Genomic DNA, 57671 nt, shown 5'->3' with positions numbered 1-57671 from the left:
GTCGCCTTTGCCAAAGAACAGGTTTTTTCCCGGAATATTGACAATAGCTGCCTTCCCTTCAGAAATCATCATGCCGGCGCCATAAAATTCACCGCCCCAGGGATTAATTCCCAACTGGATGGGATGTTCGCCTGCGACGCTGTATACAAGATGATAAACAACACCGTAATTCCCATGATTCTGTGTCGTTTTTCCTGTCATACTGTCAATTCCTGTCAGATAATACGGATCGTCAGAACTTGCCATACACAACGCCTTTGCCTGATACCACTTCATCTGAACCGGCTTTTTAACGATATATGTCAGATCTGCATTCCGGTACGTTCCACGCAGCGGATGCTCGTCCATCGGCAACAGAATTCCCTCCCGGGAAAATTTATCAACGTCTTCTTCCGGGTTGCACATCATGATGACAATTTCAACAGGATGATTCGTATAAAAATCAAACATGCCTGTTAACAGCTGTTCCGGTTTAAGACGGGCGCCAGCGTGCTGCATATTACGCGCCTGTGAAAGAACTTCCAGATATTCTCCCCTGGCCAGCGTCGTCAGCGGTAAGTCCGGTACTTTCCGGTAAAAACTGTACTCCGGTATTTCGTTTTTGTTTATTCTGTTCTTCTTACTGTTTTCCCGTTTTTCTTCCATTTCGTTTTTATGTGCTTTTTTCAAAAGCTCTTTATACTCGTTAAAATACCGCGTCTGTCCTTTTCGCGCAGAAATATAATAACGTTTGTCCGGATCGCCGATCCCCCGGCATCCCCAGGTGATCGTGGCCCGCTTATCGACAGGGCGCATCAGGATGGCCAGTTTCCTGGTATTTTTTGTCCCGTTTACGTGATGGAAAAATACACGTCCTTCTCCTTCAACAACATCCTTATACAAAATGCCGTTGTCGTAAACCATCTCCGGGCTGTCAGAAAACAGCAGCGTCGGACCGCTTTGTAACACCTGTACATCCACATCCTGATACTTTTCCGGAACCTTACGGTACCCAGCTTCGGCAGACGCAGGAGAAAAAACGCCTCCCAGTATGCCGACACCTGCCAGAACAGCGGCAATACGTGACGGCAATTTAAGCAATGCAAGCCAATTCATTGTCTTTCCTTATCCTCCGCAAAAAGAAATACGGATGAACGATACGGCCGCACATCCGCATAAAAATAATCCAAAAGCACTTACTTTGTTTTTACGATCAATATTCCAGGGCATAACAATACGTGCGCTTTTACTTTTTCAGACTGTTCCGGTAATCTTCCATAAATTTTGCCAGCCCTTTATCGGTCAGCTCATGTTTGATCAGCTCACGCAGAACCTTGGTAGGTATCGTAGCAATATCCGCTCCGGCCAGCATCATCCTGTCAACATGTTCCATGTTGCGCACGCTGGCGGCAATGATTTCCGTTTTGAACTGGTAGTTGCGGAATACTTTTACCATATCCTCTACCAGCTTTGAACCGTCCTGCCCGATATCGTCCAGACGCCCGATAAAAGGGCTCACATAAGACGCGCCGGCCCGGGCGGCCAGCAATGCCTGACCCAGGCTGAACACCAGCGTAACATTTGTTTTGATCCCTTCCGCTGCCAGAATCTTGACCGCTTTCAGCCCCTCCGTGATGCAGGGGATTTTTACAACCACGTTATCCGCGATTTTCACCAGTTCCCTCGCCTCTTTTACCATTCCTTCGCAGTCCTGGCTGATTACTTCGGCGCTTACGGGTCCTGGGATCAGCGCGCAGATTTCCGGAATCACTTCCGCCTGTGTGCGCCCCGACTTGGCGATCAGCGACGGATTGGTAGTCACGCCGTACACGATTCCCATATCCGCAAATTCCCTGATTTCTTCCACGTTAGCCGTATCCATAAAAATTTTCATAGCCACGTCTCTCCTTTTATTATTTTTCACTGCAAAACGGAGGCACCTGTTCCTCTGCCACCCTGACAGAAGCCCGCAAAGCCGACCGGTTCGCGCTTCCTTAAAACAACGTCAGCTGGTCATCATCCGTTGGAAGCAGCAGATCAAGCTTCGGCTTTTTCCGGTTTTCATTGGTGACCCAGTTGCCACACTTCGGACAGTTCATCTCCATATCAGGAAGAGCCCAGGCAAGGTGTGTCCCGCATTTCGGGCAGATAAACTCCACCTGCATGCCCGGCCGTATTTTATTATCTTTCTGCCTTTCTGCTTTTTTCAAGAAAATGCCTCCCCTTTTCTTTTCAAATCTATTATACAATACTTTTGTTTCATGGTAAAATAAAAAAAACAAAATCAAAAGGGAACAAAACGTTAATGAGTTTGCGCGATGACCGGTCGTGCAGACAAACTACTCACCGGTTCCATAATACTACGTTACGAGGAGGATCATTGATTATGTTAGATTTATCCAAAGAGTTTTCCCTGTCGGGTTTTCTGGAAGAAACGGAAGAAGACGGCATCGTACTATACGTAATGGACTTTCCGGACGATGTGTATATTACCGTCACAGATGACAATGGAAGGACGCCGGTGCGCGCCAAACAGAATCTGGTACTGGCATGCTACGACGGCGACGGCCGTTACCTTTGGGGCAGCGAGTTCCGGACCTTCATGGAACTGCAAAAACTCTGTCAGAACAATCCTGCAGGCTCTCCGGAGCTGCTGAAAGCGTTAAAAGGCGCTTCCAGAACCCTGAAAGAAACGGAATAGGCTGTTCCGTCCCATCCGCAGGCGTTCATTCCCGATATTTAAAATCCGCCGGATCCGAAAATCCGGCGGATTTTTTACTGCAAATTTGCTGCAATATTTATCATCGTCAATATATTCTATTCTTCCATCAGACCCAAATGTTCGAACAGATGGAACAGCAGGCTTAACAGAATCGCTACCAGCGTAGCCAGTACCATTCCCTGTACCGTAATGGTACCGAAGGTCAGCTTGGCGCCGGAAAGGCCGACGATCATAACAACGGCCGTCATGGTCAGGTTACGGGATTTGCTGTAATCCACCTTCTGTTCTACCAGAAGACGCAGACCGGAGGCTGCAATGACGCCGAACAGCAGCATGCAGACACCGCCCATGACCGGACTCGGAATACCGTGGATCAGTTCACTTAACTTTCCGATAAAGGACAACAGGATGGCAAACACAGCTGCGCCGCCAATGACCCAGACGCTGTAGACTTTGGTGATCGCCATGACACCGATGTTTTCACCGTACGTTGTATTCGGAGTAGCACCGAACAGGCCGGATAAAATATTGGAGCAGCCGTCTGCAAACAGGGAACGGTCCAGACCGGGATCCTTCATCAAATTACGACCAACGATATTCCCTGTCACCATCAGATGCCCGATGTGTTCGGTCAGCACCACAAGCGCTGCCGGCGCGATAATCGCGATCGCATCCATGTTGAAGGTCGGCGCGGAAAACTGCGGAATGGCAAACCAGGGCGCATTGATCACCGGAGTCATATCGACCATTCCCAGGAAAAAAGCCAGAATATAGCCGCAGACAACACCGAACAGGATCGGGATAATCGCCATAAAGCCTTTAAATGCTACGGAACCGATGACGGTGACCAGCAACGTAAATACGGATACCATCACGTTATTCAACTCAATTTTATCCCCTACAAGGCCGGCCATGGAAGCCGCTGTCGGCGCCAGCTCCAGACCGATGATAGCAACAATGGCCCCCATCGCAGCCGGAGGGAAAATGAAGTCAATCCATTTCGTTCCCATCATCTTAACAATGAATGAGAACAGGACGAACAACAGACCGAATACGATGAACCCGGACTGCGCGTCTGAATAGGGATGTGTCGCCATAATCAAAAGAACCGGGGAAATAAAAGCAAAGCTGGAACCCAGGTATGAAGGAATCTTTCCTTTCGTCAGAAAGATATACAGCAACGTTCCTACTCCGTTCATGAAGAGGCAGGTGTTTGGATTTAATTTGAACAGAAACGGCACGAGCACCGTCGCGCCGAACATGGCAAACAAATGCTGCAGGCTCAGCGGAATATTCATCAGCAACGGAACACGCTCTTCAACCTGAATAACTTTATGCGACATAACGTTTCCTCCCATATCTTTTCATGAAAAACGGCTGCCTGTAAAGACAGCCGTTTGTGTTTAATTTATCTTCCCAGCCAGGAAGTTTTTTTCGGAGCCTGTTTTTCCACATCCACCCGGGACGGTGCATACATCATAATCGTATCACTGACCTTGGAAATGCTGGCATTCACAATATAACTTACACCGCACATGTAATCAAAAATGCGGTTGCGGGTTTCTTTGTCCACTTCCGCAAAATTAACCATGACCGCACAACCTTCCATCAGTTTTTCCGCATAGGAAACTGCATCTTCATAGGTATGAGGGGTACGCACCAGAATATCCAGCTGACCGGGCCGTACTACATACGGGCCGGCATACGTGTCAACAGATTCTTCATTACTAAAAAGTTTCATTGCGGAATTCTTAAAATCCATGATGCGATAGCCTCCATCCCATTTGATTTAATGAACGGTCAAAAAACTTCTCTATATCTATATATTGTAGCAGATTCAAAAAAAAACACAACATGTTTTCTTAAAAAAATACCGTAAAAGCAGGTTTTTTTCAAGTTTTTTGCATAAAATGCCGGATATACGGATCTGGATACTGAACCATTTGCATAAAACGGGATGCCTGCCGGTCTTATTTATCGGCCACAGCAGCATTCTTGGCACGCCCGCGCATACGGCCACGTTCTACCCGGTCCAATACCCGTTTGCGCATACGGATATTTTTAGGCGTAACCTCTACCAGTTCATCGTCGTTGATATGTTCCAGTGCCTGTTCCAGTGAGAAGAAAATAGGGGGAATCAGACGGATTGCATCATCACTGCCGGATGCGCGCATGTTGGATACATGTTTCTTCTTGCAGGGATTGACGTCCATATCATCTTCACGGGAGTTTTCACCGATGACTTCTCCCTGATATACATTCTGGCCCGGTACAATATACATGATGCCACGTTCCTGACAGTTTCCGATGCCGTACGCACAGGTCTCTCCGTTTTCAAAAGCCACCAGGCTGCCGCGGGTGCGGCCAGGGATAGGTCCCTTGTAATAATCATACCCGGCATACACATGGTTCATAACGCCGTTGCCCTTGGTATCGGTCAGGAACTGGTTGCGGAATCCGATCAGGCCTCTGGCGGGAATCTTAAACTCCAGCCGCATATAACCGGCCATCTCATGCATGTTTACCAGTTCGGCCTTGCGGGTTCCCAGGTCTTCCATGACAACGCCCATAAAATCCTGCGGTACATCAATAGTCAGGGCTTCCATAGGTTCCATGGTATGCCCGTCTTTGTCTTTACGCAAAATAACTTTAGGCTTGCCTACCTGAAGTTCAAAGCCTTCCCGGCGCATAGTTTCAATCAAAATAGACAGATGCAGTTCACCGCGCCCTTTTACAATAAAGGTATCGGTATTTTCTGTTTCCTCAACCCGCATAGCCACGTTGGTCTGGATTTCTTTCATCAGACGGTCCCGCAGATGGCGGCTGGTCACATACTCGCCTTCTTTGCCTGCAAAAGGACTGTCATTTACCAGAAATTCCATAGACAGGGTGGGCTCATCAATTTTGATACCCGCCAGCGCTTCCGGTTGTTCAGGATCTGCAATGGTATCCCCGATTTCCACATTGCTCAGGCCGATCAGTGCCACAATGTCACCGGCTTTCACTTCAGGTGTCTCAACACGTTTCAGACCCTGATACGTATAAAGGCGTCCGATTTTTTCGATGGAGACCTTCTCCTCATGCATCAGCGCGATCTGCTGACCGTTCTTAATCGTACCGCGCACTACGCGGCCAACTACGATACGGCCCACGTAAGAATCATAGTCCAAGGTGTTGGCCAGCATCTGAAGCGGCTGTTCCGTCTCAACATCCGGAGCGGGAATGGTATCCAGAATTACCTGGAACAGCGGTTCCAGATTGTCGCTTTCATCCTCCATGGACAATTTGGCAAAACCGGAACGGGCAGAAGTGTAAACAACCGGAAATTCCAGTTGTTCATCGTCTGCTTCCAGCTCGATGAACAGGTCAAGGACTTCGTCCACTACTTCCGCAGCCCGCTGGTCCGGACGGTCTATCTTATTGATGACCACGATGGGTTTCAGGTGCTTTTCCAATGCCTTACGTAATACATATTTGGTCTGCGGCATGGGGCCTTCATAAGCGTCAACCAGCAGCAGCACGCCGTCCACCATGGTCAGCACCCGTTCTACTTCCCCGCCAAAATCCGCATGGCCCGGTGTATCCAGAATATTGATCTTAGTACCGTTATGCATAACGGATGTGTTTTTAGACAAAATCGTAATGCCGCGTTCCCGCTCCAGATCGTTGGAGTCCATCACGCGTTCCGCGACCTTTTCGTTCTCACGGAAAATATGGCTCTGCCTGAGCATAGCGTCCACTAAAGTGGTTTTGCCATGATCGACATGGGCAATAATGGCAATGTTCCGGATATCATTTCTGATCATTATGCTGTTTCCCTCTCTCAAAAAAAATTAAATTGTCAGTCATCCCCATAGGAAGCGCACCGCAATCCAGCTGCGCCTTTGGGCTTTTCCCTGATTTCACAGTAAAAGAATGAGGATGCTTATCAGAGCATCCTCAACTTTGACTCAAATATTATATTCTTTTTGTATTTCACTGTCAACAGAAAACCTTATTTTACTACGCTGGGAAGCCATGTTGCCAATCCGGGTACAAAGCAGAGGATCAGCATTTCAATTCCCATAACCACTGCATAAGGAATAACGCCCTTTACAATCTGGGTCATCTTGCTGTCGGGGCTGACGCCCTGCAGCACGAACAGGTTCATGCCTACCGGCGGCGTGATCAGCGCCATTTCCATATTAATCTGCAGGATTACGTTGAACCAGATGGGGTCAAACCCAAGCTGCAGGATGATGGGATACAGGATGGGAACCGTAATAAAGATGATGGAAACGGTTTCCAGAATGCAGCCCAGGAACAGCAGCAGGCAGTTGATCATAATGAAGAAAATCCACCGGCTCAGCTGCATTTCCGTTACCATCAGGGTCAGCGCCTGAGGCACCTGTAAAATCGTCAGCACGAAGCCGAACAGGGTGGCGCCGATCATGATGCAAAAGATCATGGAAGAAGTTTTCACCGTACCCAGCAGGATATTCGGCATATGCTTCAGGGTCAGGGTCCTGTAAATACAGAACGTAATGAACAGGGAATACACCGTGCCCACAGCCGCCGCTTCCGTCGGTGTGAACGCGCCGGTGTAGATGCCGCCCACTACAATAACCGGCAGCAGCAACCCCCAGATGGAACTTTTCAGCGCGTCGATCCGTTCCTGCCAGGAGGCTTTCGGCTCCAGCGGCAGGTTTCGGGATTTATAAACCACCACGCCGATAAAGAAGATGGTCAGCATGAATCCGGGGATAACACCGGACATAAACAACTGCCCGATGGATTCGCCGGTGATGGCACCGTAGAGAATCATGGGAATCGAAGGAGGTATCAGGATGCCCAGGGTACCGCCGGCTGCCACCGCGCCCAGCACTACCGTACGCTCATAATTCCGTTTCAGCATTTCCGGAATGGCAATGGCGCCGATGGTAACCGCACAAGCTGCGGACGAACCGGTTATCGCCGCGAAGATACCGCAGGCAACAATAGTCGCCGCACCCAGGCCGCCGGGCAGGTGGCGCAGCCATTTATTGCCCAGTTCGAACAAATCGTTGCCAACCTTCCCCTCCAGCAGGATCTGGCTCATCAGCACATACAAAGGCACCGCGCAGAGCACAAAGTCATCCAGGGACTTATACGCCAGCAGCGGGATCTGGTTCAGGGTACCTTCCCCTCCCATAAATAAAAGCATACCGACCAGGCCGCCCGTTCCCAGGGCAAACCCTACCGGCAGACCGATAGCCAGCAGGACCAGCAGCATCACGGTGAACAAAATAATCATTTTGCCACCTCCCCTGCCGCTACAGCCGGATCATAGTCCGGATCTCCCAGTTTTATCAGGTTTTCCAGGAATGTCCGGATAAAATGCAGGAACATCAGACCAAAACCGACAGGCAGAGACGATTGCGGAATCCACAGGGGCGTCCGCAGGGTCGTAGGGGCAATGATACCGTGTTCCAGTGACATGGCTACCATACCGATGGCATACACGGTTACAATGCCGCAGAAAACCATGCCGATAAACGAAGTGATTACGCTCAGGATCTCATTGGTCCGCTTGCTTAAATGAGAAAGCAGGATGTCCACTTTGATATGCTTGTTAGCCACAAAGGTGACAGCCATACCCAAAAAACCCGCAATGGTCACACAGTAGGTAGAAATTTCCACTACCCACTCCGTAGGACTGTTGAACAATCCCCTCATGATTACTTCATATACGACAGAAAACGCAGGAATGAACAGCAGCAGACCGGCAATGACACCTACCACACGGGTCAGCCCCATTAAAAACTTCCTGTAAACTGCTAAAAAACTTTTCACATCAATCTCCACATTACTTGTAATAAATTTAATGGTAATACCGCCGATTGCGTCACAACCGGCGGTAACTGTCATCAGAATGCAGGAAACTGTTTTTTATTTCGTGCACATTTCCAGAATCTTTTTGCCCTGTTCGCCGGCGTGTTTGATGAAGATATCCCATACCGGTTTGGTAGCTGCCTGCCAGTCTTTGATCTCGTTTTCAGGTACTACATACACTTCCATACCTTTGGCTTTCAGATCTTCCAGACCTTTCAGGTCTTCCGCTTTGGCATTTTTACGCAGGTCATCACGCACTTCTTTGGCTGCTTCCATAAATGCCTTCTGCTGCGCTTCGCTCATCTTGGCGAAGGATTTGTCGTTCATGGCTACGACAAATTCCGGAGACGCATGATTGGTTATCGTCAGGTATTTGGTAACTTCATACATTTTGCGGTCACGCATGGCCGGAGCACCGGAGGACTGTCCGTCGATGGTACCGCGCTGCAATGCCATATAAACTTCGCCGGCACCCATGGTTACCGGGGACGCGCCCAGGGCCTTGATGGTTTCAGAAGCCAGTTCGCTGTAGCCGCGGATCTTCAGTCCCTTGAAATCTTCCGGCTTTTTAATGGGTCTCTTGTTGTTTGCATATTGTACAAAACCGTAATCCGCCCAGTAAACAACCTTTACGTGTTTCTTGGCCATCTCATCTTCCAGGATCTTGCCCATGCCGCCGTCAATTGCGGTATCCACCTTTTCGTAACCGGGGAACACGAAGGGTACGTCAAATACTTCCATAGCAGGGATAATGGTCGCCCAGCGGCCTACCGTGTTAAGCCCCATATCCACGCCGCCGGTCATAATCGCATCGTTCATCGTCTTATCATTGTACAGCTGGCCGGCCGGGAACGAAGTAATGACAACCTCTCCCTTGGTTTTATCCTTTACCTTCACGATAAAGCTCTCTACACCTTTTGCTACCGGATGATTAGCCGGCAATGCATAGGCTAATTTATATTCAACTTTTTTCCCTGCTGCCGGGGCCGCCGCCTTTTTATCGCCGCCTCCGCAGCCTGCCATACAGATTGCCGCCATTGCCAAAGTCGCTACCGCCGCTGCTTTTAACCATCTTGCTGATTTCATAATTGTTCCTCCACTCCTCATTTGATATAGAATAATAAAAACACAGAGTAACAGGGCCGCTGAAATCCATTGTCCGAAAACAATCTGGCAGCAAGCGCTGCTATAAAAAAACGCCCCTGTCGGAAAACTCCGGCAGGGGCGTGATTCACGCGGTACCACCCTACATTATACTCCTGGCCTGTAACGCCGCCACAGCGCTTTATCCTAAAGACAATACCATTCAGATAAAGAGTTCGCAGGCGAGACGTTCCACTGCTTCTACCGGCTTACACCAGCCGCCGGCTCTCTTGCGTCCGCATATGAAACGATTCCTGTTCATAACTTCTATTTGAAATTAAGACAAGTATAGCAAGGCAGATTTTAATTGTCAATATTTTTTTCACATTCTGTTTACAATCAAACGAATAAATAATATTTTTGTTTTCCTGTGACGGACTTTAGAAAGCAAATTACAAATTTCCCAGCATGTCGTCCATATACCGGCGGACCTTTTCCAGTTTCTTCCGCATCTGGTCTGCTTTTGCGCTGTCCCGTAAGGCAATCTGTTCCATCTTGTTCCGGTATTGCATATAATTCCGCTCGATTGCTGTAATCGTATCCTGCAGTTCCGCAACTTCCGGAAGCGTTTCCACTTCGGGCGCCGCTTCAATGACATAATCCGTTCCGTCTATCGATACACTGTCACCATATTTAGGTATGTAAGCCGCCGTCCCCAACTGCATCTGCAGGTCTTTGGACAGTTCGCTGGCCGCGTCGAATTCCCCATGTGTCACAAAGAAAATCTTCGGTTTTTGCGGCATCTTCTTATACCAGTCAATAAGCTGCTCCTTGTCAGCATGGGCAGAAAAGCCTGTCATATTAACAATTTCCGCAGCCACATGGATGGTTTCCCCCATAATTTTTACTTTTTTTACACCGTCGATCAGATTCCGGCCCATGGTCCCTTCCGCCTGATAGCCGGCAAAGACCACCGAACATTCCGGCCTCCACAGGTTATGCTTCAGGTGATGCAGGATCCGTCCCGCATCCGCCATACCGCTGGCAGATAAAATAATTTTAGGACCTTCTATACCGTTGATCATGCGCGACTCTTCGGCCGTAGGTGTAAAATGCACATTCTTCATGGCAAAGAGCCGGTCTCCCTGGAATTCAACAAGCGCACGGGTCTCCGCGTCATATTCTTCCTTACTTGCCAGTGTGATTCCTGTGGCTTTAGTCGCCAGCGGACTGTCAACATAAATCGGCACGTCCGGAATTTTCCCTTCCTGTGACAGTTTCTGGAAATAATACAGCAGCACCTGGGTGCGTCCTACTGCGAAAGCAGGGATAACCACATTACCGCCCCGCTCCACGGTCTCATTGATTATTTTGGCCAGCTCCGCTTCTTTATCGTAGGCCTTATGTTTCCTGTTCCCATACGTGGATTCCGTTATAATGAAGTCCGCACCTTTTAAAATGGTGGGGTCTTCTACAATGGGCTGTTTCGGCTGCCCCACATCACCGGAAAAGATCATGGTTGTCGTCTTTCCGTTTTCCTCTATTTCCAGACGCACTACCGCGCTGCCAAGGATATGCCCGGCGACCCGAAGCCTTGCCGTTACGCCCGGAATCACCGTAAAGGTTTCTTCAAAATTATGAACATAGAAATGTTGCAGTGCCGTATACGCATCGTCTACCGTAAATAACGGAAGCACCTGTGATTTTCCGGCCCGCAGCCCTTTGCGGTTGGCATATTCTGCGTCGGACTCCTGGATGTGCGCGCTGTCCGGCAGCAGGATCGTGCACAGTTGCTGGGTAGATTTTGTGCAGTGAACGTGTCCTTTAAATCCTTCTTTAACCAGACGGGGAATCAGGCCGCTGTGATCTACATGGGCATGGGTCAGCACCATGGCGTCGATCTCCGCCGGATTAAAGGCGAAAGGTCTCTCATTAAAGGCTTTGATGGATTTAGAGCCCTGGAACATGCCGCAGTCCACCAGCATCTTTTTTCCGTTGACTTCCAGTAAATAACAGGATCCCGTCACCGTCCTTGCCGCGCCTAAAAAAGTCAGCTTCATAAAAACAACCTCCCGAACAGCATTCTGCGCATAAACTTAAACATTTTCATCAATGATCAGCCAATAACCAGACGAATCGCCGGTATTCTATGCAAACTGACCGATTCACATATATCTGCAAGCCTTCTTCTATGTTATTCTCTGTTGGCTTCGATTTTCCTGCAAAAAGACCCCTGTCAATTTCGGAAAAAATCTGTGAACTGTTTCCACCAGCCGGCTTTACAGCAGAAGCCACACTTTCCGCAATTCGCATTCGTATCTTCCCCAAAATACCGTAAAATGTAATTACGCAGACAACCGTCATAATTACAGTAGTCCCACATAGACGCCAGAAGCTGCAATGCACGTTCCGGTTTCTCCTGCTGTTGCGCCAGTTCCCTGCAGACACGCAGATCTTCCGGACTGTAAAACAGGGTACAACGCGCGTCCTCTCCATTCCGTCCGGCCCGTCCCGCTTCCTGATAATACTCTTCCAGGCTCTGGGGCATATTGTAATGGATCACAAAGCCTACGTTACTCTTATCAATTCCCATGCCGAATGCCGAAGTCGCCGCAATCACACGCACTTCATCCTTGATAAACGCTTCCTGATTCCTTTGTCGCTCCCCAACCGTCAGGCCTGCATGATAACGGGCCACAGAAAATTGATGCTGCCGCAGCAAACGGAAACAGCATTCCACATAGTGATGGGTGGAGCAGTACACAATGCCGCTTTTTCCTTTCACCGTTTCCAATTCGTCCAGCAACGCCCTGTCCTTATCTGCAGGGGATTTTTTAGCAAAGAACAGATTCGGACGGTCAAAACCCCGTATCACGACCGCCGGATCCGAAAGCCCCAGACTGCTGATAATGTCCTGCCGTACGGCAGGTGTAGCCGTTGCGGTAAAGGCCGCATATAAAGGCCGCTGCGGCAGACTTTCCACAAATCCTCTGATATTCAGGTAAGAAGGACGGAAATCGTGCCCCCACTGGGATACACAGTGCGCCTCGTCCACAACTACAAAGTCCGGCGGATTCTGTAAGGAAAAACGTAGAAACCGTTCATTCTGCAGCCGTTCCGGTGAAAGGTATACCAGCTTATAAACACCGGTATGAATATCATACATAACTTCGTTATAAGTATGCTTACTCATACCGCTGTTAATACAGACCGCAGGAATGTTTTCCTGTTGCAGGTGCGCTACCTGGTCTTCCATCAGGGAAATCAGCGGCGAAATTACAAAGGTAAGTCCCTCCTGCATCAGGGCAGGTACCTGGAAGCAGACGGATTTCCCCGCTCCCGTAGGCAATACAGCAAGGCAGTCCCTGTCGCTGAGAATCGCGTCTACTACTTCCCGTTGCCCGGGGCGGAAGTTGTCGTAGCCGAACCATGCTTTTAGAATTTTTTCCGGTTGCAAATAAGCACCTCCTGAACTATTTTGTAATATTCTTTTCTTTAAACGGACACAACTGCAGGCAAACGCACTCCTCACACAGGGGTTTCCTGGCTTTGCAGGTGAGACGTCCGTGCCAGATGAACCAGTGATGGGCGTCCGCCCATTTGGTCTTGGGTATCAGTTTCTGGAGATCCAGTTCCGTCGCCTCCGGTGTTTTTGCTTCCGAAAGTCCCAGGCGGTGGGAAGTGCGGAATACGTGGGTGTCCACGGCGATGGCAGGTACTTTGTAGACTACGCTGGCAATCACGTCCGCCGTCTTGCGTCCCACCCCGGGAAGTTTCATCAAAGTCGGAATGTCCCTGGGAATTTCACCGCCAAATTCTTCTGTCAGCATGTGGCACATGCCCAGCAGGTTTTTGGCTTTGGCCCGATACAGGCCGCAGTCGCGGATTTCCTCTTCCAGTTGCTCCTGCGTCAGCGCGCCCATCTTTTCCGGCGTGTTCAGCCGCGGGAAAATACGGGCTGTGATCTTGTTGATCCGTTCGTCTGTACATTGGGCCGACATGATGACAGCACAAAGCAATTCAAAGGGAGAATTGTAATGCAGCGCCGTGCCGATTCCGTTATACCGTTTTTCCAGTGCGGCGATAATTTCCTGTTTATCTTTTTTTCGCATTGTATGTACCTCTTTGAAAAAAGCAACCCCCAGTACAGACCAAGAGCTGCTTCGTTTTATCAGTTTGTCAGGCTGCGCACCGGTGCCGGAATCCGTCCTCCCCGTTCAATAAAGGTATCAGCCTTAAATTTGCTGACGCCCATGATAGGCGCATGCCCCAACAGACCGCCGAATTCTACCTGTTCGCCTACGCCTTTACCGGGAACCGGAATCACTCGCACCGCCGTGGTCTTGTTATTGATCATGCCAATCGCAGATTCATCCGCAATGATAGCGGCAATGGTTTCTGCGGAGGTATCGCCGGGAATGGCGATCATATCCAGGCCTACCGAGCAGACACAGGTCATGGCTTCCAGTTTTTCCAGGCACAGGCTGCCCCGTTCCACTGCGGCGATCATACCCGCGTCTTCGCTGACGGGAATAAACGCGCCGGACAAGCCGCCCACGTAACTGGATGCCATCAGCCCGCCTTTTTTCACCGCATCGTTCAGCATGGCAAGCGTTGCCGTGGTGCCGGGACCGCCGCAACTTTCCAGGCCGATCTCTTCCAGAATATGCGCTACCGAGTCGCCGACTGCCGGCGTCGGTGCCAGCGACAGGTCGATGATGCCGAACTGGGTGTTCAACCGTTTCGCTGCCTCCTGGGCCACCAGCTGTCCTACCCGGGTAATTTTGAAAGCGGTACGTTTGATTACTTCCGCCACCGCGCCAATGTCCTGTCCACGGACCGCTTCCAACGCATGTTTCACCACACCGGGTCCGCTGACGCCCACGCTGACTACGGATTCCGGTTCTGTCACACCATGAAAGGCACCGGCCATAAAGGGATTATCGTTTACTGCATTGCAGAACACCACCAGTTTCGCGCAGCCGATGGCATCGTTGGCCGCCGTCTTTTCTGCCGTAGCTTTTACCACACGGCCCATTTCCGCCACAGCATCCATGTTGATACCGGCTTTTGTGGAACCCACGTTGACGGAAGAGCAAACCACTTCCGTGGTAGCCAGCGCTTCCGGAATGGAAGCGATCAGGTTGCGGTCGCCTTTGGTATAGCCCTTGTCCACCAGCGCGCTGAAGCCGCCGATAAAGTTGACCCCTACTTCATGGGCCGCTTTATCCAGCGCTTTGGCCAGTGGCACATAATCATTGGTATCGCAGCTTTCGCCCACCATGGAGATTGGTGTTACGGAAATACGTTTATTGATGATCGGCACGCCCAGATCGGATTCAATATCTTCCCCGGTCTGCACCAGTTTTTCCGCTTTTTTGGTAATCTTGTCATAGATTTTATCCGCGCAGACTTTCACGTCCGGATGCCCGCAGTCCCGCAGGCTGATGCCCATGGTGATGGTACGCACATCCAGATTGTGATGGGTGATCATCTGCGTAGTTTCCAGCACATCGTTAAAGGTTAACACTGACATGACGATTCCTCCGTTTAAATCTGGTGCATAGCCGTGAATATATCTTCACTCTGCACACGAATCTCCAGCCCGATTTCTTCAGACAGTCTGTCCAGATGTTCTTTCAGGGCCTTAATACTCATTTTGGAATCTGTCATATCCGCAATCAGGACCATGTTAAAGAATCCGTCCATGATGTTCTGATTGATATTCAGAACATTGACCTGATTATTGGCAAGTATATTGGTAACTTTGGCTATAATGCCAACTTTATCTTTTCCCACTACAGTAACAACGATACGCATTGTAATAACCCTTCCTTCCCTCTTATAATCAGCGTCTCCTTAAGCAAATTAACAAATGTACGGACAGACTCCGTATTTTTTTATTGTATCACATAACGCAAAATTTCAAAAGGTTCATCAACAATGACCTCAGCCTTCTGCTCTTCCAGGAATTTTCTTCCTTTGAATCCCCATGCCACACTGATACAGGAGATCCCCGCATTTGCCGCTGCCTGCAGATCAACTTCCGAATCTCCCACATAAACGGCTTCTTCCCTTCCCACATGAAGATTCTTCATGGCTTCCCATATTAAATCCGGTGCCGGTTTTTTGGCAATTCCCTCCCGTTCGCCGGACACCGAGGAAAACAGACTGCCAAAATACTCCGGAACCAGTTCCTGCACGGCAAAATCAGGTTTGTTCGAAACGACACCAAGCAGGAATCCCTCTTTGGCCAGTTCTTCCAGCATCTTCATGATACCCGGGTAGGGGCCAGTGTTATCTTTGCAATGCTCTTTATAAAAAATATTGAAATCTTCACGTACCCGTTCCAACGCCCACTCTTCCCTGTCAGGAGACACCGCCCTCTCGATCAGCTTCCGTGCCCCGTTTCCCACAAAGCGCCGGATATCTTCCACAGACCGCTCCGGAAATCCGTTTTTCCGTAATGCATAATTTGTCCCTTCCGCCAGATCCGTCAGCGTATCCAGCAGCGTACCGTCCAAATCAAAAATTATCGCTTTATACCGTTTCATTCTTACCCTCTTCGCCCTGTATTGTTTTTGAAACCGATTCCATTTCCCGATAAGGCAGCTATTGTTCCGCCTCAGCCGATTTCCACCGCATCTTCCAGCGCTTTTACACGACCGGCCTTTAACAGGGTAACCTCTTTGCCTTCCGGCAAATCGGTAAACACACAGAGACACGCGTCGGAAGGCGCATTCGCTTTCACATAATCCGTGTCAAAGGCCAGCAGCTTATCGCCTTTTTTCACTTCCTGCCCTTCGGTAACATATACAGTAAAACCATTCCCTTTTAAATTTACCGTATCAATGCCGATATGCAGCAGATATTCCGTCCCGTCTTTTGTGGTCAGTCCCAAAGCGTGCTTTGTTTCAAAAATAAAACCCACTGTGCTGTCGGCAGGCGCAAATACATCGCCGTCAGCCGGCTTTACCATGAAACCGTCGCCGTTCATTTTCTCGGCAAACGCTTCATCCGGTGTCTCTGTGATGGAACAAAGAACTCCGGTAAAGGGACTTGCAAACTTCTCTTTCTTTTTACCAAACAATGAACCAAACATGATCTATCACCTCGTAAAAGTTTCGGTACTGCTTCTCTTGTCTGTTATCAACGGAACAGGTGGGCCAGCACACTCAGTATCACACTGATGACGATACAGCTTACCCATGGGAAATAAAAACTCCCATGCTTGCCTTCCATATGGATATCCCCCGGAAGGCTGCCAAACGGCAGGAACTTTCCGCCAAAATGGATGACCACTCCTGTAATTACCAATATGATCCCCAACTGGATCAGCATCTTTCCCAGACCACCGGACATGGCAAACCCCTTTTCTCTTCCATACCTCAGCTTACTGAACAGAAAATCTCTGTCAGAATAAAAAATTTTGAGCAATTCCTAAAATTTGTATAGATATTCTTACCAATTTATTATAAAATATATAGATGTAAAAACCAACTGTTTTTTCTTTATTCCCAAAAGTTATTTCATTTTCGAGAGGAGATTTTATTATGCCTTATGTAAACATCAAAATTACAAAAGAAGGTAACGTCACTCCGGAACAGAAACGTCAGCTAATTGAGGGCGCTACCAAACTGCTGGCCGATGTGCTTCACAAAAACACAAAAACCCTTGTTGTGACCATTGATGAAGTTGACATGGATAACTGGGGCATCGGCGGCGTACCGGTAACCGAACTCCGTAAGATCGCCAAAGAAAAAGCCGCGGCGGAAGCCAAGGCTGCCGAAGCCGCAGCGAAAGAAGAAGCCAAGGCCAAAAAGAAAGCGGAAAAAGAAATGGCCAAAGCCGCCAAAGCGGAAGAAAAAGCAAAAAAGGAAGCCGCAAAAAAAGAAAAGAAAGCAAAGAAAAAATAAAATCTTTCCTTCTTTAGAGAGAGTTTTTTATCAAAGCGTGTATTTTTTTAATTTTCAGAAAAACATTTTTCAGTCAGACCCGGCCTTCGTGATAAGCAATATCTGCCTGTCACGAAGGCTTTTTTTTCTTTTTCGGCCAGAACAGCAGCGTCATATCCGTATGCTCATGCTGCAGTAATTTGTACTTCATATCCAGCCCGCCTGCATAGCCTGTTAAGTTTCCATCGCTTCCGACCACGCGGTGACAGGGGATGATAACGGCCACAGGGTTATGCCCCACTGCTCCGCCGATTGCCTGGGCCGACATCTTTTCTTTATGCAATTTCCTGGCAACGACCTTTCCGATTGCCCCATACGTTTCAGTCTTTCCGTAAGGAATCTTCAGAAGTTCCTGCCAGACCAGTTTTCGGAATTCACTGCCCTGCGGCGCCAAAGGCAGTTTTCCGGGATCCGGCTTTTCTCCGGCAAAATATGCATCCAGCCAGGCGAAAACCTTATTCAGAAGCTGTATTGCCTTATTACGACCTGTCTCTTGCTTTCTTTTGTTATTCTCCTCATCTGCTGCGACATTTTCTTTTGCATTTATTGAGGTTATCTCATTTTGGCTAATCAGCTCTGCTGTTTTCCACAGCCCACATTCCTGCGTTGCAAACCCGGCCTCCAGTACATGGGTCCCGTTACAAACAATGGTTATATTCCCCAGCGGGGAACAGTACACCGAAGCATAAATCATATTATTCTCTCCTCTCTTCCCGTTCCGGCAGATTCCCGAATCTTAAGGAAGCACTGATTACTTTACCTGCACGCTAACCGGTGCTTTTTGTGACTGACTGCGTCAATGTCCCGCAACGCAACTGCGGGCACTGACATTTGTCTTCCAGCCATAATTGTACGGTTATATTATTTTACCACATTTTCCCTATAGCGGCCTTTCATATGTTATAATATAAAAGTTAAAACAATACTGAATTGAGACTGATTCTTAATAAAGTGTTTTACACGTTGTTGTTTTAAAATAACGGAAATGCTTTGAAAACATTTGGCTGTAAACGGAATCTGAAGAACCGGAAATCGGTGGTGAAATATGGAAAAGAAAAATAAATTAGCTACCAAATGGCTTTTTACAAAAAACAAATCCTGCAGCTGTACCATGCCCGGCGTGTGGCGGGCAGTGAGTTTCTGTGACGGATGTGCCGTCATCTTCCACAGCCCTTTGGGCTGCGCCCACGTGGCCACATTGATGGACCTGGGCGCCCAATACCGTCTCATCGGTGATCATCAGGACGAAAACAGGGATACGGTCCCCCTCATTTCCTCCAATCTGCAGGAAAAAGACTGTATCTTCGGCGGCGTGGAAAAACTGCGGGGCTGTATCGCCCACGTGATGGAAACCTGGCAGCCCCAATGCCTTTTTATTGCCACATCCTGCGTGGCCGGTGTCATCGGCGACGATGTGCAGCAGGAAGCAGAAGACGCGGAAGCGAAATACGACATTCCTGTCCTTTGTGTACCTTACGGCGGCTTTCTGGGCGGAGAATACTCTGACGGCTATTTCCAAACCGTACGGCTGATTATGGAACGCTTCATCAAGCCGCAGCCGAAAGTGCCGGGCCGCGTCCTGCTGTTCGGCGACCAGATGGGCCCCTGCGGCCAGTACGCCCGGGAAGTAAAGCGGCTGCTTTCATATTTTGGTTTGGACGTGAAGTGGCAGTTCCCTGGTTATGTTCCTTTTGCAGAATGGAGTGAGCTTTCTACCGCTTCCCTGCTGATTCCGTTAAGCTATGCCGGACAGACCCAGGGCGGCCTGGAAAAAACAGCGGCGGAATGGGCCGAACGGTTTGGCACCCAGTCCATTTGCGACATCTACCCGGTCGGCTGGCAGAACACCTGTACCTGGCTGCGGAAAATTGCGGCATTTGTAAAAGATGAAGCAAAAGGCGAAGCTGTAATCCAACAGGAAGAAAAACGGCTGCTCGATTACGTGGAATCCATTTTACCCGTGACGAAAAACAAAAGAGCTGTGCTGGGCATCGGCCGCGGCCCCCGCTGGTACAATCCGGCGGAAACACTGCACACCATGAAACGCATGCAACTGGATATCTCCGCAGTAATTCTGTATGACAAGCTGATGCCGGAAGAAAAAGATGCTGTCATTACTGCTGTGGAAAAATGGAAAACAGCTGCCGGTCCGCAAGATATTGCGATTTCAGCTGATGGCCATTATAAAGACTGTCTTGAGAAGGCCGATGTGCTGCTGACAACGGACGAGCTGCCGGACAATCCGGTAAAACAGTTCTTCATCCCCATGGTTCCCTTGGCCGGAACCGACGGAGAACTGATCCTGATGCGCACCATTTACCGACTGCTGTGCCGTTACGGAAACAAAGGAGGAATCGCATATGCCTGATCAGAATTTCAAAACCTCCTGCCATCACATGTCTACCTGCGCCCTCACCGGCGCCTCTGCATTTTTTGATGCTATCCCGGGCAGTTTCATGCTCATCAATGGACCTCTCTGGTGTTATTTTTACGCTATGAAATATGTAGAGGATTACGACGCCTCCGCCCTGCGGCGTTTTCATTGCACCCAGCCGGAAGGCAATGCGCTGGTCTACGGAACGGAAAAAGACCTGCTGGCCGGTCTGGATTTTGTAAAAGCGAACTTCACGCCGGAACGTATTTTCATCCTCAATAACTGCAGCGTCAGCCTGGTTGGCGACGATATTGCCGGCATCGCGACCAAAGCAGAACTCCCCTGCCCCGTTTATGTTGCGGACTGCGGCGGTATTGCCGGCGATTTTTCCGAAGGATATGAAATTGCATTGCTGCGCGTGATAGAAGAAGTAAAAAAGAACGCCAAAAACAATACCGGTTTATGTTATAAAAAAGGAAAAACGCAAAACGGAAATACCGAAGGCAATGCAACAACATCAGGCAAAAATTCAAAAACTGACACGGAATCCGCAGAAGCAACCAACTCGATGGACGGCAGATGCGATGCGCAAGTTACAGGTAATACTAATACTTTTAAAGCCGGTTCCGGAATGCCTTCCGTCAACCTGTTGGGCCTTTCTCCTACGTACTTCCGGGGCGAAGAAGACATAAAAGAAATCCGCCGCATTCTGGAAACAGCAGGCTACCGTATCAATTCCATTCCCGGCGGTGGTTCCGGCTGGGACGAAATCATGCGATTGCCCGAAGCAGATTTGAATCTGGTAGTTCGGGACGAGCTGGCGTTAAAGGCAGCAAAACAATTAGAACAAGATTACGGCACACCGTACCTGTCCGCCGGTATGCCCTACGGAATTGAAGGGACACTGCACTGGCTGGACAAAATCAATGAGGTTTTGCCTGCCAAAAATCCGGAAGCAGTACGGCAGGAAGCAGAAGCCGTCAATGCCCGGCTTCAGTTCCGCAGCAGCAACATGCAGTCGCTGTGGGGTCCCCTGTGGTTCGACAACATCCTCGTCGCCGCCCCTCCCTCCGAAGCAGCCGGCATCGCGGAAGCCGTACGTGGCGAATGGGCCGATACAGGCAATCTGATCATCCATTTTACACAGGGCACAGCCCTCCGTCCCAAAGCTGCCACCAAAATCTGCATCGCCGGAAAAGACGACGCAGCTATGAAAGAAACCTTTGAAAATTGGAGCGGAGGCCTGGTTATGGGTTCTTCTTTAGAAGCAAGCCGCCTCGTACGTTTGAAGAAACCCTTCGTTAATTGCAACATCGTACTGCCCGCCTACCACGAAATCATCGCCACTGACTTGCCCCTTTGCGGTATCCGTGGCGCCGCGTATCTGTTTGAACGGATCTGGAACGCAAAACTGAGTGCCTGCATGGACGAAGTAAAGCAAACAAACTAAATAACAAAAAGAACAGACATCGCAAAAACGGCACATCTCATCTCATGGAATGACGCAATCGTTTCCTATGTTTTGCTCTCGCCTGTTCTTTTTTTCCCCTATTGGACAACATTTAAGCATTCGGCCAGTGCCGGTCTTGTCCTGCCCCTGCTACCAATCATAATCACAGGGATTACCGGATTTTAATCCTCCCTGTTCCGTACGGGTTTTCGTACCCATCTTTAATTTTAGCGTTCAAATGGTTCTGTACATATTCCATGATGGCGTCCACGTCGGTCATCACCGCATCAAGCGGCATGTTACAACCCCTGAACATAACCATACCGTTGCCGCCGTCTTTTAAAATGTAACTGGTCCCGCCAACTTTATATATCTTCTTCAAATCGATGGGCTGCCCGTTGATCATAACATCTTTTATACGACGCTCACCTCTGACTTCAACAAAGTTGCCCTTCACATCTTTCACCACACCGGACGGTACGGAAGAATCAATCGTGTAAGTCATGCCTGAAACATGCAGGAACCCGCCGCTTTCTTCCGGATAATTCACAACGCCAACCTCCAGCGCATCCACAATCTGCTGCCCGGTTGCTTCCACTACTGTACACATGTTGACAAAGGGGAACGCTTCCAGCAGATCGTTATAGGAAAAGACGCCCGGCTGAATCGTTTTACGGATAGAACCTCCGTTAACAATAGAAATATCGGTATCCAGTACAAACCGGTACGCATCCGCAACCAAGTCTCCCAAATTAGTTTCTCCGTTGCGCACCCGGCGTTTGCCGGTAGCCGGATCATCGCTGGTAAGCGTTACCATAGCTTCCCCGACCGGCTGGTTCAGAATCGCTTCAAACCGTTTGTTTTCACCGGCGACGAGAGCAGAAACGTCGGGGTCTGCAGCCGACAGCGTTTTGATCAGGGTGGAAGAAACCGTTCCGTCTTCATGAATCACAAGCTGTCCCAACGCCTGCAGTTTTGTTCCTGCCTGCACTACCAGCACATCCTTGCCGATCGCATTGGTAACCTGGTGAGGCGGTTGGTACTGTTCATGGGAATGCCCGTCAATCACCGCGTCAACATTATATGTATGGGCCGCAATCGCACCGCTTGACCACTTCGGCAGAGCGCCGTTGGTCCCCAGATGGCCGACGATGAAAACATAGTCCGCTCCTTCTTTACGTGTTTTGTCAATGGTCTCCTGCAACGCTTTGTACAGTTTCCCACCACTTTCATCTTCTAAAAATCCGTAAATAAACTTTCCGTTTTTATCCTGGAAATATTTAGGGGTAGAACTGGTCAGGGTCTGCGGCGTCGTCGCCCCGATAAAGGCCACCTTCTTATCTCCCAGCCCAAGCATTTTATACGGCGGCAACACCAGTTTCCGGGTTTTGATATCAATCAGGTTGGCGCAATAATAACCGCATTTCATCTGGGAAGCAAGCTTTAAAAACTGCTCCATCCCATAGTCAAATTCGTGGTTGCGTCTGCACGCTTGCCGGTGTTTTTTATGTTCCTGTTTTACGGGAACATCAGTTCCGCCACATGCACTGCATGTTTTCCTTCCGGTAGTCCCTGTACCAGTCCGGTAAGGCAGGAGTTGCAGTAACAGGCTACGCGCTCTGTTGTAAAACGCTGACAGTACTCCTTAAGATATGCGTCAATCTCTTCCGGAGATTTCGACTTCATATCTTTTTTGATTTCCGCAAAACGCAGCGGCGCCAGGGTAAAATTGTCAGGACGCATGGGCCCGAGCAAAAAGCTGCCGTCAAAGTTGCTTTCTTCTTCTGTACCGGGAAGTTCCACAATTTCCACATTCATTTTGCGGAGTACGCTCCGCACCGCCGCCTTTTCCGCTTCTTTCGTTTTGGCACGGTAGCAGTCCTGTAACGTGATACGTTCCCCTTTATAATCCGGGAACGGAAACTCCGGCAGGTTGTCGATAAATTCATACAGGCTTATCACTTTCGCAGCCGGCTGGTTCTCGCTGATAATAATGCTGCAGGTTTCGCATACAGTAATTACTGTATCATTCCAACCCGACAGGGCTTTATGCCCGGGGCGGCAGCAACCTGCCACGCGTACTCCGGCAGACTCCATGAACTTTTTGACCCGTTCAGAAGTTTCCGGACGTAATCTCGTAAAATTACAGCTTGGAAAATAATACTTCATAAACATCTTCCTCCCGTAAAATCAAAACGTGATTGTAAAATCTGACCACAGGACTTTTGTTCTCGTGTCATCTCCGTCTATTTCTTTCTTCATAGGCCGGGTATCATAATAGGAAACACCTAATACCATGTTTTTCGCAACGGTCAGCTCACCACCAACAGACCAGCCTTTAAATCCGGATTTAAAATCCGTATAGCCGTCTATCGTGTGCAACAGGTAGGTTGAACGCCCCTGCCGGTAGTAACTGGCCTCCAGGCCCCAGGTACCGGGTTTCTTCTCCTCAGCGCCTTTGTAAGACAGGCCAACCACAAACCCGTCATCGTCTACCGGCTGACCTCCTGCCAGCGTATCCCGGTTCCCCTTCAGATACATGGTATTCAGGCCCAGATCTTCCGTAACGTTGAAGTCTAATCCGGCGTACCAGATGCCAAGCCTGTCTTTCCCGTTATAGGCAGCTTTTCCGTCAGCATCCAGTTTTGTGTTCATGTAACCGAGCCTGCCGTTTACGAACCCGTCCGTCTTTGTCCCGATTTCCGCAGTCCAGAACGTTTTGGCAAAATGTTCTCCCTCAGCCGGCGCGGTTTCATCTTCGTTTATTTCAGTCAGCTTCCCAAAGGCACCGCTGACATAGTACTTATCACCGAAGGACACCCGCACCGCGTCATATTCTCCATCATAAACATTACCGTCAGCAAAATCATCGTCATCCCTGCCGGCTGTTACATGTAATCCCCCCAGCCTGCCTTCTGCTTTTGCAATATCGAATGATGTTTCCTCGTTTCCGGCATAATCATGGAACCACTGCCGGTTTTCAATACGCCCGACATACTTCCAATTATCGTTTATATTTCCGGTCAGATACAGACGGGTACGCAGTTCGTTTTCAAATTTCTTTTCATGTTCCGTAACATTACGGTTGGCTCTTGCATAATAATAATACGCTTCACCGGTAACCTTGACATTATCGGATTTTTTCTCCAAAGATGCCACACGTACCCCCAGCGCTTCCAGTTCGTCCGCAAATTCAGCGGTCAGCCTGTCAACGTTGGCTCCTTTAGCCATGGCTTTGGCTACAATCTGCGCCATCTCATACCGGGTCATAAGTCGGTCGCCCCGGAATGTATCATCGCCATAGCCTTCAATCACCCCGGCTGCAGCCAGCTTGTTTATACTTTCATAGGCCCAATGTCCGGCCGGGACGTCGGCAAACGGATTCGCGGCATACGCACCCGGAAGCAGGGCCGCCTGCATTACGATAAAAGAAGCCGCAGCGAACAACGTTTTAAAAGATAAAATCCCTTTCATATAGTATTCCCCTTTGTCTTTATTTCATACTTCAATGATTCACGGTATCCTTACAGCAGTGTTGCAAACACCGAAGCCGCGACCACGGTCATAATTCCTGCCAGCGCAATGGAAAGCGAACTCATGGCCCCTTCCACTTCGCCCATCTCCAGCGCCTTTACCGTGCCCATGGCATGGCTGGAACATCCGATGGCGATGCCTTTGGCGATGGGTTCCCGAATCCGGAAAATCTTGCAGACAGATTCCGCAAACATGTTGCCGAGGATGCCGGAGATAATGATGGAAGCCGCCGCAATCGAAACATAGCCCCCCAATTCTTCAACCACCCCGATGCCTATCGCTGTTGTGATGGATTTGGGCAGCATGGTCACATAGGAAGCACGGTTCAGTCCAAAGAGCCGTGAAAAAGCCAGCACTGAAAACATGGTAACGATAACGCTGGATGAAATACCGAACATGACAGCCTTAAAATTTTTCTTCAATGTATCCAGCTGCCGGTACAGCGGAACCGCCAGACAGATAGTAGCCGGCGTCATCAGATAGCTGATGTATTTCGCGCTCTCATTATACGTCTGGTATTCGATACCGAACAGACGCAGGAATAAAATCGTAAAGACAATGGCCAGCAGCAGCGGATTGACCAGCGGATGTTTCACCTTCTGCTTCATGGCCATGCCGATGCCGTAAAAGAACAGCGTGATGAATATGCCAAAAAATGTTGATGTTTCCCAAAATGTGTTCATAAATCAGGTTTCCTTTTCATTTTGATTATGCAAGAACCATTGTGTAATCCGTCCCGTTACAATCATGACAATCAGCGTGACTACGATAATAATGGTGACGTACGCAGTTAACGACGCCTGCAATTCACCCCAGGCGTCGATCAGCCCCACGGCAGCAGGCACAAACAGCACCGGCATAATGAAAATCAGAAAATCCGACACTTCTTTGATATCATCCACCTGCAACACCTTCCGTTCCAGCAACAAGAACAGAAGCACGATTCCGTAAATACTGGCAGGTATCGGAAACGGAATCAGCGCATGCAGTAGTTCCCCGGCAAAGGACAGAAATATGATGATGGTAAATTGTTTAAACAGTTTCAAAGCGGATAACTCCCGTACAACAATTAATTAATAATTATGACCTTTACACTCACCAGTCAGAATTATCTGCATCATGCCGCTGTAAGCGGATGATGCAAAACAAGTGTATCACAGTTTTTAAATTAAAAAAAGCCCTGCAATTCAAATTGCAGGGTTATTCTCTCTGGTGCGCCTGAGAGGAATCGAACCTCCGCACCCGGTTCCGGAGACCGGTGCTCTATCCACTGAGCTACAGGCGCATTCTTAAATTGTACGAAAAGTATTGTAGCACAGTTTACGGTTTTTCGCAAATTTTTTTCGATTTTTCGTATAAACACGAAATCATCCGTCCTTTCTTTACATCCATGCATTTTAAGAGTAAAATATTATAATAGAATGTAAAGCATTTGCATGCGAATTTAACGTACAAATGAAATAACGCAACGATTTATTTATTAGACTGTTCTAAAGAAAGAAGGATTCCATTATGTATAACCCCAAGTCATTACTGGCCGATGAGTTTATCGACCATCAGGAAATTCTGGACACGCTGGCCTATGCTGACGCCAACAAAGATAACAAAGAATTGATCGAAGGCCTTTTGGAAAAAGCCCGGCCCCGCTGGACCAACGGGCAGCTGAACTGCACCGGCCTCACCCACCGTGAAGCTTCTGTCCTTCTGGCCTGCGAAGATCCTGCATTAAACGAAAAGATGTTTAAACTGGCGGAAGAAATTAAGAAAGCGTTTTACGGCAACCGCATCGTCCTTTTCGCCCCACTGTACCTTTCCAATTACTGTATCAACGGCTGTGTGTACTGCCCCTACCACAGCATCAATAAAAACATCCCCCGGAAAAAGCTGACGCAGGAAGAAGTAAAGCGTCAGGTGATCGCGCTGCAGGATATGGGGCACAAGCGCCTTGCGCTGGAAGCCGGCGAAGATCCGTTCCATAATCCCATCGAATACATTCTGGAATGCATTAAAACGATATATTCCATCAAGCACAAAAACGGCGCCATCCGCCGTGTCAATGTGAACATTGCGGCCACTACGGTGGAGAATTACCGCAAACTGAAAGAAGCAGGCATCGGCACGTACATCCTGTTCCAGGAAACCTACCATAAGGAAAGCTATCTGAAATTGCATCCCTTCGGCCCCAAGCATGATTACAACTACCATACGGAAGCCATGGACCGGGCCATGGAGGGCGGCATCGACGATGTGGGCCTGGGCGTATTGTTCGGGCTGGAACTGTACCGTTATGAATTCGCCGGTCTCTTAATGCATGCGGAACATCTGGAAGCGGTCCACGGCGTAGGCCCCCACACCATCAGCGTGCCCCGCATCAAAAAGGCGGACGATATCGATCCTTCCGTCTTTGACAACGGAATCTCCGATGATATTTTTGCCAAGCTGATCGCCCTGATCCGCATCAGCGTTCCCTACACCGGCATGATCATCTCCACCCGGGAAAGCCAGGAAGTGCGTGCCCGGGCGTTGCATCTGGGTATCTCCCAGATTTCCGGCGCATCCCGTACTTCCGTCGGCGGTTACGACGAACCGGAACGTCCCCACGACACGGAGCAGTTCGATGTATCTGACCAGCGCACGCTGGATGAAGTCATCGCCTGGCTCATGGATATGGGCTTTATCCCGTCCTTCTGTACTGCCTGTTACCGGGCGGGCCGCACCGGCGACCGTTTCATGAGCCTGTGCAAGACGGGGCAGATCCAAAACTGCTGCCACCCCAACGCGCTGATGACGCTGAAAGAGTTTCTGGTGGACTACGCCTCGGAAGAAACACGCAAAAAAGGCAACGCTATGATTGCCAGGGAGATTCCCACCATCCCCAATGAAAAAGTCCGTTCCGCTCTGGTGAAATATCTGGAACGCATCGAAGGCGGGGAACGGGACTTCCGATTCTGATTCCAATTTCTTTATTAACACCCGGTCTGTACTCCTGTGCGGCCGGGTATTTTGTAAATTGAGGCAAACGGATTTGGAAATAAAGGATTTATTATGTGGCAATACATAAAACGTTATGCACATTTTGCAATCATCGCCGCGCTGTTCATGGGCGGCGAGGTACTGATGGATTTAATACAGCCGGGCCTGATGCGCCGCATCGTGGATGACGGGGTGCTGGGACTGAACAACAACGGTGTGGGCAACCTGGAACTGGTCTGGCGCCTAGGTACCCAGATGATCGGCATGGTCCTTATCGGCTGCTGCTTCGGTTCCCTGAACAATGTGTTCGTCAACATGGCCAGCCAGAACATGGGCAACGACCTTCGCAAAGATACATTCCGAAAAATCATGACGTTCTCCTTTCCCCAGATTGAAAGCTTCGGCGCCGGTTCCCTCATCACCCGTATCACTAACGACGTGACCCAGGTGGAACGGCTCATCGCCCAGTTTGTACGGGGAATGGTACGTACAGTGCTGATGACCATCGGCAGCCTGTACTTTATGTATACCCTCAGTCCGGATTTTGCCTTTATCGTACTGTGCGCCCTGCCCTTCATCATCGGCACTATGGCCTTCTGTCTGCGCAAGGTAAACCCGCTATTTGCCCTGCAGCAGGAAAAACTGGACATTGTGAACGATGTGCTGCAGGAAGATATTTCCGCTATCCGTATCATCAAGGCCTGCGTGCGGGAAACCTATGAAAAACTCCGTTTCGGCAAGGCCAATGGCGATCTGATCAAAACCCAGCTGAAAGTCCTGCTGACACTCGCGTTTATGGGCCCCGTGGTCAACATGCTGATGAACCTGACCATCGCGGCCATTCTCTGGTACGGTGCCAGAGATGTGCTGGAAGGAACCGCTTCCCCCGGCAGCATCATGGCAGCTATCACCTACACGACACAGCTGTTAATGGGCATCATGATGCTGATGATGCTGTTCCAGAACATTTCCCGGGGTTTTATTTCCTGGAAACGGCTGGCGGCAGTATTGCATTTGGAACCGGAAATTAAAGACGGAACCTATTATGAAAATGCCGACGGCAATATTTCTGCAATATATTTTGAAAACAAAGCGGCAACAGAACGGCTTCCTGAAAACACAACCGTAAAGAAAAAAGGCCTTATCGAATTCCGTGACGTTTCCTTTGCCTATCCCGGCAGCAACAAAAATGTACTGGAACACATTAATCTCACCATTGAACCCGGTGAGACCGTCGCCATCATGGGTTCCACCGGCAGCGGCAAGACCACGCTGATCAATCTCATCCCCCGTTTTTACGACGTAACGGAAGGCAGCGTCCGCATCGACGGCGTAGACGTGAGGGACTACAAAGTCAGCGATCTCCGCAGCAGGGTCGCTGTCGCGCTGCAGAAAAGTGAACTGTTCAGTACGTCAGTGAAAGAAAATATCGCCTGGGGAAATCCGGACGCCGAAAACGACAGAATCGAACATGCAGCCCATATCGCCCAGGCCCATGAATTTATCGCGCCGCTGGAACAGGGGTATGATACTGTTGTAGCCGAACGGGGCATGAGCCTCTCCGGTGGGCAGAAGCAGCGTGTTGCGCTGGCCCGGGCCGTGTTGAAAGAATCTCCCATTATGATCTTTGACGATGCTACCAGCGCGCTGGATCTGAAAACGGAAGCCAACTTTTATAACGAACTGGCAAAAACAAGTCCTGACAGTACAAAGATCATCGTAGCGCAGCGCATCGCTTCCGTACGGCGCGCTAACCGCATTTTAATACTGGAAAACGGAGCAGTCGTTGCAGAAGGAACCCATAAGGACCTGTTAAAGAACTGTGCTATTTACCAGGATATTTATCAGTCCCAGGTAGGCGATATAAAGCAAGAGGAAATCATAAGCCAAAATGAAAGGATGCTACAGTCACAACACAAAAATGCAGTACAAACACAAAATATCACTCCAACGGAAGTAAAAGAGAATTTTGTTTCACAGATACAATCGCAAAATGCGGCGCAGGAAAAAGAGAATACTGTAACGCACTCTTCCCGGACTGGAGAGGAGGTGAGCGCACATGGCTAAAGAAATTAACAGCCAGGCCCCGCAGCCCGGCATCGGACCCCGCCGCGGCAACCGGTTCGCGGAAACGGAATACGCCAAAGACATAGGCTGGACCTTAAAACGCATCGCTTCCTACTTCATAAAAGAAAAAAAGCTGGTTTTCGGTATGCTGGCAGCAGTGCTGGGCGGTACCCTTGCGGGTATCTACGCGCCCATGCTCCAGAGTAACGCGGTGGATATCATCGCCGGACAACGTAACGGTGATCTGAAAACGACACTGGTCTTCATGCTGGCGACCTATCTGGCAGTGAGCCTCATGCGACTGGCCCAGGGTGTCTTCAGTGCGAAACTGAGCCTTCGCATTGTAAAACGGTTCCGGGAGGAACTGTTCGGCAAGGTCATCGACCTGCCTGTCAAGTACACGGATACACATTCCCACGGCGACGTGATGAGCCGCATGACCAACGACGTGGAAAACATCTCCACCACTGTTTCCCAGGCCCTGCCCTCTTTGTTCAGCGGCGTGCTGACCATCATCGGCACAGCGGCCATCATGCTGTGGTACTGCTGGCAGCTGGCACTGTTAAGCTGCGGTACCATCTTCCTAACTGTCATCGTTACCCGTCTGCTGTCTTCCTTTGTGCGCAAATACTCCAAAGAACGGCAGACTCTGCTGGGCAGTATGAATGGAACCGTAGAAGAAATCGTCAACGGCTACCGTACTGTTGTAGCCTATAACCGGCAGGACCGGTCCGCGGAAAAATTCTGTGACATTTCCGACAGACTCACAAAATCAGGTATCCGCACCGAGGTCTGCAGCGGCATCATGGCCCCGGTCATGAACTGCATCGGCAACATCGGTTTTGTCGTCATCGCAGCTTTCGGCGGCTACTTTGCCATCCACGGCATGATCTCCGTGGGCGTCATTTCCGCCTTCATCGTGTACGCCAAACAGTTCAGCCGTCCCATCAACGAAATCGCCCAGATCTACGGCCAGCTGCAATCCGCCATCGCCGGCGCCGAACGGGTCTTCCAGGTACTGGACGAGACCAGCGAGGATCTCTACGGACTGGTATGGGAAGACCAGGAACATGTTTCCGTCCGCTTCGAAGATGTGGATTTCGGTTACGTACAGGGCAAACCGGTGTTGAAGGATTTCAACCTCACCATCCCCGCCGGCAAAAAGGTGGCGCTGGTAGGCTCTACCGGCAGCGGCAAATCTACCGTGGTCAACCTGCTGATGCGCTACTACGATGCGGACAAAGGTGCCATCTGGATCAATGATCAAAACGTAGAAGAAATCACCCGGGACAGTCTGCGCAAGCATGTTGCCATCGTGCTGCAGGACACGGTCCTGTTCTCCGATACCATCCACCGTAACCTGCAGTACGCCAACGAAAACGCAACGGAAGCGGAAATCAAAAAAGCAGCGGAGATGAGCCGCTGCCATGAAATGATCGAACTGCTGCCCCAGGGCTATGAAACCCTGCTGACCGGTGCCGGGGAAAACATCAGCCAGGGCCAGCGACAGCTGTTGGCCATCGCCCGGGCCTTTGTGGCCAACCCGCGCATCCTTATTCTGGACGAAGCCACTTCCAACGTGGATACCCGTACGGAAAAGGCTATCCAGGACGCTATGCTGGAAGTCATGAAAGGTCGCACCAGCATCGTCATCGCCCACCGCCTATCCACCATCCGGGATGCGGACCTGATCGTAGTGCTGGACCAGGGACGCATCGTGGAACAGGGCAGTCACGACGAACTGCTGGCACGCCGGCAGAAATACTATGATTTGTATATGACGCAGTACGCCGGGTTCGCGACGTAACACAGCACAACCTTTTCAAATCTTCGGCTTTCCTTTACTGTCTTTATAAATCGTCCTGCACTGCGGGCAGGCCCAGAAATAACCGTACCGGCTTTTCTTTTTTTCCAAGATTGCGTTGTCTTTCGGGCAGTGTTCAATCACCGGGTCCCCTGCTTTGTCCGTGGCATAGTACGCGGTCTTCTTTGTCACCGGCGATACACAGGTTTTATCGTCACAGACATAAAAATACTGTTTCGTTTTGGGGGAGTAATGGCATCGCAGCGTTTCTTTGCCGCAGACCGGACAGGTAAATGTCTTCGCCGGCGTTTCTTCCTGCTTCTTCTTCAGTACCGGCTGTCCCTTTTTATCCACATCATAATAGACAGGCTTGCCCGTCACCGGCGACACGCACGCCGCATTATCACAGACAAAAAATGTTTTCTTTGTTTTCCGGGAATAATGCTTCACCAGATTTCCTGTTTGGCAAATTGGGCATTTTATCAGGTTATCTCCCGGGAACTGATGCGCTTCCGCGTACTCGATATTCCGGTCGATAGTGTCGTAAATATCTTTTTTGAATTTTTCCACGGAACCTTCCCCTGCCGCAATCTCCGCCAGGGCAAATTCCATTTCCGCTGTCGTGTCCGGCTTCGTGAGGGTTACGTCCACGTTGTCGATGAGCCGGAACCCAAGTTCCGTGGGTACCAGTTCTTTCTTCACTTTTTCCATGAAGGGCATCTGGCTCTGTTTGCCGGCACGGACGCCCTGCAGTTCGGAAATGATGGTATCGCGGGTGGCAGGCGTGCCGATGCCTTTCACTTCCTTCAGTTTCTCCCGGTTGGGATTCTTCGGATCCATGAAGCGGTAGATGTTAGCCATAGCTGCCAACAATGTACCTTCCGTAAAGCGTTTGGGCGGTTTCGTTTCTTTTTCCAGCAGATCTACCGCGTCCGGCTTGCCCAGGTTTTCGTCTTTTACCAGGTCGGGCAGGGACAGGTTTTCCTCATCCGTGTCAGTGTCAGCAGTATCTTTCTTTTTACTCTGGCTCGTAAACATCGCTTTGAAGCCCGGTTTCAAAATGGCTTTGCCGCTTCCTTTGAAAAGTTCGTCCTTAAGCAGGATTTCAAAGGTAATGGTTTCAAACTCACAGGGCGGATAAAACTGCATCACATACCGCTCCGCGATCATAGTATAAATCTTTTCTTCCGTGGCGCTTAGTTGCTGCGGTATCTCCCCCGTGGGAATGATGGCGTGATGGGCCGTTACTTTTTTGTCGTTCCACGCCCTGGAGTACAGGGAAACATCTGCCGTTGCAGCGCCCCGCACATTACGGGAGGCCAGACTTTTCAGAATGCGGGGTGCATCCTTATGCTGGGCCCGGGGAATATAGTTGCAGTCGGACCGGGGGTAAGACACAAACTTTTTCTCATACAGCGACTGCACCGTGGACAGCGCCTGTTTGGGTGAAATCCCGAAACGGGCGTTGGCCTCGACCTGCAGCGTATCCAAAGAATACGGCAAAGGCGGTGCCTCTGTTCCCTTTTTCCGCGTCACCTTCTGTACGATTCCGTCCGCAGGAAGTACCTTTTCCCGAACGGCTTCCGCTGTCTGTTTATCTAACAGTCTTCCTTCTTCGTCTAACGCAATCTTTTTCTCATCCGGCTGCCATAATGCAGTAAACTTTATTCTGTCTTTCGTAAAAGCCGCTTTCAGTTCATAATATTTGCGTACTTTAAAATTCCTGATCTCTTTTTCCCGGTTGACTACTAATGCCAGTGTCGGCACCTTCACACGCCCGATATTCCAGACGGCTCCCGGCGAAAACTTTGACGCATTGGTAGTATAACAGCGGGTCAGGTTGATCCCCACCAGCCAGTCGGCCTGCTCCCGTGCCAGACCCGCTGCGTACAGGTTTTCATATTTTGCATTGTCTTCAATACTCTCAAACGCCCGCTTCATGCTGACATTGTCCTTGGCGTTGATGAGAAGCCGTTGCACCTTTCCTTTGTAGTTGCAGTAATGCAAAATTTCTTCAATTAATAACTGTCCTTCCCGGTCCGGATCGCCCGCATGAATGACCAGACCGGCTGTTTTTAAAAGGTCTTCCAGCACGTTAAACTGGGCACTGGAACGGGAAATCACCTCATGTTTCCACGTCTCCGGAAAAATACGGTAATTGCTCCACTTTGCGTACCGTTTATCATAGGCTTCCGGCGTCGCCAGCTCCAGCAGGTGCCCTACCGCCCAGGAAACGATTGTGTCGTCCTTGCGGTAAAAACCTGCGCCTTTTTTATAACCGCCGGACGGCCACAGGTAGCCTGCGATAGCATTGGCGATGTCCGGTTTTTCTGCAATATAAAGTGTTTGCATATCATTAAATTGCCTTTCTTAATTTATTATTTTTCAGTACTGTTTCCTGGACAAACTTCATTCAGCGTCATCTGTAAATGCTTGTCCCAGTTGCATTACTCTTTTTAAATCTTTTTCAGATTATATAAAACCTGTTGATTGTTTCCGATTGATTATATCATACCCTGCAGTCAAAAGAAAAACTGCAGAACAGAAACAAGTAACCCCGCATCTTCCTTTTTTTGAAAATATCATGGTATAATGAAAAAGAGTTTTCGGAAGACTCGCATTGCAAAACAGGCCTGATTCCTCTCAGTACTTTTACAGCAATTACTACAGCAAGGAGAGATTCAAATGTCTGATGTTACAAAGAAAATGATACTTTGCCCACATTGCCACCGTACAGCTTATTTTAATATCTGGAACAGCATTAACACAAATACCGATCCGGATACATTCGAACAGGTCCGTAATCTTTCCCTGTTCCGATTCTGCTGCCCTTACTGCGGGCAGACATCAACAATCAATTACTCATTTCTTTATCATCAGATGGACCGTTCCCTGTTTATCTATTACGTTCCGGAAGATGAAGATATAGAACCCGTTGAGCAAATACTGGGAACCATATTGAACGGCAAACAGCAAGATAAAAGTCCCGATTCCGGTGCAGAACAAGCCGGAGATGCAGCACTGCTTAATGCATTAACTAATTACAGATGCCGGATCGTGCGGACCCATAAGGATTTCCTGGAAAAGCTGGCTATATTGGATGCCGGGCTGGATGACAGACTGGTCGAACTCACAAAAGTCATGTTAGGCGCTCAGGCTGAAAGGCAGCTGGCTGAATACGGGTTCCGCGTAAAAGGAGCAAGCTTCCTGTTTAACCGGGAAACACGGGAAATGGGCCTTATGTATGAGGATAAAAACAGCAGTCAGACTGCTACGGTTTCTTTCGACCAGCATGTAGCGAATGTTTATAATCAATTAATTGATAAATACAGTTCCGTACTGAACGGTTCGCATCAAAAGGATACTGTCATTGACTGGAATTGGGCTTCCGGCATTTTTAAAGAGACCGGTTCAAGCTGAACGAGGCAAAAACTAATAATAAAAGTTAAATTATTCTATAAACTTACTGCACCTGCGTCCTCAACTGAATCGCCTCCGCTATATGGGCAGGTTGGATTTCGTCACTTCCTGCCAGGTCCGCAATGGTGCGGGCCACTTTCAGGATCCGGTCGTAACTGCGGGCGCTGAGTCCCAATTTGCAAAATGCGTTTTCCATCAACGTGTTGCAAGATGCATCCAGTTTGCAGAACCGTTCCACCTGCCGGTGATTCATGGCCGCGTTACAGAAAACACCGTACCGTTTTAAGCGTTTCAGCTGGATGTTGCGGGCCGCACAGACACGTTCCCTGATCTGCGCTGATGTTTCCTCCGCTTCTGTAACCTGAAGATCTTCATATTTCACCCGGGGCACATGGATCTGCAAATCGATCCGGTCTGACAAAGGACCGGATATTTTTCTTTGGTACCGTTCAATCTCAAAGGGACGGCAGGTACATTCTTTCGTCTCGTCACCAAAAAAACCGCATGGACAAGGGTTTTGGGCACAGCATAAAAGGAATGATGCAGGGAAAACATACGATCCCTGAACCCGGCTGATTGTTACGGCGTGATCCTCCAGCGGCTGACGTAACACTTCCAGCGCAGCTTTGGAAAATTCCGGGAACTCGTCCAAAAACAGTACGCCGTTGTGACTCAGGGTGACTTCGCCGGGCACAGGCTCTTTCCCTCCTCCAATAAGAGCACTTAACGTAATGGTATGATGTGGGCTGCGGAAAGGGCGCTTGTTGATAAGTCCGGCCCGGTTGTTAAGCAGTCCGGCGATGCTGTAGATTTTAGTTACTTCCAACGCCTCTTCCTTTGTCATAGGCGGCAAAATTGTGGGCAGACGACGGGCCAGCATGGTCTTCCCACTGCCGGGGGAACCTGTCAGCAGAATATTATGCCCGCCTGCCGCCGCAATTTCCAGCGCCCGTTTCACCACCTTCTGTCCATGGACATCAGAAAAATCTATTTCATCATTATCCGGTTCCGAAAGTTCCAGTTCCCTATGCTGCAACGGTTCCAGACAGGGCCGGAGCAGATGGGTCACCAACTGCTTCAAATGGACCGGCGTATAAATCGTAATATCATCAACCAGTCGGCCTTCTTCCCCGTTTCCCTCCGGGATAAAAATTTCCGACATACACTGCCGCCGGGCTTCCAGCACCATGGGCAGGACCCCGTTTACTTCCCTGATTGCTCCCTCAAGGGAAAGTTCCCCAATAAAAACCTTATCCTGAACTTTATCCTGAGGCAGCACTCCGAGAGAAACCAGAATCCCGATAGCAATGGGCAGGTCCAGCCCGCTTCCATCCTTCCGCAAATTGGCCGGCGCCAGATTCACCGTAATCCGGTTCTGCGGAAAAGGAAAGCCGGAATTCTTCAATGCCGTCCGCACCCGTTCCCTGGATTCCCGAATCGCCATGTCCGGCAGTCCCACAATTTCGAAGGCCGGCAACCCCCGTTCAATATCTACCTCCACTATCACTCCTGCGCCATTTAACCCTATGGGCGTTTCGCCTGACACTCTTGCGTACAAATATCATCACCTTCCTTGATTACGTACTATTTTTCTTTCAAACTCCCTGTAATGATTTAGATTTCTTCAGCGATTACCGCTAGACCAGACGGATGCGCTATTGCAAAGCAGAACTTAAAAGCAGTTTTTCAGCCAGCGGATTTTCGCCGTTTTACCTGCGACCCACACTTCAATCACATCAAAACACAAATCGGAATAATACTGTTCCTGCTCCTGCAGCCAGATTAATGCGGTTTTCCGTAACTTCTGCTGTTTTGTATAGGTGACTGCTGCGCCGGGAGTCCCATAGTCCGTTCCGGTCCGGGTCTTCACTTCTACAAAATGTACACAAATTCCCCGTTGCTCCTGCACATCGCCGTTCATTTTCTGAAAGAAATCATCATTAAACCACGTTTCATTCTCAACATCATCCGGGTCCGGTTTTACTGCAACCAGGTCCAGTTCCCCCCAGCGGCTGTAATAATTCCGCTCCACAACGTGCAGACCTTTCCGCTCCAGAAATTCTGCGGCGATTTCTTCACCCCGTCTGCCGATTTCCTTTTTGGTTAAAATAATCTACGCCTCCAAATCTTCCAGCAATGCCTTCAGTCCTGCGTCTTCTTTTCCGTTTTCCGGTTCAAACAGGTAATTGTCCCGTTCTTCCACCGGTGAAAGATTCATGCTGCGGATCGGTTCGTAGCTGCGGCGGTGGATCTTCGTGGCACCGAACTGACGGATTGCATCCATGTGCAGCTGGCTGCCGTACCCTTTGTTTTTTGCCAGGCCAAATTGGGGATAAACCCGGGCCAGTTCCTCCATGAGGCGGTCACGAGTAACTTTTGCTACCACAGACGCAGCTGCAATAGACGCGCTCAGCGCATCACCATGGATGATGGGCACGGTTTCAATGCCTTCCACATGGGGATGCATGGCATCCACCAGCGCTACCTGGGGACGCACACGTATCTGGCGCAAAATCTGCTCCATCCCTTCCTGTGTCGCATGATAAATATTTTCCTTATCAATATTGGAAATGCTGACAACATTGACCAGCACGGCAACCGCTTTCTCCAAAATTTCCGGGTACAGCGCCTCCCGCTTTGCTTCGCTCAGCTTTTTGCTGTCGTTTAAGCCGGCAATGAATACGTTTTCCGGCAAAATAACGCCTGCAATAACCAGCGGACCTGCCAGCGGACCACGGCCCGCTTCGTCAACGCCCACAATATATCGGATACCGGGCAATGCCATGTATTCTTTTTCATAACTCAGCATGTTGGCAAAACGCAGGCGTTCCTGTCGTTCCTTTTCCCGTTTTTTATCGTAAGCCGCCAGCAGTTTCTGCACACCGGCCCGTTCGTCCTGCCGCATTTCATGCATCTGTTCTTCAGTCGGATTTCCGGCTAATATGGCTTTAATTTCCGCTAATTTCATCTTATCCTCTCCTGTTTTTATAGCTTCACTAAATTTTACCCCGAATAATACTGTTTTTGCAAGAATACGCCGACGAAAAATACGCCTCATGACGTTAAAGAACCATTGTTTCATTCGTCCGCCCTCGTTTCGATGCATTTCATTGCCAATAGTTTGTCCATGCTTCCATCATAGCCCCGATTCCCGCAATAAAAAAGCCGGCGTTAAGCCGGCAGTTTCATTTTGTTTGTTCAGATAATTATCCTTTGCTTTATGCAGATAACTGTCTGTTCAGAAGAATCGTTTATATTGGATCATCCAACGTAAAGCGCCCCATCTTTGCAGTTTTAAATTCATACAGGACCATCTGCTCTACCTTATTCAGGTCAAGAACGCCGCCGGCTTTCACACAGCCCCTCGCAGCACCGATTTTTTCCATAACCGTTTCCGCCGTATCTTCCGGGTCCAGTGTGATATGGTAAAACATAGCCAGCTGCTGCGGATATTTTTCCAGCATTTCCTGAAGCAGAAGGATCAACGCATCCCTGCGATCGTAGATATCGTCCTTGATTGCACCGGTCAGGGCCAGATGCAGGCCGGTCTCCGGATCTTCGAATTTCGGCCACAGTACGCCGGGTGTATCTAACAGCTGTAATCCTTTGGCAATGGTTACCCACTGCTTCTGTTTTGTCACGCCGGGGCGGTCGGAAGCAATGGCTTTCACCTGTCCGGCCAGCCGGTTGATCAGCGTGGATTTCCCCACATTAGGCACGCCCACGATCATAAGACGGACATCCCGGTTCCTGACACCTTTTTTCAGCCACTTCTCGGTAATGGGCCTCGCTGCTTCCTTCACCAGACTGATCATCTGCTTGACGCCTTTTCCGGTATGGCAGTCGATGGAACAGACAGGCACACCTTCCTGCTTCAGTTTCTGCAGCCATGCTTCCGTTTTGACCGGGTCCGCCATGTCCATTTTATTCAGGGCAATGACACGGGGTTTGTTCCCGGCCATCTGCCGTAGCATGGGGTTGATGCTGGAATCGGGAATACGGGCATCCAGCAGTTCCACAACCACGTCCACCAGGCGCAGCTGTCCTTCCATCATCCGCCGGGCCTTGGTCATGTGCCCCGGGAACCACTGTATCTTAAAATCCTTTACGTCCATGATAGCCTCACGGTAACGTGCGGAACCGTTCAAACGGCCAGAATACGACAGCGGCCTTGCCTTTTACCAGGCGAAGCGGTACGAAATCCACATCGGCGAACCGGCTGTCTTCGGAATTATTGCGGTTATCCCCCAGCACAAAGATGTGGTCCTTAGGCACCAGGCTCTTCCGGTAATTGGAATGGTTCAGTCCCTTCGGGTCTTCTTTCCATGTATAGGGCTCTTCAATTTTCTTTCCGTTGACCAATACGGCGCCATCGCGCATTTCCACCGTATCGCCGCCAACCGCAATAACGCGTTTGATAAAATCACGGCTTTCATCTTTCGGATAACGGAACACCACAATTTCGTTCCGCTTCGGATCTCCGACAAAATAACCGAATTTATTGACGATCAGCCGTTCCTGATTGAACAGCGTCGGGTACATGGAAGTTCCTTCTACTTTATACGGTTCAAATATAAACGTACGGATACAAAAAGCCAGCGCTACCGCAACGATTATAGATACGAGCCAGTCGTTTAACGAATCCTGAAAAGATCCTCCGGATTTATCGCTCATTTGGTTAACCCCTCTCAACATATAGCCAGACTATTCAGCGGCTTTGCGGGAGTTGTGCAACAGTAAAAAACTGTACCCCACATTCCGCGAATAACAAAAAAGAGGACTGCCTTTGCAGCCCCCTTTGTGCACTACGTTAGCGGCGTTCACGGATACGAGCAGCTTTACCGGTAAGGTTACGCAGGTAATACAGTTTTGCTCTGCGAACAATACCTTTGCGTGCTACGACGATCTTTTCCAGACGCGGGCTGTGTACCGGGAACGTTCTTTCAACGCCAATACCGTAGGAAATACGGCGGACGGTGAACATTTCGCGGACACCGGAACCACTCCGGGAAATAACTACGCCTTCAAATAACTGTACGCGTTCACGGGTACCTTCAACAACCTTTACATACACTTTAACGGTGTCGCCGGCACGGAACTCGGGGATATCAGAACGTAACTGTTCTTTATCCAGTGCTTCAATGATATTCATGTTTTCCTCCTAATTTCATAGACGTTCATGCGACTTACTTGTGCTGCACAGCGGACCGTCCGTTTTACACGTGTAGTATTTTACCACACAAGCACTTACGTTGCAAGTTTTTTTTACAAAATTTACAAGTATTTCTTACAACAAAATTATAATTCTTTCTTAATTTCTTCCAGCAGCTTCTTATCCTGCTTATCAAACTCTTCCGGAAGCAGATCCGGACGCAGCAGATACGTTGCCTTTAATGCCTGTTTTCGCCGCCACCGGGCAATCAGCTGATGATTGCCGTTGCGCAGTACTTCCGGCACTTCCAGGCCTTCAAACACCACCGGCCGGGTATATTGGGGATATTCCAACAGCCCGCTGGAGAAGGAATCCTCTTCGGCGCTGGCCAGCTTGCCCAGCACGCCGGGCACAAACCGGCTCACCGCATCCATGATCATCAGGGCTGGCAGTTCACCCCCGGTAAGGACAAAATCACCGATGCTGATTTTCATGTCCACCCAGTGATAAATGCGTTCGTCAAAGCCTTCATAATGCCCGCAGACAAAAATCAGACCCGTTTCGTTCTTCGCCCACGTTTCCGCCAGAGACTGTTTAAAGGTTGTCCCCCCCGGGCTCATGGCAATGACAGGAGCCCCCGGCACCCTAGCCCTGGCCAGTTTTATCGCTTCCACCACCGGTTCCGGCTTCAGCACCATACCCACGCCGCCGCCAAAGGGCGCGTCATCCACAGAATGATGCCGGTCCATGGAAAAATCCCGTGGATTGACACATTCCATCTGAATGATACCTATGTCCATAGCCCGCTTTAACATACTATGACCGGCCGCAGCTTCAATCTGTTCCGGGAACAGGGTGACAAAGACAAATTTCATCGTATATCTTCCTCGTCCCACTCAGGCAGGCGGACAATAATCTTGCCGTTCGGCAAATCGATCTCACGGATATTTTCGGGAATATTAGCTACCAGGATATCTTTACCTTCCGGAGGCTGGATCACATATACATCCCTGCTGCCGGTCTGAAGCACGTCTTTGAACGTGCCGATGCGGTTGCCCTCTTCATCCAATACCGGCAGCCCGATCAGGTCCCCTACATAGTAACGGCCTTCCGGGAGCTCCGGCATATCTTCCCGGTATACGGAAACCTTCTGTCCCCGCAGCTTTTCCGCTTCTTCTATGGAAGTAATCTCTTTTACGGTAACCAGCATGATGTTTTTATGGGGTCTGGCCTTTACGATCTGCAGCCGCCGGTCATCTGGCAACAGCAGGTAATCCATGTCCATGAACAGTTGGATATTGGAAGTCAGCGGCATAATACGTAAATCGCCCCGCACACCGTGCGGAGCGACTATCTGCCCTAATACAACTTTTTGCATCACAGTTCTCACATGCGGAAAGCGATGATCTTTCCGTCTTCCGTTAAAATCTCAGCACCCATCAGCGCCTGCAGGTTGTCGCCTACTTTGACTTCAACCATGCGTTCCATCGGCGTACCGTAGCCGATTTCCGCACCTAACTGCAACTCCTGGGCCTGCTTTAACTGGGCTTCTGCCTCTGCTTTTGCATCGGTGCGTTTCTTGCGTTCCACTTCAATCTGCTCGCGCAGGCGGGGAGCCGCGGAGAGATCGTTGGCAGCCTGATTCATAACCTGTTTTGCCTGAAAATCAAACTGATTCAGGTCTAATTCCATCTGCTTTATCGTGTTTTGGAGGTCTCCAATAATTTTCAGTTTCAAATCTTCCGTAACCTTTGCCTTAATGGCAACGGGAACACGGATCCACATAGAATCTGCCATAATTTACCACCTTTACGTTTAAGCTACGTATAATTTACTCAACGATCTCTACGATAACTTTCACATTTTCACGGGTTGCAACCGCCTTCATAACGGAGCGGATCGCTTTTGCAATACGGCCCTGTTTACCGATCACCTTACCCATATCTTCAGGGGCAACATGGAGGCGGAGTACAGTTGTTGTACCGGTTGTTTCCTCCTCCACTGTCACTGCAGACGGATTGCTAACCAGAGATTTGGCCATAACTTCTACCAATTCCTTCATGCAAATCACGCCCCCTTACTTATTTTGCGTTTTTAGCTTCAGCGAACTTTTTCATGATACCCTGTTTGCTGAACAGGCTTTTTACGGTATCAGTAGGCTGTGCGCCATTGCCCATCCATTTCAGAGCCTTTTCTTCATCAATCTTTACGGCTGCCGGATTGGTAGTCGGGTCGTAAGTGCCGATGGTTTCGATGAACCGGCCGTCACGCGGAGAACGCGCATCAGCTACAACTACACGATAGAACGGAACTTTTTTAGCGCCCATACGTTTTAAACGGATTTTTACTGCCATTTCAGTTTCACCTCCTTATACTGGATTCATTCTTTAGACTTATTCGCTAATTAGTTTTGAAGTACAGCCCTGATCACAGGTCTGTCTCTTCCCATAAGCTTACGCCTATTTATGCATAAAGGGAAGCATTTTGCCACCCTTTGAAGCAAACTTGGCCATACCCTGCATCTTCTTCATCAGCTTCTTGCTGTCGTCGAAGTTCTTCAGCAGGCGGTTCACGTCCTGAACCTTCATGCCGCAACCGGCGGCAATGCGTTTGCGACGGCTGCCGTTGATGATTTCCGGTTTCTGCCGTTCCTTTGGCGTCATGGAGCGGATGATCGCTTCCACTCTGGCGAATTCCTTTTCATCCACGTTGGCTTCCTTCAGCTTCTGGCTGATGCCGCCCATGCCGGGGATCATGCCCAGAATCGTATCCAGGGAACCCAGCTTTTTGATCTGCTGCATCTGCTCCAGGAACTGCTCCAGGGTGAACTCGTCTTTCTTGAGTTTCTTCTCCATCTCCAGCGCTTTGGCCAGATCGGTCGTATCTTTGATCTTATCGATCAGGGACAGGATATCGCCCATACCCAGGATACGGGAAGCCATGCGGTCCGGATAGAACGGTTCCAGCGCGTCCAGCTTTTCGCCCATACCTACAAACTTCACCGGACAGCCGGTCACTTCCCGTACGGAAAGCACCGCGCCGCCCCGGGCGTCGCCGTCCAGCTTGGTCACGACCAGGCCGGTCAGTCCCAGGTTTTTATTAAAGGTATCCGCCACGGTCACGGCATCCTGGCCGGTCATGGCATCTACCGTCAGCAGAATCTCGTGCGGATTTACTGTCGCTTTGATATTCTGCAGTTCTTCCATCAGCTTTTCGTCGATATGCAGGCGGCCGGCTGTATCGATGATGATCGTATCGCAGGCCAGATGCGCCGCTTTTTCCAGCGACTGGCGGGCGATTTCCACAGGGGATACTTCATTTCCCAGAGAGAAGACCGGGACGCCTACCTGCTCGCCCAGCACCTGCAGCTGGGTGATAGCAGCCGGACGGTATACGTCGGCGGCCACCAGCAACGGGTTTTTCTTTTTCTTCTTCAGGTTAAATGCCAGCTTACCTACCGTAGTGGTTTTACCTGTGCCCTGCAGACCAACCAGCATGATAATAGTGGGGGGCTTATCCGCCACCGTCAGCTTGGCCTGGGTACCGCCCAGAAGCTGCGTCAGCTCTTCATCAACAATCTTGATGATCTGCTGGCTGGGACTCAGGTTCTGCTGGATTTCCGCGCCTAATGCACGCTCTTTGATTTTAGCCACAAAGCTTTTAACAACTTTGAAATTTACGTCAGCCTCTAACAGAGCCATGCGGACTTCCCGCAATGGTGCCTTCAGATCCTCTTCTGTAATCTCCTTCGTGCCGCGAAACATCTTGATCGCGTTCTGCAGCCGTTCGGACAAACTCTCAAAAGCCATTCAGTTACCTGCTTTCATTTACTATTATAATGTAATGTAGCTTTTTAAATCTATATTCGTCTTGCAGGCATTCAATCGTTACCTGCTTCTTCCTGCAATTCCTGTATAATCTTCCGCAGACGGGCAATCTTTGTATTGCGTGCTTTGCTGTCGGACAGGGTACCCGTTTTGTCTTTACCCGTTTCTGCCGCGCCGTCCAGAATCGCCGCCGCTTCTTCGGTCAGTCTCCTTGTTTTCTCCATGCGCCGCAGAAAACCCAGTATTTCTTCGTAATGTTCCAGCAGTTGTTCCACCCGCTTCAGCAGATCGTGGACCGCCTGCCGGGACACGTTCATCTCTTCAGCGATTTCCGCCAGGGAACAATCTTCACAGAAGTACAGCTCCAGACATTGCTGCTGCTTTCCCGTCAGCAGGGCGCCATAGATTTCATACAGGCTGCCGAACCGGATCCGGTCGTTAAAATCACTTGCTGCCATGGTGTCTGTCTCATTCCCTTCTGCTTGAGGAAACGCGAATCAATTCGTCTGCTCAACATGAGCATTATACATGAACGAAGAAAAGCTGTCAAGTATTTTTGCTTGACAGCTTGAACATATTTTCAAAATCCCAGCGCCTGCATCAGCTTCAGCGCCAAAGGAACCACCAGCAGGCCCGGCAGATAATTTAGCACTTTCAATTTTGTCACATCCAGCATGTTAAAGCCGATGGCAAGGATCATCAGGCTGCCGGTACTCACCAGTTCCTTAATCAGCGTTTCGGATAAATAAGGGGCAATGTATTCCGCCAGCAGCACGATGCCGCCCTGGAAGACCAGGGTGAACAGCGCGGAGCCCATTACGCCCACGCCCATGGCCGCTGCCATAGGAATACCTGCGATCAAATCCAGCAGCGACTTGGTATACAGCATACTGAAATTACCCCGCAGTCCCGCGTCCAGGGACCCCACGATGGTCATAGCCCCTACGTTCATGATCAGGCAGGAGGTCACAAAGGCCTGGGCGATTTTCGCCCCTTCCCCCTTCCCCGTAAAACGGGAGGTCAGGAGTTCCGCGCCCCGGTTAATATGTCCGTCCACATCCAGCCATTCGCCGATAACGATACCCGCAATGGTAGATAAAATCAAAACCAGGATGTTCTCTTCCTCGATCATTCCCTGAATTCCAATGACGATGGTACACAGGCCAAGGCCCTTCATCATGGCAGCCGACATGGATTCGGGCAGCCCCTTGCGAAGCAGGAGCCCGATGGAGGCGCCGATGAGTATGGTAATGGTATTTACGATTACTGCAAACATTTACCCTTCTTCCTCATCTGTCGCAAATAACGCATCCACGAACTTCTCCGGTTCAAAGGGGCGGAAGTCCATAATGCCTTCCCCGACACCGATCCACTTCACCGGCAGGCCCAGTTCTTCCCGGATGGCCACAACCACGCCGCCTTTGGCCGTGCCGTCCAGTTTCGTCAGCACCACGCCCGTGATCTTGGTGGTTTCTGTAAACACCTTGGCCTGGGTAATGGCATTCTGCCCGGTGGTGGCGTCCAGAACAAGGAACACTTCATGGGGCGCTTCCGGTATCTCCCGTTTGATGATGCGGTCGATCTTGCCTAACTCGTTCATCAGGTTCACTTTATTGTGCAGACGTCCCGCCGTGTCAATGAAAAGAACATCTACATTACGGGCCTTGGCTGCTTTCAGCGCGTCAAACACCACGGCAGCCGGATCTGCTCCTTCCTCGTGAGCAATCACATCGCACTGGGCCCGTTCGCCCCAGATTTTCAGCTGGGCGGATGCCGCGGCCCGGAAGGTATCCCCCGCGGCCATCATCACTTTATAATTGAAGAGACGGAAGTAGTTGGACAGCTTGCCGATGGTAGTGGTCTTTCCCACACCGTTCACACCTACGATTAAAATCACCGTAGGATGCGCCCCGATCCGGGTACGAACGCCGTCGTCCTTCAGCATGGCCGCAATCTGTTTTTTCAAAAACGGCAGCACGTCTTCCGTGCCTTTAATCTCCCGGTTTTTCGCAGCCTTCCGCACATCTTCGATCAGCTTCTCCGTAGTTTTTACGCCTACGTCCGCCGTCAGCAGGATCATCTCCAGTTCTTCCAGAAAATCCTCGTCCACTTTGGCAGACATCCCCACCAGCTCCGTGATCCGGTTGGTGAAGTTCTGGCGCGTTTTGCTCAACCCCGATTTCAGTTTCTCAAAAAAGCCCATGGTTCTGTTTCCTTTCCCCGTTCTTTATTTGCAATTTACAGAGGGATTACCCTGCAAGCAGATCCTCTGCAGAATCTTTTTTCAGTAAATACATAACGCAAATCGCCTTCAAAAACACAGCAATGCAAGAAGCGGTCCCGTCCCGCAAAAGCACACGTTATCCCGTTGCGCCGCTTTCCTTAACCAGTTTATCGCTCATCTTTACGGAAAGAATCTTCGATACGCCGGATTCCTCCATGGTCACCCCGTACATGACATTGGCGGCTTCCATGGTCCCTTTGCGATGAGTGATTACGATAAACTGAGTCTGCAGGGCGTACCCTTCCAGAAATTTTGCAAAACGTCCGATATTGGCATCGTCTAAAGGCGCGTCTATTTCATCCAGAATACAGAAGGGAGACGGATGGTAACTCAGCAGCGCAAACAGTAATGCGATGACTGTCAGCGCCCGCTCCCCGCCGGAAAGCAGAAACAGGCTTTGCAGCTTCTTACCGGGCGGCTGGGCCTCGATGTCGATGCCGGACTCCAGGATGTTTTCCGGATCCGTCAGCTTCAGCATCGCGGTGCCTCCGCCAAACAACTGTACGTATGTATTCTGGAAAAAACCGTTGATCTTGCCGAAGGCTTCCTTAAACCGCCTGGTCATCCCCGAATTGATTTCCGAAATGACGGACTGCAGCTTGTCCCTTGCTTCACACAAATCGGTGTACTGCTTCTGCAGAAATTCGTAGCGCTCACTGACCGCTTTATACTCTTCAATGGCGCCGGGGTTCACCGGCCCCAGCTCCTCGATCTGCCGCTGCAGCGAAGCCTGCATCCGGCGCAACGCCGTCTCGCTTTTATCTTCCAGTACGCCTTCCGCTTTTGCCTCTTCCCTGGCTTCCGCCAGATTCACTTTATACTCTGAGGTCAGCTGTTCCAGCGCATTCTGGTAATCACTTTCCAGTTTGGCATTGTCGATTTCATTCTGGTGCACTTTCGTTTCCGCTTTCGACAGTTCGCTCCGCAGCGCTTTCAGCTTTTCACCGGCAGCCCCCTGCTTCTGGGTCAGTTCCAGCCGCTGCTCGGAATAATCATGCTGTCCTGTGATAATATCCTGCAATTCCTGCATCAGCGACCTGTTCCGCTCCGCCAGCTCTGTCTTTTTCTGTTTACTGTTTTCGACGGTCTGCCCCAACTTATCATGCTCTTCTGCGTTGGCATTGAAGTCGCCCTGCAGGCGCCCCAGATCGCCGTCCAGCTGTTTCATCCGTTCTTCTTTCATCTGGCGCTGGGTGTTGGCGGTCTCCGCCTGCACCCGGGCATCCTGCAGCCGTTGGGCCAGGGTCTCCAGCGCGCTCCGGTCCGCCCCAATCTTCTGTTGAAGCGAATCCAGGGTATTCTTGGCTTCCGTGTTAGCCGCTTCCATTTCCTGCAGCGGTTTCCGCTTATCTGCCAGAAGCTGCCGCACGGACAGATACTCGTTAGCCAGCTGGGTGCGGGTATCCACGGCCAGTTCCAGTGCCTCGTTCTCCCGTTTCAGTTCATCCGCCAGCCGCTGTTCCTCCGCTTTGATCTCGGTCAGGCGGATATTCTTCTGCTGCACCGTGTCCCGGAGTACAGCCAGCTGTTTTTCCTGTTCCTGCAGCGCGTCTTCCAGAACTTCCTTTTCTTCCTGGATAGCCAGCAGGTCTTTATTGTATTTTTGCAACAGCGTCTCCTGTTCCTTCACGTTCTTCTCCCGGGACAGGTAGCCTGCTTCTTTCTTCTGGCGGCTGCCACCGGTAAGGGAACCGCCTGCATTGACCATGTCGCCGTCCAACGTGACCACCCGCAGACGGAAGCCGCTTTTTCTTGCCGCCGCCAGCGCATGATCCATAGTTTCCGCTACCAGCACCCGGCCGATGAGGAAACGGAGAGCCGGTTTTACATGCTCATCACACTGCAGCAGGTCCGCCGCAAAGCCCCGTATGCCCGGCAGCTTAGCCAGCGTTTTTTCCTCTGCTTTCAGCACCGGTTCTTTGATGGTGTCCAACGGCAGGAAGGTAGCCCTGCCTTCACGGCGATCTTTCAGATACCGGATGGCCTGTTTTGCCGCATCTGCCGACTGAATGACCAGATTTTGCCCGCCGGCTCCCAGGGCCGTTTCTACAGCTGTCACATACGCCGGTTCAACGGAAATCAACGCAGCCGCCGGGCCGATCACCTCATCGCGCCACGTTTCCTGGCTTTGCATCACAGCCCGTACGCCATATCCGAACCCTTCCAGCGACTGCTGCATATCCTGTAACAGCCGCAGGCGCGATTCCACCGACGCAATCTGTGTCTGGCATTCGTTGTATTTTTTCTCCACTTCCTGAAAGACTTTGCGTTTGTCTGCCGCTTTGGCTGCCAGTTCGTTCCCTTCCTTTATATAACGGGTCACGTCCTGTTCCAGTTCCCCCTTCCGGGAGAGAAGCCCCCGCTGCTCTTCGGTCAGCTCGTTCACCCGCTGTTCCGCCGCGTCCACGTCGTCCTTCAGCCGGTTGCGGCGGTTCATACGCTGTTCCTGGGCCGCTTCCATCGACCGGATCTCATTGCGCAATTCTATCATTTTGCGCATATCTTCAAAGTTGCTGTCTGTCAGTTCCTGTATTTTCGCTTCATTCTCTTTTTGGGCCTGCAGCCGGTCTGCCTGCTGCTGCTCCAGATCCGTTACCAGCGCGGCAGCCTCGTCCCGTTTAGCCTCCAGCACGTCAAACTCCCTGGCCAGCGACTCCAGTTGGGCCGTCCACTGGTCGATCTGTTCCTGCAGTTTTTCATTCCGTTTGGCCAGATTCCCCTGCTGGCGGATGCTCTGTTCTATGCGTTCGTCCAGCACGGCATCTTCGCCCTTGATGGCTTCCAGGGCCTTTTCCTTTTCCGTGATGCCCGCCTGGATATGGGACACCTGGTCGTTTAACGTGTCCAGTTCCTGCTGCAGCCCGGCCAGGAGTGCTTCCTGCTTGCTCACATCCGTGCTTTTTTCCAGGAAAACCTGATTGCAGGCTTCCTGTTCCTGCTGCAGTTTTGCCCGGGCCTGCTCGATGGTCTCCACCCGGTTCACAAACTGGGTGAGCCTGCAGATCCGCAGCTTCCCGTTAAGCTCATTGAAACGCGTTGTCCGCTCCGCTTCCACACGCAACGGTTCCACACGGCTTTCCACTTCGCTTTTGATATCGTTGATACGGGTCAGGTTGTTGGCCGTATCGTCCAGACGGCGCGTAGCTTCCTTCTTCCGCATACGGAACCGGGCAATTCCCGCCGCCTCTTCAAAGATGGAACGCCGGTCTTCCGGCCGGCTGTTCAAAATCTCGTCAATCTTATTCTGCCCGATGAGGAACATGGCGCCCTTGCCCATGCCCGTATCCGCCAGCAGATCCAGTATATCTTTTAATCTGCAGTTTTTCTTGTTAATAGCGTAATCACTGTCGCCGGAACGGTACAGACGTCGGGTAATGCTCACCTCGTCAAAATCCAGCGGCAGCATATGGTCCCGGTTGTCGAACACCAGGGTGACTTCCGCCACGCCCAAAGGCCGGCGTTTGCTGGTACCCGAAAAGATAATATCCTCCATTTTGCTGCCACGGAGGTATTTGGCGCTCTGTTCGCCCAACACCCAGCGCACCGCATCGGAAATATTACTTTTTCCTGAACCGTTGGGGCCTACCACCGCCGTAATGCCCGCACCGAATTCCAGAGCGGTGCGGTCAGCGAAGGATTTGAACCCGAAGGCTGTAACTGATTTCAAAAACAAAACGGATCACCTGTTATAGAGAAAAATGATATTACCGGCCAGAAAAAGGCCTCGCAAAACCGTACACGATGTTTTGCTCAGTTCTTTTCCTGGCATTCAAATTCATACTTACACTTTATTGCCGCTCTTTTTAGCAGCTTTCTTTGCCTTTTCTTTTAGGGCCATGGACGCTTCCCGGGCTGCCTGGCGGCTTACCTGCCGCCGGTTGGAGCCGGTCTTAGGGGCATGGCGTTTATCCGCAACGGAATTACGGCCCCGGGATTTAGGCGCTTCTTCCGCTTTTTTCTTCGCCGCTGCAATGCGGGTACGGCGGACAATCTTCCGCCCGTTCACCGTCTGCTTTTCCAGCGTGACGCCCAGTTTCTCTTCCACATTATGCAGCCATCGCAGTTCTTCCGTAGTATACAGGGTAATGGCTACGCCATCCTTCCCGGCCCGGCCGGTCCGGCCCACCCGGTGGACATACCAGCTGGCGTCATGGGGTACATCGTAGTTGATCACGTGGGTGACCCCTTCCACGTCCAGGCCCCGGGCCGCAATGTCGCTGGCCGCCAGAATCTGGATTTTGGCATCCCGGAACGCTTTCATCACGGTTTTACGCTTCGCAGCGCTCATATCGCCGGTCAGCACGTCCGCATTGTACCCATGCTCCCCTAAAAACGCATCCACTTCCTTTGCCCGCTCCTTGCTGATGCAGAACACCAGCATCAGATAGGGGTTCAGCCGGTCAATCAGGCGCATCAGCGTGTCCGGTTTCTTTTCTTCCGTCGTCTTGATACAAATCTGTTTGATAGCTTTCACTACCGTTTCTTCCGGCGCGATCTCGATGACCTGGCAGTTTGTGGTCAGGCTGCGTCCCAGCTTGTTGATTTCTTCCGAAACCGTGGCGGAACACAGCATGGTCTGCCGTTCCGGTCCGGTCATGGCAATCAGCTTCAGGGCGTCGTCCATAAAGCCCTGGGCCAGCATCTCGTCCACTTCATCCAGTACCAGGAACTTCACGCCACCTAAATCCGTATTTCCTTTTTCAATATGGTCGAGCAGGCGGCCCGGTGTACCGATGAGCACCTGGGCCTTGCCTGCCAGCTTATTCTTCTGGGTTTCAAAATCCCGGCCGCCGATTACCGGCAGCGTGGAAATTTCCAGCCCTTCCAGCACCTGCTTCATCACTTCGCTGACCTGTTGGGCCAGCTCCCGTGTAGGCGTGATTACCAGCGCCTGCACATACTTCTTCGCCGGGTCGATCTTCTGGGCCAGGGGAATCAGGAACGCCAGCGTCTTACCGGTACCCGTCTGGGCCCGGGCCAGCACATCCCGTCCTTTCAGTAACGCGGGGATTGCCTGCCGCTGCACGGGCATGGGCGTTTTGATCCCCATTTTATATAAATTCTCCCTCACCCGGGGAAGCACGTTTACCTGTTCAAAAAAATCTATCATGATTTACCTCTCTGTCTTTTTCTTTCTGCACAAACTCAGGGAATCTCATCATGCGTCAAGAATCCGCAATATCGACTACTTTCCTCTTCTGTCTGCACTGTGCTGCCACAGATACCACACCGCCAGACTCCGCCAGGGACGCCAGGCTTCCATCAATTGGTTCATCTGCCCGCGCTTGGGCACTTCCTTCAGCTTAAACAACTGCTGCATTTCTTTTTTCAGGAGAAAATCATCCCCCGGCATCACATCCGGGCGGCACAGGGAAAGCAGCATGAACATTTCAACGGTCCACTGCCCCAGTCCCTTTACCGTTTTCAGCAATTTGACAATCTGGGCATCCGTCATTTCCGGGAACGCCGCAAAATCAATGGTACTGTCCAGCACAAAGCGGGCAAACGCTTTCATGTAAGTCACCTTGAGAGCCGTCAGCCCACAGGTGGCAATGGTCTCATCCGTCAGGGCCATGAGCTTTTCCGGCGTCACCGGATTTCCAGCCAGACGCCGCAGCTGGCCCATGATCCGGCCGGAAACGTCCGGCGGCAGCTGCTGTGCCGCAATGCCTGTCAGCAACACTTCAAAATACCGCTCCCTGCCATCCGGAACCAGCGTGCAGTGACCGTATTTATTTATGAAAGGAAGCAATTCCGGCGCCTTCTCACGCAAATATGCCTCGCCGACCAGCCAGTCAGTGGTGTTCACCATCGCCACGTCCTCCCTACCTTTGCGAAACAAACGCAAACTATCCCACGTTAATTGGTATATTATACCACAAGTAATAAGGCGCATTCAACCAAAAAAGAGCACCGCAGCATCACGATACGCAAAGATTCTGAAACCGCACAAACAAAAAACCTGTCTTTCTTTTCAGAAAGACAGGTAAGATTGACTGGTGCCGGGGACCGGAATCGAACCGGTACGGGTATCTCTACCCGCGGGATTTTAAGTCCCGTGCGTCTGCCAGTTCCGCCACCTCGGCAGAAATTATGGAGGCGACACCCGGAATTGAACCGGGGATAAAGGTTTTGCAGACCTCTGCCTTACCGCTTGGCTATGTCGCCTTAAAACAATGGAGCGGAAAACGAGACTCGAACTCGCGACCCCAACCTTGGCAAGGTTGTGCTCTACCAACTGAGCTATTTCCGCAACATGGTGCCTCAGCACAGAATCGAACTGTGGACACAGGGATTTTCAGTCCCTTGCTCTACCAACTGAGCTACCGAGGCATAATGGCGACCCGGACGAGACTCGAACTCGTGACCTCCGCCGTGACAGGGCGGCATTCTAACCAACTGAACCACCGGGCCGTTTTTCATCAAGCATTAATAGTATAGGTTATTTCTTCGTCTCTGTCAAGCTTTTTTACGAAAATCCTGCTTCACCGGGTTTGCGTGATGAACGCCGTTTCCCAACTCCAGCAGATACGGTTCCAGCCGTTCCGCCAGCAATACTTCCAGATCCGCCAGCTTTTTTGCGTCAAAATCGTGAATCGTGTTGGGAATAAAATGCGTTTTATTCTCCGCATAAAACTCATTACGCGCCCTGTTATACAGAAACACCAGTTCGTTGCCTGCGTCAAAATCCGCATAGTCTAAAATAACGGTTGCGTTATTGATAAAATCCAGCGGATACTGCGGACCGATGTACTTGACAAAACTGCCCACCCGTTCCGGCAGCGTATCCGGGAAATGCCAGTCCAGGATGCCCTTCCGCTTCAGCAGATGACCAGACCGGGGTATATACGTGGGCGTTGTTTCCTCTACCAGCCGGTCGATATACTGGTTGATCCATTCTTCGAACTGATCCCTGTCCCGGGTGATGAAACGGAAATCCCGGTAGCGGAGCAGCCCCACCTGGCGAATAGGCACATAATCAAAGGTCTCATCCGTGTAAATCAGTTCCAGCCTGCGCCGGGCCGCTTCATTGACATATGCACCCAGCAAAAATTCATGTCCCTTCAATTCGCCGCCTTCCACAAACGTAAAGCCGCGCAGCACTTTCGGCAGCTTCTGCAGAAACTCCCAATCGGGACGGCGCTTCATAATCACTTCAATCTCTTCCGGTTTTGGCATAACAGTATAATCTCACCGCCACACGTTTTCCCCGTTGATCCGGCACAGTCCGGACAGCAGGAACCCACAGGCCCGCCCAAAACGGCCGGGCCTGTCGAACATGCATCAGATCTGCGGTTTTCCTTCCATTTTATTTAATAAATTGCCTAACGTCCATTTAATGGTATCCGACGGATCCTCCTCCAGCCCCAGCGGTTTCAGGTCCGTTTCCCGCAGGAACCGGCGGATGAACTTGTTTCCGTCGGAATTGTACGCGAACATATCGGCAAAGGCATATGTCCTTACATAGGTTTCCCTGTCATAGTCAAAGGGTGAATGGCTGGTCACCATGTAGGAATCCATACGGTGCACTACCATCACCACCAGCGCCCCGCAACCCGCCTGTTCCGCAGCAGCCTTCATGGCTTCCTTGTCCGGTTTCGGGTTTTTAGCAAACATCTCATTCACCGCCGCCTCGGCTTTGGTATTATCATCCATCAGCCGGTAATAGGGCACATGGTAATCCATCTTCACCATCTGGATCCAGCCCCGCATATCCGCCCGGCTCACGCTGCCGGTGCGGTCGATCACCACAAAATTCACCGGCTTTGTCTCAAAGGCATACGCCCTGGCCGCACCCAAAAAAGGAACAGCCTCCAACCCGGAAATATTCCCGGCGACGCCGCTGCACAGCGTAACGACCAGCGCCAGAAGCAGGAACAGTTTTTTCATTCTCTTCACCCCCTGCCAATCCAAAATCATTTTTTTCTTCGCATAGTATCTGATACCGTATCGGCTCATTTACAACCCGGAATCAGTATACCAGCCAATTATGTCATTTTTATGGAGACGCGCACACCAGCCGGCATCCCCTGCAAGCCACGGCAGTTCCCCGCATGGCGCTTCCTGTTATGGCAAACCCATGCCGCCCCTGCCGCAGGTCTATCGTTTCCAGATATCCGCCGCGGTCCCGTGTCCCAACGGGCCCACGCCCAGATACGCAGCCAGGGTCTGACCGATATCGCTGAAAATGTGGAACGGCGGAATCTGCTGCGGTTTCACATTCTTTCCGTAGAACAAAACGGGAATCTTTTCCCGGGTATGGTCCGTGCCCTTCCAGGTAGGATCGCAGCCGTGGTCCGCCGTCACCAGCAGCACATCATCTGACTGCATTAATGAGAACAGTTCCGGAAGCCTGCTGTCGTAATACTCCAGGCCTTCCCCATACCCCAGCGCGTCCCGCCGATGGCCGAAGGACGAATCGAAATCCACAAAGTTAGCGAATACCAGCGTCCGGTCCGGCGCATCCTTCACCGCCTGCAGGGTGGCGTCAAAAATTTTGTCCAGCCCCGCCGCGGGGTAATGCTTCGTAATGCCCCGGTGGGCAAAAATATCGGCAATCTTGCCAACCGCGTACACATTCCCGCCGGCTGCCACCAATCTGTCCAGCAGGGTATCCTCATGGGCCGGTACCGCGTAATCGTGACGGTGGGCCGCCACACGCGCAAACTCCCCGGCCTTCTTCCCCACAAACGGACGGGCGATGACACGGGCGATCTTATAGGGTTTCACCAGTTCAAAACTCAGTTTGCAAAGATCATAGAGCCGTTCCAGCCCGAAGGTCTCCTCATGGCAGGCAATCTGCAGCACGCTGTCTGCGGAGGAATAAATGATAGGCTTGCCGGTGCGCATATGCTCCTCGCCCAGTTCCTGGATGATCACCGTACCGCTGGCCAGCTTTTCCCCCAGCACACCGGGCAGGTTCCCTTCCCTGATCAGCGCATCCACCAGCGCCTGCGGAAAACACTTCGGCTGATCGGGGAAATAGCCCCAGTCAAAATCCACCGGTACACCGGCGATCTCCCAGTGACCGCTGAGGGTATCCTTACCCTTGCTCACCTCTTCCGCGCAGGTATAGGCCGCCTTCACCCGTCCGCCATCCAGCGGATCGGCCTGCAGCGTTTCCCCGGAGAGCGGATGAGCCAGCCTCTCCCCCGTACTTACAAGATGGGCCTTTTCCAGCCCCAAGACTGCCAGGTTCGGCAGCGCCAGATACCGGGGCGAGCCGTCCGCCTGTTTGCGGTTTTTCCCCATCCACGCCGCAATATGTCCCAGGGTATCGGAACCTTTGTCCCCAAAGGCTTCCGCATCATGGGCCCAACCGATACCAAACGAATCCAGCAATGTAATGATGACACGGGCCATTGTTATGCCTCCTCATTTTTTGTATTCAAGCACACTCTTACGGACATACTGAACCATTACAGTTCGTCCAGCATCTGCTGCGGATTTTCTGCTGCCTTCACCTTGCCAAACGCTTTCACAATGATGCCCTTTTCATCAATTAAATATGTTGAGCGCACCACGCCCATGGTTTTTTTGCCGTACATGTTCTTTTCCTGCCATACGCCGTAAGCCTGAATGACCTGCAGCTCCGGATCCGACAGCAGTGTAAAAGGCAGGCCGAACTTTTCCTGAAACTTTTTATGGGAGGCTACGGAATCCTTGCTGACGCCGATGACCACCGCGCCTTTTTCCCGGAACTGGGGCAGCAGTTCCCCAAAATTACAGGCCTGTTTCGTACAGCCCGGGGTGTTATCTTTCGGATAAAAATACAGCACGACCTTCTGTCCCTTAAAATCTTTCAGGGAAACCATGTTCCCATCCTGGTCCGGCAGCGTAAACGCCGGCGCCTTCGTTCCAATCTCTAACATACTATGCCTCCTGCATTATCCTTTATCTGCCGCAATCAGCTTTTCCAGCGCCCGTTTCGCCACAGCCTGGAAACGTTTTTCCGCCACCTTGTACACATCCGGCGGCGCCACGGCCTCGCTGTCCGTACGCTTGGCCACCACGCCGCAGATGGCGCCGGCCCGCAGCCCGTGCACACTGCACAGGGTCAGCAGCGTCGCCGCTTCCATTTCAAAATTCGTGCAGCCCAAAGCCTGCCACTCCTTCAGTGTGCCCTGCAGACGGCGCACCACATACCCGTTAAAGCTGTCGTAGCGTTCCTGCCCGGGCCAGAAGCTGTCCGTCGTCACCGTGATGCCCAGGCCAAAGGGGATCTTCAGTTCCTTCGCCGCATCCCGCAGCGCCACGGTCACATCCAGATCGGCTACCGCCGGAAACTCCACCGGGGCATAGGCTTTGCTGGCCCCGTCCATGCGAACCGCCGCCTTACTGATCACCACATCCCCCAGGTTCAGGTCTTCCTGCAGGGAACCGGTGGTACCCACGCGGATAAACGTAGTGACCCCCAGCCGCCCCAGTTCTTCCACCACAAAGGTGATGCAGGGACCGCCCATGCCGCTGCTCATCACCAGCACCGGTTCACCGTCCACACGGGCCAGCCAGCTGGTAAACTCGCGATGGCTTTCCAGATACACCGCATCCGGATCCAGGGCCTTCGCCAGCCCTTCCACCCGTCCCGGATCCCCGGGCACCAGGGCATACTTTGCGCCCTGCAGCATCTCCTTCGATAAACCTACGTGATACATCACTTCGCCGGGTTTCGCGTAATTCTTCATGGAACTGACCACCTTTCCTGTTACATCGTGAAACAGCTATCGAAATCCGTATTTCTGTTATTTATTATACCATAGATACTGATGCAGAGTATGAGAAATTGGGGAGAAAAAATCCCCCGCAGCACAAACGGGGGATTAAGTGGAGAAAAACATAAGTTTTCATAAACAGCCCTCTGAATCAATGCACAGAAGGAGACTATGCTTTACTCAAATATTTAATTGTATATCAGATAAACATTGATCAAATACAATTATTATCTGTATCTTCTATCATATAATTTAATAACTGATAATTGAATTAAAAGGTTCCAACACCTCCTTGTCACCGATAATTGTCACATTCTCACCTGTAACAACGCCCTGCTTTGCCATAACCGCGCCATTGATAAAGCTGTCCGTTCCAATGGTCACCTTTCCCCGGCACAGCAGTAACGATTTTTCTAATCTAACCTGATTGCCAATATGAAGGTTGCAATCTGCCAAAATAATGATACGACCTGTAAATACTGAGT

The 57671-nt window shown here is 50.7% G+C and carries 55 protein-coding genes, 6 tRNA genes and 1 pseudogene (2 of these 62 cut by a window edge); 8 read left to right on the top strand and 54 right to left on the bottom strand.

Going from position 1 to position 57671, the window contains the following annotated elements; genetic code table 11:
- The 3 genes from ACZOWY_RS05055 to ACZOWY_RS05045 form a co-directional block, all read right to left on the bottom strand.
- Window positions 1-1095, bottom strand: the 5' portion of a protein-coding gene (locus tag ACZOWY_RS05055) for a hypothetical protein (protein WP_484393463.1). 141 nt of this gene lie to the left of the window's left edge; the window shows 1095 of its 1236 coding nt (coding positions 1-1095); it begins with the start codon at window positions 1093-1095; its stop codon lies beyond the left edge, outside the window.
- Window positions 1096-1225: 130 nt separating this feature from the next.
- Window positions 1226-1873 (bottom strand): fructose-6-phosphate aldolase, encoded by a 648-nt coding sequence (gene fsa / locus ACZOWY_RS05050; RefSeq protein ID WP_484393461.1) that lies wholly within the window; start codon window positions 1871-1873, stop codon window positions 1226-1228.
- A 100-nt stretch (window positions 1874-1973) separates the two neighbouring features.
- Window positions 1974-2189 carry a TFIIB-type zinc ribbon-containing protein gene (locus tag ACZOWY_RS05045; RefSeq protein WP_484393458.1) on the bottom strand — a complete coding sequence of 72 codons (216 nt, stop codon included), beginning with the start codon at window positions 2187-2189 and terminating at the stop codon, window positions 1974-1976.
- A 176-nt stretch (window positions 2190-2365) separates the two neighbouring features.
- On the opposite strand from ACZOWY_RS05045, the gene ACZOWY_RS05040 reads away from it, so the two are divergent.
- Window positions 2366-2680 (top strand): hypothetical protein, encoded by a 315-nt coding sequence (locus ACZOWY_RS05040; RefSeq protein WP_484393456.1) that lies wholly within the window; start codon window positions 2366-2368, stop codon window positions 2678-2680.
- Between the two features lie 116 nt (window positions 2681-2796).
- On the opposite strand, the gene uraA is transcribed toward ACZOWY_RS05040, so the two are convergent.
- The 14 genes from uraA to ACZOWY_RS04970 form a co-directional block, all read right to left on the bottom strand.
- On the bottom strand, window positions 2797-4044 hold the full coding sequence (gene uraA / locus ACZOWY_RS05035; RefSeq protein WP_484393454.1) for a uracil permease: 1248 nt from the start codon (window positions 4042-4044) through the stop codon (window positions 2797-2799).
- A gap of 65 nt (window positions 4045-4109) precedes the next feature.
- Window positions 4110-4463 carry a cell division protein SepF gene (gene sepF / locus ACZOWY_RS05030; RefSeq protein ID WP_484393451.1) on the bottom strand — a complete coding sequence of 118 codons (354 nt, stop codon included), beginning with the start codon at window positions 4461-4463 and terminating at the stop codon, window positions 4110-4112.
- Window positions 4464-4671: 208 nt separating this feature from the next.
- A complete protein-coding gene (typA, locus tag ACZOWY_RS05025; protein WP_484393450.1) occupies window positions 4672-6507 on the bottom strand; it encodes a translational GTPase TypA in 1836 nt (611 codons plus the stop codon).
- A 188-nt stretch (window positions 6508-6695) separates the two neighbouring features.
- Window positions 6696-7973 (bottom strand): TRAP transporter large permease, encoded by a 1278-nt coding sequence (locus ACZOWY_RS05020; RefSeq protein ID WP_484393449.1) that lies wholly within the window; start codon window positions 7971-7973, stop codon window positions 6696-6698.
- Window positions 7970-8587, bottom strand: coding sequence for a TRAP transporter small permease subunit (locus ACZOWY_RS05015; RefSeq protein ID WP_484393447.1), 618 nt, complete (start codon window positions 8585-8587; stop codon window positions 7970-7972). The genes ACZOWY_RS05020 and ACZOWY_RS05015 overlap by 4 nt, the downstream gene beginning before the upstream one ends.
- A 21-nt stretch (window positions 8588-8608) precedes the next feature.
- The gene (locus tag ACZOWY_RS05010; RefSeq protein WP_484393445.1) at window positions 8609-9637 is read right to left on the bottom strand and encodes a DctP family TRAP transporter solute-binding subunit; all 1029 of its coding nucleotides are present in this window, start codon (window positions 9635-9637) and stop codon (window positions 8609-8611) included.
- A gap of 449 nt (window positions 9638-10086) precedes the next feature.
- On the bottom strand, window positions 10087-11694 hold the full coding sequence (locus ACZOWY_RS05005) for an MBL fold metallo-hydrolase RNA specificity domain-containing protein (protein ID WP_484393443.1): 1608 nt from the start codon (window positions 11692-11694) through the stop codon (window positions 10087-10089).
- Window positions 11695-11870: 176 nt separating this feature from the next.
- On the bottom strand, window positions 11871-13091 hold the full coding sequence (locus ACZOWY_RS05000) for a RecQ family ATP-dependent DNA helicase (protein ID WP_484393440.1): 1221 nt from the start codon (window positions 13089-13091) through the stop codon (window positions 11871-11873).
- Between the two features lie 16 nt (window positions 13092-13107).
- Window positions 13108-13746: an endonuclease III gene (gene nth / locus ACZOWY_RS04995; RefSeq protein WP_484393438.1), complete on the bottom strand. Its 639-nt coding sequence runs from the start codon at window positions 13744-13746 to the stop codon at window positions 13108-13110.
- A 59-nt stretch (window positions 13747-13805) separates the two neighbouring features.
- Complete coding sequence (locus tag ACZOWY_RS04990) at window positions 13806-15170, bottom strand: DUF711 family protein (protein ID WP_484393436.1); 1365 nt, start codon at window positions 15168-15170, stop codon at window positions 13806-13808.
- A 14-nt stretch (window positions 15171-15184) separates the two neighbouring features.
- Window positions 15185-15454 (bottom strand): ACT domain-containing protein, encoded by a 270-nt coding sequence (locus ACZOWY_RS04985; protein WP_484393435.1) that lies wholly within the window; start codon window positions 15452-15454, stop codon window positions 15185-15187.
- Window positions 15455-15534: 80 nt separating this feature from the next.
- Window positions 15535-16188 (bottom strand): HAD family hydrolase, encoded by a 654-nt coding sequence (locus ACZOWY_RS04980; protein WP_484393431.1) that lies wholly within the window; start codon window positions 16186-16188, stop codon window positions 15535-15537.
- A gap of 71 nt (window positions 16189-16259) precedes the next feature.
- Entirely contained in the window at window positions 16260-16736 is a 477-nt protein-coding gene (locus ACZOWY_RS04975) for a PTS sugar transporter subunit IIA (RefSeq protein WP_484393429.1), read from the bottom strand.
- Between the two features lie 47 nt (window positions 16737-16783).
- Window positions 16784-16996, bottom strand: a complete 213-nt coding sequence (locus tag ACZOWY_RS04970; protein WP_484393427.1) for a DUF2905 domain-containing protein — start codon at window positions 16994-16996, stop codon at window positions 16784-16786.
- Between the two features lie 191 nt (window positions 16997-17187).
- On the opposite strand from ACZOWY_RS04970, the pseudogene ACZOWY_RS04965 reads away from it, so the two are divergent.
- A pseudogene (locus ACZOWY_RS04965) lies at window positions 17188-17391 on the top strand (2-hydroxymuconate tautomerase family protein); the annotation flags it as partial.
- Between the two features lie 268 nt (window positions 17392-17659).
- On the opposite strand, the gene ACZOWY_RS04960 reads toward ACZOWY_RS04965, so the two are convergent.
- Window positions 17660-18283 (bottom strand): methylated-DNA--[protein]-cysteine S-methyltransferase, encoded by a 624-nt coding sequence (locus ACZOWY_RS04960; RefSeq protein WP_484393425.1) that lies wholly within the window; start codon window positions 18281-18283, stop codon window positions 17660-17662.
- A 351-nt stretch (window positions 18284-18634) separates the two neighbouring features.
- Here ACZOWY_RS04960 and ACZOWY_RS04955 point away from each other — a divergent pair, with 351 nt between their 5' ends.
- On the top strand, window positions 18635-19957 hold the full coding sequence (locus ACZOWY_RS04955) for a nitrogenase component 1 (RefSeq protein ID WP_484393422.1): 1323 nt from the start codon (window positions 18635-18637) through the stop codon (window positions 19955-19957).
- Window positions 19950-21413, top strand: a complete 1464-nt coding sequence (locus ACZOWY_RS04950) for a nitrogenase component 1 (RefSeq protein WP_484393421.1) — start codon at window positions 19950-19952, stop codon at window positions 21411-21413. The genes ACZOWY_RS04955 and ACZOWY_RS04950 overlap by 8 nt, the downstream gene beginning before the upstream one ends.
- A 172-nt stretch (window positions 21414-21585) precedes the next feature.
- Here ACZOWY_RS04950 and ACZOWY_RS04945 read toward each other — a convergent pair whose 3' ends face one another.
- From ACZOWY_RS04945 to ACZOWY_RS04920, 6 genes are all read right to left on the bottom strand, one after another.
- The gene (locus tag ACZOWY_RS04945; protein ID WP_484393419.1) at window positions 21586-22872 is read right to left on the bottom strand and encodes a bifunctional metallophosphatase/5'-nucleotidase; all 1287 of its coding nucleotides are present in this window, start codon (window positions 22870-22872) and stop codon (window positions 21586-21588) included.
- A gap of 59 nt (window positions 22873-22931) precedes the next feature.
- A complete protein-coding gene (locus ACZOWY_RS04940; protein ID WP_484393418.1) occupies window positions 22932-23582 on the bottom strand; it encodes a hypothetical protein in 651 nt (216 codons plus the stop codon).
- Window positions 23583-23603: 21 nt separating this feature from the next.
- Entirely contained in the window at window positions 23604-24887 is a 1284-nt protein-coding gene (locus ACZOWY_RS04935; RefSeq protein WP_484393416.1) for an S-layer homology domain-containing protein, read from the bottom strand.
- 50 nt (window positions 24888-24937) lie between these two features.
- Window positions 24938-25630, bottom strand: a complete 693-nt coding sequence (locus ACZOWY_RS04930) for an LrgB family protein (RefSeq protein ID WP_484393414.1) — start codon at window positions 25628-25630, stop codon at window positions 24938-24940.
- A 3-nt stretch (window positions 25631-25633) separates the two neighbouring features.
- Window positions 25634-25993 (bottom strand): CidA/LrgA family protein, encoded by a 360-nt coding sequence (locus tag ACZOWY_RS04925; RefSeq protein ID WP_484393413.1) that lies wholly within the window; start codon window positions 25991-25993, stop codon window positions 25634-25636.
- A gap of 164 nt (window positions 25994-26157) precedes the next feature.
- Window positions 26158-26232: transfer RNA gene (locus tag ACZOWY_RS04920), tRNA-Arg, on the bottom strand.
- Window positions 26233-26459: 227 nt separating this feature from the next.
- Here ACZOWY_RS04920 and hydG point away from each other — a divergent pair.
- The 3 genes from hydG (at window position 26460) to ACZOWY_RS04905 (ending at window position 31794) form a co-directional block, all read left to right on the top strand.
- Entirely contained in the window at window positions 26460-27899 is a 1440-nt protein-coding gene (hydG, locus tag ACZOWY_RS04915; protein ID WP_484393411.1) for a [FeFe] hydrogenase H-cluster radical SAM maturase HydG, read from the top strand.
- Between the two features lie 93 nt (window positions 27900-27992).
- The gene (locus ACZOWY_RS04910; RefSeq protein ID WP_484393409.1) at window positions 27993-29987 is read left to right on the top strand and encodes an ABC transporter ATP-binding protein; all 1995 of its coding nucleotides are present in this window, start codon (window positions 27993-27995) and stop codon (window positions 29985-29987) included.
- Window positions 29980-31794 carry an ABC transporter ATP-binding protein gene (locus ACZOWY_RS04905; RefSeq protein ID WP_484393407.1) on the top strand — a complete coding sequence of 605 codons (1815 nt, stop codon included), beginning with the start codon at window positions 29980-29982 and terminating at the stop codon, window positions 31792-31794. The genes ACZOWY_RS04910 and ACZOWY_RS04905 overlap by 8 nt, the downstream gene beginning before the upstream one ends.
- 15 nt (window positions 31795-31809) lie before the next feature.
- Here ACZOWY_RS04905 and ACZOWY_RS04900 read toward each other — a convergent pair whose 3' ends face one another.
- The gene (locus ACZOWY_RS04900) at window positions 31810-34143 is read right to left on the bottom strand and encodes a DNA topoisomerase 3 (RefSeq protein ID WP_484393405.1); all 2334 of its coding nucleotides are present in this window, start codon (window positions 34141-34143) and stop codon (window positions 31810-31812) included.
- A gap of 333 nt (window positions 34144-34476) precedes the next feature.
- On the opposite strand from ACZOWY_RS04900, the gene ACZOWY_RS04895 reads away from it, so the two are divergent.
- On the top strand, window positions 34477-35211 hold the full coding sequence (locus tag ACZOWY_RS04895; protein WP_484393403.1) for a CpXC domain-containing protein: 735 nt from the start codon (window positions 34477-34479) through the stop codon (window positions 35209-35211).
- A 43-nt stretch (window positions 35212-35254) separates the two neighbouring features.
- Here the strand turns inward: ACZOWY_RS04895 and ACZOWY_RS04890 are convergent, their stop codons facing one another.
- The 29 genes from ACZOWY_RS04890 to ACZOWY_RS04750 form a co-directional block, all read right to left on the bottom strand.
- Window positions 35255-36769, bottom strand: a complete 1515-nt coding sequence (locus ACZOWY_RS04890) for a YifB family Mg chelatase-like AAA ATPase (RefSeq protein ID WP_484393402.1) — start codon at window positions 36767-36769, stop codon at window positions 35255-35257.
- Window positions 36770-36883: 114 nt separating this feature from the next.
- On the bottom strand, window positions 36884-37282 hold the full coding sequence (locus ACZOWY_RS04885) for a YraN family protein (protein WP_484393507.1): 399 nt from the start codon (window positions 37280-37282) through the stop codon (window positions 36884-36886).
- Between the two features lie 42 nt (window positions 37283-37324).
- Window positions 37325-38179, bottom strand: coding sequence for a ribonuclease HII (locus ACZOWY_RS04880; protein WP_484393400.1), 855 nt, complete (start codon window positions 38177-38179; stop codon window positions 37325-37327).
- A gap of 283 nt (window positions 38180-38462) precedes the next feature.
- A complete protein-coding gene (gene ylqF / locus ACZOWY_RS04875; RefSeq protein WP_484393505.1) occupies window positions 38463-39326 on the bottom strand; it encodes a ribosome biogenesis GTPase YlqF in 864 nt (287 codons plus the stop codon).
- A gap of 7 nt (window positions 39327-39333) precedes the next feature.
- Entirely contained in the window at window positions 39334-39885 is a 552-nt protein-coding gene (gene lepB, locus ACZOWY_RS04870; protein WP_484393398.1) for a signal peptidase I, read from the bottom strand.
- A 136-nt stretch (window positions 39886-40021) separates the two neighbouring features.
- Window positions 40022-40363, bottom strand: coding sequence for a 50S ribosomal protein L19 (gene rplS / locus ACZOWY_RS04865; protein ID WP_484393397.1), 342 nt, complete (start codon window positions 40361-40363; stop codon window positions 40022-40024).
- A 146-nt stretch (window positions 40364-40509) separates the two neighbouring features.
- Window positions 40510-41238: a tRNA (guanosine(37)-N1)-methyltransferase TrmD gene (gene trmD, locus ACZOWY_RS04860; protein ID WP_484393396.1), complete on the bottom strand. Its 729-nt coding sequence runs from the start codon at window positions 41236-41238 to the stop codon at window positions 40510-40512.
- Entirely contained in the window at window positions 41235-41741 is a 507-nt protein-coding gene (gene rimM / locus ACZOWY_RS04855) for a ribosome maturation factor RimM (RefSeq protein ID WP_484393395.1), read from the bottom strand. Before rimM ends, trmD begins: the two co-directional genes overlap by 4 nt.
- An 8-nt stretch (window positions 41742-41749) precedes the next feature.
- Window positions 41750-42160, bottom strand: a complete 411-nt coding sequence (locus ACZOWY_RS04850; protein ID WP_484393394.1) for a YlqD family protein — start codon at window positions 42158-42160, stop codon at window positions 41750-41752.
- 34 nt (window positions 42161-42194) lie between these two features.
- Window positions 42195-42425, bottom strand: a complete 231-nt coding sequence (locus ACZOWY_RS04845) for a KH domain-containing protein (protein ID WP_484393393.1) — start codon at window positions 42423-42425, stop codon at window positions 42195-42197.
- Between the two features lie 19 nt (window positions 42426-42444).
- Window positions 42445-42717, bottom strand: a complete 273-nt coding sequence (rpsP, locus tag ACZOWY_RS04840) for a 30S ribosomal protein S16 (protein WP_484393392.1) — start codon at window positions 42715-42717, stop codon at window positions 42445-42447.
- Between the two features lie 105 nt (window positions 42718-42822).
- Window positions 42823-44172 carry a signal recognition particle protein gene (ffh, locus tag ACZOWY_RS04835; RefSeq protein ID WP_484393391.1) on the bottom strand — a complete coding sequence of 450 codons (1350 nt, stop codon included), beginning with the start codon at window positions 44170-44172 and terminating at the stop codon, window positions 42823-42825.
- Window positions 44173-44243: 71 nt separating this feature from the next.
- The gene (gene ylxM, locus ACZOWY_RS04830) at window positions 44244-44648 is read right to left on the bottom strand and encodes a YlxM family DNA-binding protein (protein ID WP_484393384.1); all 405 of its coding nucleotides are present in this window, start codon (window positions 44646-44648) and stop codon (window positions 44244-44246) included.
- A 122-nt stretch (window positions 44649-44770) separates the two neighbouring features.
- On the bottom strand, window positions 44771-45466 hold the full coding sequence (locus ACZOWY_RS04825; RefSeq protein ID WP_484393383.1) for a DUF554 domain-containing protein: 696 nt from the start codon (window positions 45464-45466) through the stop codon (window positions 44771-44773).
- Window positions 45467-46393: a signal recognition particle-docking protein FtsY gene (ftsY, locus tag ACZOWY_RS04820; protein ID WP_484393381.1), complete on the bottom strand. Its 927-nt coding sequence runs from the start codon at window positions 46391-46393 to the stop codon at window positions 45467-45469.
- 157 nt (window positions 46394-46550) lie between these two features.
- The gene (gene smc, locus ACZOWY_RS04815; RefSeq protein WP_484393378.1) at window positions 46551-50141 is read right to left on the bottom strand and encodes a chromosome segregation protein SMC; all 3591 of its coding nucleotides are present in this window, start codon (window positions 50139-50141) and stop codon (window positions 46551-46553) included.
- A 114-nt stretch (window positions 50142-50255) separates the two neighbouring features.
- Entirely contained in the window at window positions 50256-51584 is a 1329-nt protein-coding gene (locus ACZOWY_RS04810; protein WP_484393376.1) for a DEAD/DEAH box helicase, read from the bottom strand.
- A gap of 75 nt (window positions 51585-51659) precedes the next feature.
- Window positions 51660-52286, bottom strand: a complete 627-nt coding sequence (locus ACZOWY_RS04805; protein WP_484393375.1) for a DNA-3-methyladenine glycosylase family protein — start codon at window positions 52284-52286, stop codon at window positions 51660-51662.
- 185 nt (window positions 52287-52471) lie between these two features.
- Window positions 52472-52560, bottom strand: a tRNA-Leu gene (locus ACZOWY_RS04800).
- 8 nt (window positions 52561-52568) lie between these two features.
- Window positions 52569-52642: transfer RNA gene (locus ACZOWY_RS04795), tRNA-Cys, on the bottom strand.
- A gap of 9 nt (window positions 52643-52651) precedes the next feature.
- Window positions 52652-52727: transfer RNA gene (locus ACZOWY_RS04790), tRNA-Gly, on the bottom strand.
- Window positions 52728-52731: 4 nt separating this feature from the next.
- A tRNA-Phe gene (locus ACZOWY_RS04785) sits at window positions 52732-52807 on the bottom strand.
- Between the two features lie 4 nt (window positions 52808-52811).
- Window positions 52812-52888, bottom strand: a tRNA-Asp gene (locus tag ACZOWY_RS04780).
- 45 nt (window positions 52889-52933) lie between these two features.
- The gene (locus tag ACZOWY_RS04775) at window positions 52934-53653 is read right to left on the bottom strand and encodes a hypothetical protein (RefSeq protein WP_484393373.1); all 720 of its coding nucleotides are present in this window, start codon (window positions 53651-53653) and stop codon (window positions 52934-52936) included.
- Window positions 53654-53758: 105 nt separating this feature from the next.
- On the bottom strand, window positions 53759-54364 hold the full coding sequence (locus ACZOWY_RS04770; protein ID WP_484393372.1) for a hypothetical protein: 606 nt from the start codon (window positions 54362-54364) through the stop codon (window positions 53759-53761).
- Window positions 54365-54574: 210 nt separating this feature from the next.
- The gene (locus ACZOWY_RS04765) at window positions 54575-55837 is read right to left on the bottom strand and encodes a phosphopentomutase (RefSeq protein WP_484393369.1); all 1263 of its coding nucleotides are present in this window, start codon (window positions 55835-55837) and stop codon (window positions 54575-54577) included.
- Window positions 55838-55893: 56 nt separating this feature from the next.
- Window positions 55894-56346 (bottom strand): thioredoxin-dependent thiol peroxidase, encoded by a 453-nt coding sequence (gene bcp / locus ACZOWY_RS04760; protein ID WP_484393368.1) that lies wholly within the window; start codon window positions 56344-56346, stop codon window positions 55894-55896.
- A 15-nt stretch (window positions 56347-56361) separates the two neighbouring features.
- The gene (gene udp, locus ACZOWY_RS04755; protein ID WP_484393367.1) at window positions 56362-57159 is read right to left on the bottom strand and encodes a uridine phosphorylase; all 798 of its coding nucleotides are present in this window, start codon (window positions 57157-57159) and stop codon (window positions 56362-56364) included.
- Between the two features lie 279 nt (window positions 57160-57438).
- Window positions 57439-57671, bottom strand: partial view of a hypothetical protein gene (locus ACZOWY_RS04750; RefSeq protein ID WP_484393364.1) — the final stretch only. Its footprint extends 718 nt past the window's final position; the window shows 233 of its 951 coding nt (coding positions 719-951); the start codon falls outside the window, past its right edge — the gene reads right to left on this strand; it ends in the stop codon at window positions 57439-57441.

The organism is Succiniclasticum sp. (genome assembly GCF_056977735.1).
This window is presented reverse-complemented; position numbering and strand designations above follow the sequence as displayed.

Bases quoted from the DNA above. Each gene is read 5' to 3' on its own strand.
- ylqF (WP_484393505.1), bottom strand. From the start codon at position 39,326: ATGGACGTAAAGGATTTTAAGATACAGTGGTTCCCGGGGCACATGACC.
- ACZOWY_RS04765 (WP_484393369.1), bottom strand. From the start codon at position 55,837: ATGGCCCGTGTCATCATTACATTGCTGGATTCGTTTGGTATCGGTTGG.
- ACZOWY_RS05020 (WP_484393449.1), bottom strand. From the start codon at position 7,973: ATGATTATTTTGTTCACCGTGATGCTGCTGGTCCTGCTGGCTATCGGT.
- rplS (WP_484393397.1), bottom strand. From the start codon at position 40,363: ATGAATATCATTGAAGCACTGGATAAAGAACAGTTACGTTCTGATATC.
- ACZOWY_RS04880 (WP_484393400.1), bottom strand. From the start codon at position 38,179: ATGAAATTAGCGGAAATTAAAGCCATATTAGCCGGAAATCCGACTGAA.
- ACZOWY_RS04930 (WP_484393414.1), bottom strand. From the start codon at position 25,630: ATGAACACATTTTGGGAAACATCAACATTTTTTGGCATATTCATCACG.
- fsa (WP_484393461.1), bottom strand. From the start codon at position 1,873: ATGAAAATTTTTATGGATACGGCTAACGTGGAAGAAATCAGGGAATTT.
- ACZOWY_RS04990 (WP_484393436.1), bottom strand. From the start codon at position 15,170: ATGTCAGTGTTAACCTTTAACGATGTGCTGGAAACTACGCAGATGATC.
- lepB (WP_484393398.1), bottom strand. From the start codon at position 39,885: ATGAGCGATAAATCCGGAGGATCTTTTCAGGATTCGTTAAACGACTGG.
- uraA (WP_484393454.1), bottom strand. From the start codon at position 4,044: ATGTCGCATAAAGTTATTCAGGTTGAAGAGCGTGTTCCGTTGCTGATG.
- ACZOWY_RS04810 (WP_484393376.1), bottom strand. From the start codon at position 51,584: ATGATAGATTTTTTTGAACAGGTAAACGTGCTTCCCCGGGTGAGGGAG.
- ACZOWY_RS05005 (WP_484393443.1), bottom strand. From the start codon at position 11,694: ATGAAGCTGACTTTTTTAGGCGCGGCAAGGACGGTGACGGGATCCTGT.
- ACZOWY_RS04845 (WP_484393393.1), bottom strand. From the start codon at position 42,425: ATGAAGGAATTGGTAGAAGTTATGGCCAAATCTCTGGTTAGCAATCCG.
- ACZOWY_RS04905 (WP_484393407.1), top strand. From the start codon at position 29,980: ATGGCTAAAGAAATTAACAGCCAGGCCCCGCAGCCCGGCATCGGACCC.
- typA (WP_484393450.1), bottom strand. From the start codon at position 6,507: ATGATCAGAAATGATATCCGGAACATTGCCATTATTGCCCATGTCGAT.
- ACZOWY_RS04895 (WP_484393403.1), top strand. From the start codon at position 34,477: ATGTCTGATGTTACAAAGAAAATGATACTTTGCCCACATTGCCACCGT.
- ACZOWY_RS04945 (WP_484393419.1), bottom strand. From the start codon at position 22,872: ATGGAGCAGTTTTTAAAGCTTGCTTCCCAGATGAAATGCGGTTATTAT.
- udp (WP_484393367.1), bottom strand. From the start codon at position 57,159: ATGAAGAATTACGCGAAACCCGGCGAAGTGATGTATCACGTAGGTTTA.
- ACZOWY_RS04935 (WP_484393416.1), bottom strand. From the start codon at position 24,887: ATGAAAGGGATTTTATCTTTTAAAACGTTGTTCGCTGCGGCTTCTTTT.
- ACZOWY_RS04985 (WP_484393435.1), bottom strand. From the start codon at position 15,454: ATGCGTATCGTTGTTACTGTAGTGGGAAAAGATAAAGTTGGCATTATA.
- nth (WP_484393438.1), bottom strand. From the start codon at position 13,746: ATGCGAAAAAAAGATAAACAGGAAATTATCGCCGCACTGGAAAAACGG.
- ACZOWY_RS04970 (WP_484393427.1), bottom strand. From the start codon at position 16,996: ATGTCCGGTGGTCTGGGAAAGATGCTGATCCAGTTGGGGATCATATTG.
- ffh (WP_484393391.1), bottom strand. From the start codon at position 44,172: ATGGCTTTTGAGAGTTTGTCCGAACGGCTGCAGAACGCGATCAAGATG.
- ACZOWY_RS04940 (WP_484393418.1), bottom strand. From the start codon at position 23,582: ATGAAGTATTATTTTCCAAGCTGTAATTTTACGAGATTACGTCCGGAA.
- ACZOWY_RS04850 (WP_484393394.1), bottom strand. From the start codon at position 42,160: ATGGCAGATTCTATGTGGATCCGTGTTCCCGTTGCCATTAAGGCAAAG.
- ftsY (WP_484393381.1), bottom strand. From the start codon at position 46,393: ATGGGCTTTTTTGAGAAACTGAAATCGGGGTTGAGCAAAACGCGCCAG.
- ACZOWY_RS04955 (WP_484393422.1), top strand. From the start codon at position 18,635: ATGGAAAAGAAAAATAAATTAGCTACCAAATGGCTTTTTACAAAAAAC.
- ACZOWY_RS04980 (WP_484393431.1), bottom strand. From the start codon at position 16,188: ATGAAACGGTATAAAGCGATAATTTTTGATTTGGACGGTACGCTGCTG.
- ACZOWY_RS04770 (WP_484393372.1), bottom strand. From the start codon at position 54,364: ATGAAAAAACTGTTCCTGCTTCTGGCGCTGGTCGTTACGCTGTGCAGC.
- ACZOWY_RS04910 (WP_484393409.1), top strand. From the start codon at position 27,993: ATGTGGCAATACATAAAACGTTATGCACATTTTGCAATCATCGCCGCG.
- sepF (WP_484393451.1), bottom strand. From the start codon at position 4,463: ATGGATTTTAAGAATTCCGCAATGAAACTTTTTAGTAATGAAGAATCT.
- ylxM (WP_484393384.1), bottom strand. From the start codon at position 44,648: ATGGCAGCAAGTGATTTTAACGACCGGATCCGGTTCGGCAGCCTGTAT.
- bcp (WP_484393368.1), bottom strand. From the start codon at position 56,346: ATGTTAGAGATTGGAACGAAGGCGCCGGCGTTTACGCTGCCGGACCAG.
- ACZOWY_RS04805 (WP_484393375.1), bottom strand. From the start codon at position 52,286: ATGGTGAACACCACTGACTGGCTGGTCGGCGAGGCATATTTGCGTGAG.
- ACZOWY_RS04960 (WP_484393425.1), bottom strand. From the start codon at position 18,283: ATGATTTATGCTTCGGTGTACTGTTCCCCGCTGGGGAATATAACCATT.
- ACZOWY_RS04900 (WP_484393405.1), bottom strand. From the start codon at position 34,143: ATGCAAACACTTTATATTGCAGAAAAACCGGACATCGCCAATGCTATC.
- ACZOWY_RS04975 (WP_484393429.1), bottom strand. From the start codon at position 16,736: ATGTTTGGTTCATTGTTTGGTAAAAAGAAAGAGAAGTTTGCAAGTCCC.
- trmD (WP_484393396.1), bottom strand. From the start codon at position 41,238: ATGAAATTTGTCTTTGTCACCCTGTTCCCGGAACAGATTGAAGCTGCG.
- ACZOWY_RS05015 (WP_484393447.1), bottom strand. From the start codon at position 8,587: ATGACAGTTACCGCCGGTTGTGACGCAATCGGCGGTATTACCATTAAA.
- rpsP (WP_484393392.1), bottom strand. From the start codon at position 42,717: ATGGCAGTAAAAATCCGTTTAAAACGTATGGGCGCTAAAAAAGTTCCG.
- ACZOWY_RS04825 (WP_484393383.1), bottom strand. From the start codon at position 45,466: ATGTTTGCAGTAATCGTAAATACCATTACCATACTCATCGGCGCCTCC.
- ACZOWY_RS04775 (WP_484393373.1), bottom strand. From the start codon at position 53,653: ATGCCAAAACCGGAAGAGATTGAAGTGATTATGAAGCGCCGTCCCGAT.
- ACZOWY_RS05010 (WP_484393445.1), bottom strand. From the start codon at position 9,637: ATGAAATCAGCAAGATGGTTAAAAGCAGCGGCGGTAGCGACTTTGGCA.
- ACZOWY_RS05040 (WP_484393456.1), top strand. From the start codon at position 2,366: ATGTTAGATTTATCCAAAGAGTTTTCCCTGTCGGGTTTTCTGGAAGAA.
- rimM (WP_484393395.1), bottom strand. From the start codon at position 41,741: ATGCAAAAAGTTGTATTAGGGCAGATAGTCGCTCCGCACGGTGTGCGG.
- ACZOWY_RS04950 (WP_484393421.1), top strand. From the start codon at position 19,950: ATGCCTGATCAGAATTTCAAAACCTCCTGCCATCACATGTCTACCTGC.
- hydG (WP_484393411.1), top strand. From the start codon at position 26,460: ATGTATAACCCCAAGTCATTACTGGCCGATGAGTTTATCGACCATCAG.